The sequence below is a fragment of the Microbacterium sp. NPDC086615 genome (assembly GCF_040686055.1).
Taxonomy (GTDB): Bacteria; Actinomycetota; Actinomycetes; order Actinomycetales; family Microbacteriaceae; genus Microbacterium.
The window spans coordinates 1-56,248 of record NZ_JBFBJJ010000007.1; the positions used below are offsets into that span (position 1 = coordinate 1).

A 56,248-nucleotide genomic window follows, 5' to 3' on the forward strand; every position below is an offset into this window, starting at 1 on the left:
ACCTCGCGTGGGCTCAGGGACCTCGCGTGGCTGGAGGTCTCGGTGCGGCGGAGGTGGCTGAGCTTGTCGAAGCCTCCGGTCCCTTCGACAAGCTCTGGGACCTCGCGTGGGCTCTGGGACCTCGCGTGGGCTCAGGGACCTCGCGTGGGCTCAGGGACCTCGCGTGGGCTCAGGGACCTCGCGTGAATCAGAGGCCACCCCCCGCCCGCACCCACGCGTACGTGATCTCGGGGCGGCCCTGGCCCCCGTACCGGGGCACGCGGCGCACCCGCCCGACGTCGGCGAGGTGCTCCAGGTAGCGGCGCGCCGTCACGCGCGACATGCCCTCGGTCTCGCCGACCTCGGTCGACGACACGGCTCCGGATGCCGTGCGCACACGTTCCGCGACGGCCTGCAGCGTCTCGTCGCTCAGGCCCTTCGGCAGCCCCGGCGGGGTGACGGTGCGCAGCGATCCGAGCAGCGCGTCGACCTCCGACTGCGTCGCTTCACCGGCTGCGCGATCGAGGCCCTCGACGTAGGTGCGGTAGGCCTCGAGGCGCTCGCGGAACGCCGCGAACGCGAACGGCTTGATGAGGTACTGCACCACGCCGATCGACACGGCGGCCCGCACCGTCGCCGCATCGCGCACGGCCGTCACGGCGATGATGTCGACGCCCGAACCGGCCGCACGCACCCGCCGCGCGACGTCGAGGCCGTTGCCGTCGGGCATGGTCATGTCGAGCAGCACGAGGTCGATCCGCCGCTCCGGGTCGGCGAGGGCGGTGAGGGCCGCGCGCGCTCCCGACGCCTGTCCCGCGACCTCGAAGCCCGGCACCCGCGAGACGTACGCCGAGTGCAGCTCGAGCGCGAGCGCGTCGTCGTCGACGACGAGCACCCGGATCACGACGCCTCCTCCACCGACGGCAGGAACACCCGCACCGTCGTCGGGTCGCCGGTGATCTGCAGAGTTCCGCCCCGGGCGGCCACGATATCGCGCACGAGCGCGAGCCCGACGCCGCGGCCGCCGGGTGCCTGCTCGGGCTTCGTCGACGCGCCGAACGCAAAGGGGTCGGGCAGCGACGGGTCGAACCCTCCGCCGCTGTCCGACACCTCGATCGCGACGTCGCCGCCCTTCTCCGTCAGGGCCGCGCGCACCCACCGGGGCTCCGCGCCCGACGCCGCGGCATCCAGAGCGTTGTCGACGAGATTCCCGACGACCGTCACCGCTTCCGCGGGGGCGAGCGGCAGCCGCGGTCGCGGCTCCGACACATCGAGGTCGAGGCGCACGCCGCGCTCGTCCGCCTCGTCGAGCTTGCCCAGCAGGAGGGCGACCACGACGGCATCCTCGTCGTCCGAGACCAGCCGGTCGGCCAGTTCCTGGCGTTCGCCGGTGGATGCCACGATCAACCGCCGTGCGTCATCGAGCCGCCCGAGCTCCAGCAGCGCCAGCAGCGCGTGGAGGCGATTGCCGTGCTCGTGGGTCTGCGAGCGGAGGGTGTCGCTGAGCGTGCGGACGCCTTCGAGCTCGCCGAGCAGCGCCTGCAGTTCGGAGCGGTCGCGGAGCGTCATGACGTGTCCGCGTTCGGGCGCCCGCCGTCCATTGAGGTCTCGCGCGTCCTCCTGGTTGACGAGCAGGACGCGATCGCCGTTGACCACCGTCTCCTCGACCATGCGGCGCCCCGTCGAGATGGCCTCGGCGAGGGTGGCATCCATGTCGACGTCGTGCGGATCGAGCGAGACCTGGCCCATCGTCGCGGGCGGGAGCCCGAGCAGGTCGGCGGCCTCGTCGTTGTAGAGCACGATCCGTCCCTCGCGGTCGGTGACGACGAGCCCCTCGCGCAGCGAGTGCAGCACCGTCTCGTAGCTCTCGACGAGCCGCGACAGCTCGGCCGGGGTGTACGACCCCGTGACCCGTCGCGCGCTGCGGCGCACGTACAGCGCCCCGAGCACGCCGACGCCGACGATGGCGGCGGATGCCACGGCGATCAACGGCACGCGAGCGGCGAGGTCCTGCTGCACGGCGCCCAGGGTGACCCCGACCGAGACGAGCCCGACGATCGGGCCGTCCTCGTCGCCGCCCTCGCGGATCGGCGCGATCGTGCGCACCGACGGGCCGAGGGTGCCCTCGTACACCTCGGTGTAGGTCTGGCCCGCGAGGGCCTCCTCACGCGAACCCTGGTACTCCTGTCCGATCTGGTCACGATTTCGGTGGGTGAGACGGATGCCGTCCGGCGTCATGATCGTGACGAACGACAGGTCGGCGTCGCCCAGGATCGCCTCGACCATCGGCTGCAGCGTGTCGGAGTCGCGTTTCTCGACGAGCGCGGCGACGTCGGGCTCGTGGGCGAGCGTCTCGGCGACCGAGCGGGTGACCTGTTCGGCCTGGCGCTGCCCCGAGTCGCTGAGCTGGAACGACAGCAGCACCGCGAGCACACCGGCGACGAGCACGACGACGCCGAGGGAGACGAGCGCCAACCGCCCACCCACGCTCAGCCGCATGTCACACCCTTCGTCGCGCCTGCCGTGAACAATACGACCACAAATGGTTCCCCCGTCCCGCCTCGATCAAAGTCTTCACATCGACCGGCGCCCCCGCCGGACTCAACGAAGGCGTTAGAAAAGGGGAAACACCCGTGGCACTCTCACTCCGCACCACGCGCGACGGCCGGCCTCGCAAGAGGATCGACCGCAACCACTGGCTCTACATCTCGGTCATCCTCGCGGTCGTCGCCGGTGTGATCGTCGGCCTCGTCGCTCCCGCATTCGCGACGACCCTCGAGCCCATCGGCAAGGGCTTCGTCAGCCTGATCAAGATGATGATCGCCCCGGTGATCTTCTGCACGATCGTCGTGGGCATCGGGTCGATCGCCAAGGCCTCCACGGTCGGCAAGATCGGCGGCCTGGCGCTCGGCTACTTCCTCGTGATGTCGACCTTCGCGCTCGGCATCGGCCTGTTCGTGGGCAACATCATCCACCCCGGCGAGGGCCTCAACATCGCCGGTGCGCAGTACGACGCCGTTCCCGAGGCGACGACCACGCAGGACTTCATCCTGGGCATCATCCCGACCACGTTCTTCTCGGCCTTCACGGGCGGCAGCATCCTGCAGGTGCTGTTCATCGCACTGCTCGTCGGCTTCGCGCTGCAGGGGATGGGCGAGCGCGGGGCGCGCATGGTCGAGGGCATCAAGAACTTCCAGGTGCTGGTCTTCCGCATCCTCGGCATGATCCTGTGGCTCGCTCCGGTCGGTGCCTTCGGCGCCATCGCCGCGGTCGTCGGCAAGACCGGTTTCGGTGCCGTCATCAGCCTCGGCATTCTGATGGGTGCGTTCTACCTGACCTGCTTCCTCTTCATCGCGGTCGTCCTGGGTGGTCTGCTGTTCGCCGTCACCCGCGTCAACATCTTCTCGCTCATGAAGTACCTGGGCCGCGAGTACCTGCTGATCGTCGGCACCTCCTCGTCGGAGGCCGCTCTTCCCCGCCTCATCGCCAAGATGGAGCACCTCGGCGTCTCGAAGCCCGTCGTCGGCATCACCGTGCCGACCGGCTACTCGTTCAACCTCGACGGCACCGCGATCTACCTGACGATGGCGTCCCTCTTCATCGCGACCGCCATGGGTGCGCCGATGTCGATCCCCGAGCAGATCGGCCTGCTGATCTTCATGATCATCGCCTCCAAGGGCGCGGCCGGCGTCACCGGTGCCGGTCTCGCGACCCTCGCCGGCGGTCTCTCGGCCTACCGCCCCGACCTGGTCAACGGCGTCGGCGTCATCGTCGGCATCGACCGCTTCATGTCGGAGGCCCGCGCGGTCACCAACTTCACCGGCAACGCGGTGGCGACGCTCCTCATCGGCGCCTGGACCAAGCAGTACGACGGACAGCGCGTCCGTGAGGTACTCGCCGGCAACATCCCGTTCGACGAGACGCTCCTCACCGGTCACGACCACTCGGCGACGCCCGCGGATGCCAAGACGGAGCTCCCCGCGACGGTCGACACGCAGGCGCTCAACGCCTTCCGTGCTCAGGCTGAGGCGGAGGCCGCGGCGAAGGGTCGCTCGTGAGCCTGACCCACGACACCCCGGCGGGGGCGGCTTCGGCCGCCCCCGCCCCCGCGCGTGTCGACCTCGCGCGCACCTGGATGCTCCGTTCGCCTCTCGCCGGCCACCTCGAGACCGCGGCCGACGTGCTCGTGCTCGACCTCGAAGACGGCCTCCCCGCCGGCCGCAAGGGCGAGGGACGCGACCGTGCACGTCGAGCGGCGGCTCACGCTCCGGTCTGGCTGCGCATCAGCGCCGCCGGTACCCACGACGGAGAAGACGACCTCGCCCTCGGCCGCGAGCTCGACGACAGCCTCGCCGGTGTCGTGCTCGCGATGTGCGCGGGTCCGGCCGATGTCGCCCACGTCGCGGCATCCCTCCCCTCCGGCGTCTCGATCGTCGCGATGGTCGAGTCGGCCGCGGCCCTGCTCGCCGCCCCCGCGATCGCCGCGCACCCCGCCACGCGCCGCCTCGCCTTCGGCACGGGAGACTTCCGCCGCGACACCGGCATGTCGGCCGACCGACTCGCCCTTTCGTGGCCGCGCGCGCAGCTCGTCGTCGCTTCGGCAGCGGCGGGGATCGCCGGTCCCATCGACGGACCGTGCGGTCCCGTCGACCACGCTCGGGATGCCGCGCTCCACGCCGTCGCGATGGGCTTCACCGGCACTCTCGCGCTGCAGGATGCCGCCGTCCCCGGCGCTCACGCCGGCTTCACGCCCGCAGCCGACGAGGTCGACCGCGCGAGGGCGCTGCTGTCGGCGTCGCCCGACGGTCCGGTCGACGGCTCGTACGCCCCGACACTCGCTCGCGCTCGCGCGCTGGTGGAGCGGGCGGAGGCGCTCGCCGCGCTGTAGCCCGCCCCCAGGTCCCTGAGCTTGTCGAAGGACCCGCGGGTTCCGGTGGCTTCGACGGGCTCAGCCACCTTGGTTCCGAGGTCCCTGAGCTTGTTGAAGGGCCGGTCTCATCGCACGGGTTCCGGTGGCTTCGACAGGCTCAGCCACCGTGGTTCCGAGGTCCCTGAGCTTGTCGAAGGGCCCGGTCCCATCGCACGGGTTCCGGTGGCTTCGACAGGCTCAGCCACCTTGGTTCCGAGGTCCCTGAGCTTGTCGAAGGGCCCGCGGGTTCCGGTGGCTTCGACGGGCTCAGCCACCTGGCGCGATGTCCTGAGCGCGCCCGGAGGCTGCAACAGGCTCAGCCACCTGCGCCGGAGCGCCGGAACCACCGCCGCCGCACCACCGGCGCGACGGCCGCCGCTTCCTCGCGGGCCCGCCGCCGCTCCGCCCACGCCGCCACCTCGGCCTCGACGTCGACGGTCGGCGTCACCACGGGCGGCCCGCCCTGCAGCTGACGACGCGCCTCGATGACGCGCCGGTTGAAGTCGTGCAGCGCCTCACGGACGTCGGGCTCTCGGGCGATGGCATCCATTCGCTCGGCGCGCTCGGCGTACTCGACGCGCAGCGTCAGGGCGGGCGGACCGAGACCGGTGAGCTGCTCCGCCTCGATCTTGCGCCGGATCCACCAGTCGGGGTCGTGCGTCCCGCCCAGGTCGGGGAGGGGTTTGCCGGCTCCGGGCAGGTTGTCGAACTCTCCGCGGCGGATCGCCTGCTGGATCGAGGTTTCGACGTACGCGGCCCGCTCCGCCGCGGTCGACCCGCGCTGCGGCCCATTCGCCGCGGGTTCGGGCTCGAGTCCGCTCGCACGCAGCTCGCGGTCGAGTCGGTAGCGCTCGGCCGACTGGCGTGGGTCGTCGCTCATGGGCACCTCCGGTCCTTCCAGGCTACGACGGCACCGTCGGACGGGGGCCGGCGCGCGGCAGTGCGAGCTCGAGCCGGTGCAGCGTGCCGAACTCCGGAGAAATGGATGCCACGGCCCCCGCCCGCGGCCACCGTGGCGTCGAACGGGCGAAATGTCCGGAGTTTCGCACGCCCATCGTCAGCAACCGCCCCCGACTCACATCCCCAGACGCCGCAACCTCTGCCGCGCCATGTCCTGCGCGCGCGGACCCGACCCGAGAGCCCGCTCGGTCACCCGCAGAATGACGCGCGTCACGCTCAGCACGGGCAGCGGCCACCGCCGCACGCCGAGCATCGCGCGGTACCGGCGGGGGATCGTTGCCACCGCCGCCGCGAACAGCACCCGGTAGGCGATTCCCATCGATCCGCGGAACGGGGGCTTTCGCAGAAACCGCACCACATCGTCGACCCGCTCGCCGCCCCGCAGCTCGCCTCGCTCCCAGAACCCGTCGATCTCGGCCCGCAGCGCCGCGCGTGTGAGCGGCGGATCGACGACGCGCATGAGCCGCCCCGCGGTCGCCCAGTCGGCGACGTACGCGTCCGCGCCGCCCGGGATCGGCTTCCGCGACACCTCGTGCCCCGACAGGAACGCGTCGGTGAACGCGAGATGCACCCAGCGCACGAGGTCGGGCGCCTCGGCGGAGTACGCCCGCTCGCTTCCGTCGCCGGCGCGGTACTCGCCTTTCACGCGCTGGTGGAATCGGCCGACGCGTGCGGTCTCGGCATCCGCCTGTGTCCGTGAACCGTAAGTGAGCGTGATGACCCAGCGGACGGTGCCGGTGAGACGCCCGATCGGATCCTCGCGGTACCTCGACCAGTCGTGCACCCCGGCGAGGGCACCCGGGTGCAGGGCCTGGAGCAGAAGGGCCCGGATGCCGGCGACCAGGGTCCCCATTCCGGCATGAACCGTCCACGCGGGGCCGTTCTCGGCGAAGTATCCGGCGTCGTCTCCCTCTGCGATGTCCCGCACGTAGGGGGCCATGCCGGTCGGGTGTCCGGCGAGGGCGACGAGCAGCTTTCCCCGCAGCGACGCGATCCAGTCGGGAACGGGGGAGGGGGAGTCGCTCACCTCTCCAGCGTGCCACCGCCGCGCACGACGGGCGCCGAGGTGTCGCGGCATCGAGAGAGTCAGTGTCCCTCGTGCGAGATGACCGGCACCGTGCCGTCGTCGCGCAGCAGGACGGCGTTCTGCGTCGCACCGAGCGCGGGAGTCACGACGACCGCGATCACCGCGGCGGCGACCAGCAGGCCCACGACGCTCATGGGCTGCGCGGTCCGCTCGGGATGAGCGACGCGGCGCCGACGGCGCAGATGCACCGCGGCGCTCGCGCCGACGATGACGAGAAGCAGGGATGCCGCAGCCACCGCGAGCACACTGGTGTGCGCCGGGACGACGAACAGCATCGCCGCGACGCCGAAGAGCGCGACGAGGCTGCCGCCGAGGGCAGAGCCAGGAGTGACCAGGCGTCCAGCCCACAGGACGACGCCGCCCCACGCCAGGGCGGCGAGCCCGAGGGCCACCAGGCCGGTTCCGAGGCCGATGGCGACGGCCTCGGAACCGGGACGGGTGATCGCACCCGCGCCGAGGGCGGCGGTGATGAGTCCGGCCCCCCACGCGGATACAGAGGGCCACGACCGCACGAAGGTCGCAGCTGTCATGCTCAGACCGCCGCAGTGCGGGGGACGTTGCGCTCGGTGCCGAGGCCGACACCCAGGAGCACGACGGCGCTGGCGAGGTGCAGGAAGTGGTCGGGGACGTTCAGCGCGAGGATGTTCGCCGAGGTGCCGGTCAAGAAGAAGCCGGCGATACCGAGCAGCAGGTAGACGGCACCGACGGTGGTGTTGACGCCCTTGGCAGCGCGGGCGTTCGCGAGACCGGCGACGAGCAGAGCGCCACCGATCAGGAGGTGCGCGATGTTGTGCAGCGGGTTGACCTCGAAGATCCCCAGGAGCAGTCCGCCCTGGGTCGCGATGAAGCCCACGCCGCCGGTCACGGCGAAGCCGAGCAGACCGACGAGCAGGTACACGGCCCCGAAGATCGTGGCCACGAGGCGGTTAGGTGAAGAGCTCATGGTGAACCTCCCAGTGAGTTAGCAGCGACCTCGTGGCCGCCTTCCTCACATCTTCGGAGACAATGGCTGGTTCGGATTGGGCTTTGCACGACCCCGCATTGTCCGGTACAAGCAGGCTCTCAACGCGCCGGCATCCGGAAACGACAGAAGGCCCCCGAGTACTCTCCGAGGCCCTCCGTTACATAGGTCACCATACGAACCGGCGGGGCGCCTCCTCAGGGGATTGCATTTCACACACTGTTCACGTAGCGGGCCGCGCTGCCACACTCTGCTCATGAAATTCGAGACGACTCTGTCGCAGATGGGCAACAACACCGGCATCGAGGTCCCGCCCGAGGTCGTGGACGCGCTCGGCGGGGGCAAGCGCGCCGCCGTCATCGTCGACGTGAACGGCTACGTGTACTCGAGCACGGTCGGCGTCATGGCGGGCAAGACGCTCATTCCGTTCTCGTCCGACAAGCGTGCCGCCACAGGCCTCTCGGGCGGGGATGCCATCACCGTCGACCTGCAGCTCGACACGTCGCCGCGCACGGTCGAGGTGCCCGCCGACCTCGCGTCCGCGCTCGCCGAAGCGGGTGTGCGCGAGGCATTCGATGCGCTGTCCCCGAGCGCCCGCAAGGCTCATGTGACGAACGTCGAGGGAGCCAAGGCGGCCGACACGCGCGCCCGCCGGATCGACGCGATCGTGGCCAAGCTCGGCTAGTCCGACCGGCTCGTTCGAACGCCCCGACCGATAACCTGGGAGGGGAGGATGTCGTGGGTCGCACAAAGGATGCCATTGCCGAGGGGCTGTCGATCGCGACGGCGGCGGCACGGCTCACGGTGCGCAACCGCATCCTCGTCGAGACGATCGCCCGCGGCGGGCAGTTCGACAGCGAGGTCTTCGCTGACTTCGCGCGCAAGACCCTTCGGGCTCTCGCTGACGAGCAAGACCAAGCTGCCGAGCGGGTGACGCACCAGCGGAAGCGCGCGTGGGGTCGGTTCTCCGACTCCTCGGGAACGCACGATTACCGCGACCGCGATACACGAAACCTCCGCCGTCGCGCGAACCAGTCGCGTGGGGTCGCGAAAGAGCTGCGCGCTCTCGCCGACGATCCGGAGCGCGTGGAGGCCCTGGTGGCCGCCGCCCGGATGGCAGCGTGGGGAGACGTCGAGGCGAACCTCCGTCAGCGCCTCGATGTCGAGGGCATGACCGCCGACGCCGATCCCGATTACGCCACGATGCGTCGCGCGCGCATGGACGCCCTGCGCATGGTCGACCTCGCGCGCCTCGCCTCGCAGGCGAAGCGCAAGGCGAAAGAGAAGGCCGCGGCCGAGACCGAGAACCCCGACGCCGAGAACGACGAGAAACCCGCCAAGACCGGCAAGAAGAACAAGTCCAACGCACGCTGACGCAGAATCCGCCGCGAGCGGAATGTCACACGAGGCGGTCGGCCGGACATTCCCGGGTATGGACGAAGCCGGGTTGTGGCGCCGCGTCGCCGCCGACGGCGATGAAAGGGCATTGGGCGACCTCTACGAGCGGCACGTCGACCGCGTGTTCCGTCACGCCGCGCGATTGGCATCCGATCGACGGGATGCCGAGGATGCCACGGCCGTGGCCTTCTTCGAACTCTGGCGCCGGCGTGACGCGGTGCGTGTCGTCGACGGGTCGCCGCTGCCGTGGCTTCTCGCGACGACGACGAACGCGCTGCGCAACCTTCAGCGCTCGTCGGCTCGCTATCGGCGTTTGCTCGACACCCTGCCCCGCTCGGCGGACGCGAGCTCCGCCGAGGACGAGGTCTTCGCCGATGAGAGCGCTCGTGCGCTCCTCGCACCGCTCGGCGCGGTCGATCGACAGCTCGTGATGCTCGTGCACCTCGAGGGCTATCGGGCTGACGAAGCCGCGGTGGTGGTGGGGCTCAGCGCCGCGGCGGCGCGTGCTCGCCTCTCTCGTGCGCGAGCGAAGCTGCGCGATCTCGTCCCGGATGCCACACGCGAGGAGGATTCTGCATGAACGCACCGCGCATCGATCCCGTCTTCCGCGCGGGACTGCATCGCCAGCTCGTCGCGCAGACGAAGCTTCCGCAGCGGCGCAGTCGCGCGAAGCTGTTCGTCATCGCGGGGGCGGGGGCGATCGTGCTCGCCGCGGGTGGGACGGCGGCGACCGCCGAGCTCTGGACTCTCCCCGGCGGCACGGTCACCAGTGAGCTCGGTGCTCCCGTCACCGCGGAGGGCTCGGGCGACGGCACGCTGGTTCTGCCGCCTCGCCCCGACGCCGCGAATCAGGTCCGTATCGAGCTGCGCTGCCTCACGCCGGGCACCTTCACTTTTCCCGCGGGATCGGTGACGTGCACCGCGGATGACTTCGTCGCGCACCCTGATGGCGCGGTGTCGTGGATCGACGTGCCCGTCGACGCGGTCGGTTCCGAGCTCGTGGTGTCGTCCGGCGCCGACGAGAGGTGGCGTCTCACCGCGACCTACCTCGACGCGGAGCCCGTGCCGCTCGCGGTGAATGATCGGGGCCAGAACTATGGCTCGGCGGGCGCGGGGGAGGAGCCCGACCTCATCGCTGTCGTCGCGACGAACGGCCGTCAGGGCTACGTCGATGCTGACGAGTTGGCGGATGCCACGGGCTCGAGTCACGACTTCACGTCGCCCGAAGAGGCCTTGCGGTGGCAGGAAGAGCGCGCTGGTCGGGCGGTCGTGGTGCCGGTGTACCTGTCGGACGGGGTGACGAGGGTCGGGGACTTCGTGGTTGGGTGACCCGCGTCGGTGACGCAACGAGTGAGGCCCCGTCGACCGAAGTCGACGGGGCCTCACTCGTTGCTGTGTGTGCGCTTACGCCTTGTTCTCGGCGCGGTTGCGACGAACCTTCGCGGCGACCGCGACCGTCGCACCGGCGAGCACGAGCGCGCCGCCACCGATGTAGATGCCCATGAGCGACTCACCGTTGACACCGGTCGCCGGGAGAGCGTTGCTGCTGCCACCGTTGCTTCCGCCGCCGTTGCTGTCGGCGCGCGCGCCGGTCGCGGCGAGCGTGTAAGAGCCGCTGGGGTTGGCGGGAAGCGTCACGACGGCCGTGGCCGAGCCGGAGGCATCTGCCGTCTTGGTGACCGACGCCGAGGTGACGGGGAGGCTTGCCGTGGCAATGTTAGCCCCGGTGACACCGCGGCCGACAAGGGTGAACGTGACCTCTGCGCCGGGCTGGAAGCCCGGGACCGGAACCGGCCCATTGGACGTGACGGTGACCGTGACGGTGTCGGGGCTGGTGGGGACGTACGCCTGCGCGGCGACGGGCGCGGCGAGGAGCAGCGCGGCGGCGACAGATGCCGAGGCGACTGCCGTAGTGAGACGACGCTTCATGAGAGCCTGCTTTCGAAACCGATATGGCGGTACGGGGTGGGTCCGCGCGGTGCCGACAGTCGTCCAAGTGGCGCGTGCGGACGGGATTGATGCGGTGTCGTGCGGCTGAATGCTTTCTTGAGTATCCCCTACGGATCTGCTGGATTGCAAACCGTAGCGGTTTCTTCTGAGTAAACAATCTGCGACACGTAAGGATGTTGCTTCTCAATCCGCTATGAGAGCGGACCGAGTTGCACGTAACGTGACCGGGCTGAGTCGCCTGGAGCTCACCAGGACGCTTGTGGTGCGCAAGCCGAGCTGGGTGACTGTCGGATGGCGCCATCGGATCGTCGGTCCGAGGTGCCGCGGGTGGCATCGCTATCCGACCGTCGCTGACGCAAGTTCGCGCGGTTGAGGGTGTTCGCCGCCGCCGCCGCTGTCGCCGCAAACGTTGCCGATGTCGACGAGATCGGCCGTGAGGACCGGTCAGACAAACCCGCTTTGCCGTGTGTACGGTAGCGGGCCAGTCACGGCGGGTGCAGTGGTGCGAGACTCCCGGGGCTTGACGGGTCTTGACCCGTGATCTTGGACACGCTGATTCCAGAACGAACGCTGGGGGAGCGAGAATCCAAGTATGCAAGGAAGAACCTAGACCGACGAGTTCCGGCGGCGGGCGGTGGACCTGTGTGAATCGACGCCCTGTGCGACGCTCAAGGGCATTGCGGTCGATCTCGGGATCTCTCGTGGCGCGCTGAAGGAGTGGGTCGACAAGCTCGGTTCCGGGACGACCGCCATCGGTGGCGTGGCGGCGTCTGACGGGTCTTGTCCGGACTCGCAGGCGGCGCGGGTGGTGCGGCTCGAAGCGGAGAACACGGCGCTGAAAGCTGAGGCCCGCAGGCTCGAAACGGAGCGGGACATTCTCCGTCAGGCGGCGAAGTATTTCGCCGGGGAGACGAACTGGTGAACCACTTCCAGTTCGTCGAAGACCACAAGGACGCCTACGGCGTGAAGCGGTTGTGCGAGGATCCGGATGCTGCAGGACCCCGCCCAGGGTGGTGGTTGCGCCTAGCAAATCAATGCGGTTTCCGCGACGTAAACATTTCGCAAGCAGTCCGTCACACGCGCGACGAGGGCGCATTTCGTCTCCGAAATCAGCGCCCCATCGAGAAGGTCGCAGAGAATGAGCCCGTCGAGTGACTTCGCAGGTCTACTCCAGGGAGGCAACCGTGGGGATCTGGCACGACGCGCGCACCACGGGATCGAGAGCGGCGTCGGCGGTGGGCGTGACGAACGCCTCCGCCTCCGTTGCAGTCGATGCTCCGCGCACCACCACATCGACGCCGATGGTCTGCTGCGGCGTCACGTCGACGCCGAAGGTCAACACCGTCCGCCCGTCGAAGGTGGCGCGGGCGAAGCTTGCGCCGTTCGTCGTGTGCGCCGAGACCAGGACGAAACCCTCGGGGAGGTAGACGTTGCCGACCACTTTCGCCGTTCCGGGAGCCGTCCCATAGGCAGCGTTCCCGGTGATGTAGGTCGGCAGCGAGGTGGCCGCGTCGGCGGGCGCCGTGCTTGTGAGGTCAAGGTGAAGGGTGAGCTGTCGCGGGAGAGACGGATCGGACGACGGGCACGAGTCCCACGCCAGTGAGGTGTGGGGCGCGACGTAATAGCTCATCTTCGAGCCGGTACCGTCGTTGAGGTAGAGGCCGAAGCGTGCCGTTCGCTCGTCCGTAGAGGGGATGGGCCCGGCGATCGTCGTGCCCGCGAGCACCGCCTGTTCGTCGGCATCGGCGCTCCACATGAGGAGTCGGTGTTCGTTTCCGGCGCGGCTGAGGGCCGACACGAAGCCGGAGGCGGATCCCCGCCCATCGAGAAGCGCTTGGAAGACGGCACCGGTCGAGGCCGCGAAGAAAGCGTCTTGCTGAGCGGGGTCGGGGTAGCGCTCGTAGACCCCGTTCATAAGAAGGTCCACGGCGTTGTCGGAGGACAACTTCTCGCCGTCGGGAAGAGTGACGGGTCCGGTGGCGGACAGAATGTAAGAGAGCACGACCGGGTCGATCGCGATCACGCCGTCAACGGATACGCCTGTTTTCTTAGCAAAGAATTCTTTCGCGAGAGGTCCGTCGATCGAGAAGTCGGGAATTTCGGTGAGATTGTGGAAGTAGCGCGCAGGTCGCGTGCCGTAGATGTCGACGATCTCCGCGGGCAGATCGACCACGGGCTGCGTGGTGCCGCGCGAGAGGCCCGTTGCTGATTCCGTCCCGCCGAGTGAAACAGCTCCGTTGTCGGTAGTGAGCAGGATTGCGCTACCCGATATGCCGCCCAGGGAGCGCCACTCAGCGTTGTTTTGCACGAGCACGAGATAACGACGCTCGCCGTCTTGCCCCAGCATGTCGGGGAGCAGCTGTGCTGTGCGGGCGAGGGCGTCGATGAAGGTGGCGGATTGCGTGAATACGTCGCCCGCTTGGTCGACGGCACCGCTCAGGCCGCCGACGAGCGGCGTACGATCGATGTCCTGCACGGCCTTCGCGGCATCCGTCGCTGGACGCACGGCGGCCTGCGCAGGCTCGCGTAGCATGCCCAAGGCTGACGGGTCGATTCGCCCCCCAGCCGGCTTGAGACTCTCTGCGGACACTCCCTCCGCCGCCGTGGACAAGGGAAGAAAGCTTCGGTTCAGAAGTTGATCAGAAGACGCTGTAATGGTGCGAAACGCATCGACTTGCGGTCCGACCCACGGCGTGAGCGACGCCACCTCCCAAAAGGGCCCGGAGGTCAGTCCGTGGGCGGCGGACGCTTCTTCGCCAAGTGACTTGAGCCGAGCGACCGCGGACGCGGGGTCGGTAGTCACAGCGTGGACCGCATCCGCGGCCCCCGACTGCACGCGAGAAAGATGCTGGTAAGCGAGGAAGCCAGTTACTACCACCCATACGGTCGCGAGGGAACCCAAAATCAGTCCGGCTGCGAGAATCCACAGTAACCAGCGTCCCAGGACAAGCGTCTGGCGAGGCAACAATTGCGTGCCTGACACGTTCAGTCCCCCCGCCTCGACTCTCGAGTACTTCGCCGCGGAGTGAACGCAAGGTCATCAAACGGCCGCTGCGCTGAGCTCGCAGGGGGAAGCGAGTCGAGGCGGCGTCGTTTCGAGATCTTTCGGGTGGACGCCCCGCCACTCCTTGATTCTTCACGGTAACCGTAACCGTAACCGTACGCCGAGTAGTACGAGTCTGGACCGCGTGTAGGAACCATAGACATCACAAAGCCAGCGAGCTTCGCGTCGACCGCCCTCAGGGCCTGGGTTGCGAGAGCGAGCTGATGGCGAGTCGTCTTACCTGCTGAGACGACCATCATCGCACCACTAGTAACCCGCGCCAGGATCGCGGCGTCGGTCACGGGCAACAGTGGCGGTGCGTCACACAAGACGACGTCGAAGGTTTTCTCGAACATCGTGATGAGGGTTCCCATTCGGGCTGAACCAAGAAGTTCGCTCGGGTTCGGCGGGATTTTACCGGCAGGCAGGACGTAGAGACTGCGGCCGCCCCAGGGAAGCATGACGTCATTCACTTCAGCTCGGCCAATCAACACATCTGTCAAACCTGCACCACCTTCGATGCCGAGATACTCGGCGACTTTCGGTTTACGCAGATCTGTGTCGAGGAGAGCTACACGCTTGCCCGCGTCGGCAAGTGCGATCGCGAGGTTGATAGTTGTGGTGGACTTTCCCTCGCTAGGGATAGAACTAGTGACGACGAAGCTCGATCTTCCTCCCATGTCCAAGAACTGCAGATTAGTTCTCAAAGTCCGGAAAGACTCCGCTCGAGGACTTAGTGGATCCGCATGGACGATGAGTGGACGATCCTTGGCCTTCGCGTCGAAGGCAATCGCCCCGATGTTTGGTGACTTCGTGATGGACTCAGCTTCCCTCGGCGATCTGACGCGATTGTCGAGGGCGCTCCGCAGCACCGCCGAGACAAGCCCAAGGGCGATGCCGCCTGCCAAACCAATCAAGAGATTTAGCGGCCAGGAGGGGCTCGACGGAGCTTGCGCGGGAACCGCGTCGCGGACCCGACTCAGTCGGACCGGACTGCTGCCATCCTCGGCCTCTGGTTCAAGTTGCGGCACGGTTGTTGAGAGGCTCGAAGCGACCGCATTTGCTAGCGCAGCCGCGCGAGCTGGATCGGGGTCCGACGCGGTTACGGTGATGAGCGTGGAGCTCAAGGTGGCTGAAACCTTAATTCTGCTCGCGAGTTCGTCAGCTGAGTAACCGAGCTCCAAATCCCGAAGAACAGGCTCGAGCACCGCCGGTGTTGAGGCCAGCTCGACGTACGTGTTGATTCGAGCCTGCGTGAAACTGGAGCCCTGTTGAAGATCAGCGGCGGAACTACCCGCCTGCGTTGAAACGAACACCGTGCTCGTGGACTCGTAGATCGTCGTCCGAGTGGCGGTGTAGGCCCCTGCAAGCGCAAGACCGATAAAACCCGAGGAAACTATCAGGAGCCAGTTCTTGCGGAGGGTGCGGATGTAGTCGCTGAACTCCATGTTGCCTCTCGAAAAACGCGGCCAGTAGCGCCACTGGTCGATCCTCGACAGTCTGACACACGAACTATTCCATCTCTGCGTCCGGGCGGGAACGAACAGGTTTCGACGACGGTGGATGGAGTCAGCAATCGTGTCGACTCGCAGTTCAGTACGCCCAATGCCGAGCGGCGAGCGTCCTTCGATGAACGGCGCTGCTGGCGCGGCCTCGCAGAAGTTCCTTCCGCCGGCGCCGGACCTCGCGGGCTAGCTCCTGGAGCCGCCTCGTCGGGCACCACTTACATCTGCATCAGCGTATAAGTTCTACCCGTGACCATACCCGGGCCGATGCCTCCCCGAGCAAAGACCTCGCAACGCAACCATCCTTCGTCGCTGCCCTCGACTGGTGGGCCAGCGGATGAGCGCGACGGATCGCAAGACGGGCGCGAAAAGTTGGGTCGTCGGACGAGGCGAGGCGCAGTGAGCGACTGGCGGCTAGGAACAGGTGGGGCCAGGCGGTGGGATTCGCGCGTGCTGACCATCGTCATGATCGGGCTGGTGCTGTCGGCATGTGCCGCCCGCCTCTTGATGCCGATCGCGGGATTCGGGTTTCCGTCCACACAGCTGTTTGTCACCTGGGCCTGTTTACTCCTCCTGATTGTGCTCGGTTTGTTGCGCAGGGTGCCCAGCCCATTATTGCTCTGCCGAACCACCGACCTTCTGTGGGGAGTCGGTCTGGGTCTAGCGCTCCGCATATTGCAAGGATTTCTCAGCGGCGCAAATTCAAGTCCCTTTCCAGACCTGCGCGTCGTGGGGGGCGCAAATCAATTTACCGAGGCCGCCGTAGCCGTGCTTGGGAGCGTTCTCGTGGCTCCAGTGTTGGAGGAGGGTGTCTTTCGCGGTCTCGCCTTGGTGTCGTGCTACGTATATTTGCGTCGCCGAGTCGGCGGTGTTCCTGCCGCAATCGCGTCTGCGCTCATATCGTCCGCGCTATTTGTGCTTATGCACACAAGTGGCGGAAGCTCCGGCATTGAGTCGGCGCTGCAGCTACTCATCCTTGCGGTCACCCTCTGCGGTTTGGTTTTCGCCACTGGTCGAATTTGGGGCTCCATCTTCGCGCACGTAACTTACAACGCGACATTCAGCGTTCTGATGATCGTGGGGAGCATCGCTAACGGATGACCTGCGTGCACATCTACTGGCCCCTTACCTGTAATACGCCCGAAACGCGCACGACGGACGTCGGACGACGCATGGTCGTGCGGACGAAACATGCGGATGGTAACGTGCTCACGAATACCCCAAGTGTCCAGATCGCGACTGGGAGCCTTGCTACGACGCGCTGAGATCGAAGAAGCGCCTAACCCTTGTTTTCAATCTGGTCGATCGGAGTGCACGGGATATGCCCGACGTGGTACGCCAACTCGCTGCCGCATGATGCGTTGCGAAGCGGCGGGCCTGGGCCATCGTCTGAATGTCGGGGTTTCGGCTCTTGGGAACTAGGAAATAGTCAGGGGCGATCATGCAAACCGCTTCATCACTCAGCACAGACGGATCTGCGGCAACGACCGACGTTAGCGCGAGGGGGCCAGTCAGACTCAATACCTCATTGCCGGCGTTGGTCAACGCCTCGTCACTCAGCTGCCCGATTTTTTCTTGGAGTGCCATCACGATGGGGTGTGCAGGCGAAAAAGCGAGAAAGCTATTTGTCAGATTCGGCCCCTCGCTCAAGAGTACGGCTGAACGGTTTCTAACGATGGGGTCGATCGCTCTGTGTGCTTCGTAGTCCGCGTCAACGTAGACACCGCCGTACTTCGCAAGAATGTCGACCCGCAAGATGTCAGCTTTAGCGGCATAGGAGTCAGCGTAATGAATTTGACGCTGGTTCAACGCCTCACTGATATGCGCGTCCGTCCACAGTCGATATTGCCAGCCCGGATGGGTATCTTTCCAGGATTTCATCCACTCCTGAACCTGGGAGGGCGGTTCGCCGCCCAGCCAGATCTGGTGCAAGACCCGAGGAATACTCTGCGGCATAGTGTTTCTCCAGCTGATCGAGGGAGCCGAATTGGAAACAAAAATCTCAGTCATTACAGTCACCTATAATGACCTGCGAGGGCTTCAGCGCACCCGCGAAAGCGTCCAAGCGCAGTCATACCTCGGTGCCGAGCATATCATCATCGATGGTGCGTCCTCTGACGGGTCCCCGGCTTACTTGCAATCCATTGCATCGCAAGCTTCGGTCACGGTTCGGTCCGAGCCCGACAAGGGAATCTTTGACGCGATGAATAAGGGTCTTGCGATAGCTGACGGCGATCTCATTGTCTTTATGAATGCTGGGGACACGTTTAGAGCGCCCGATACGTTATCCATCGTTGCTGAGTCGTACGCAACGCACCGATGGGGTTGGGCTTATGGCTCTGTCCAATATGTGGACGCTGATGGTCGTGGAAAAGGAATTATCCACAGACAACGACATAGGCAGAGATTGCTCGAGCTTGGTTTAACTTTTGTGCCTCACCAGACCATGTACGTCAGCAGGGCGCTTGTGGATAGATTGGGCAGATTCGACGAAACCCTGAGCATGGCGGCCGATCAGGACTACGCCATCCGGGCCGGAAGAATGTCAAACCCAACTGTGATTCCCGAGGTTCTCTGCAACTTTGAAATCGGTGGAGCTCACGGTTCTCTTGGCCGGATTCAGCGCGAGATGATCTTTCATCGCATCCGGCTCCGAAACGGCCTTCTTGTAATGCGTTCAAGAAACATCGATCGCATCTTCGCTTTCGCCAATGGCGCGCGATGGTTCGCCCGCGATTCCGTCGTCCGCATGATCCGCGGTGTTAGACCGGACCGTTGAGGGACCCGTTGTGAGTTCTCCTCTTCGACGACTTGTCAGCGCAGCAGGCGCACGACTAGGGGTGCTGCCTATCACCGCAGTGGCGAGTCTTTTAATTTCGCGTACTGTTAGTATCGAATACTCTGTCGACGTATACGCTATCTTCATCCTTGCTTACACAATACCCGCACTTCTGCCCTCTTTCGATTTTGGTTTGGGGGCGCCTGTAACCACAGCAGCGGCAAATATCGAGACACAAGGTAGCGTGTTCAGGTGGGTTTTCCAACGTGCGAGCCGCATCCTGGCGGCTATCGCCGTCGGCGTCGTGGCCCTTGGGGCCGTCGCCACTTTCCTGCCAGGGTGGGATGTCCTGTTGGGGTTCGGTGACCCCAGCTATAACACGGCGTTTCTTGTTGCGACTGTTTTCATCGCTGCCTCCATCGCTTTGGGGCTGGGGCCAGCGCTCATGCTGGGGCAGGGGAAGAATTCGCTGCTAACAATCCTCCAGGGAATTAGTGGACCTCTAACCCTTGGCATTGTGTTTCTGCTTGCAATGTTGGGCCTTCCGCCATGGTGGACCGCTGCTTTCGCCCCAGCTGGCCTATTCGTGACCAACACCGCCATCTACATTGTGGCGCGATCAGATGCACGCGTACGTGCCGTTTCGGGCGTCGCCCCGACGCGCGTGAGCGTGGCTGGGGTCGCGATTCCGATGCTCATTATCTTGATCGCGACGCCTATAGCTATTCAGTCCGGCAGAGTTGCGCTCTCATGGATGACTGATTTGCCGACAGTCGCCGCGTACGCGGCAGCTTTCACCCTGTTCGGGCCAGCTTATTCAGTTGGCCAGATAGCGGGCAGATCACTGTGGCCGGACTTTGTTCGAACCCGCAATAACCCGTCCGCGCAGAGATCTTTGTTTCTACGCGCGTTCGCGATTTGTGCGGGGATTGGCATCGTTCTTGCGGTCGGATTCTACGTAACAGCTCCGTTCGCCACCAGTCTTGTATTTCCCGAGAGCATCAATATCTCTCGGCAAACATGGGTATGGATGGCCTTGTCGGTATTTGTCATAGCGGTTCATCAACCAGGCGCAATGTTGATGACCGACGAAGTGGGATTGCGAGTCCAGGCGGCTACATCCCTGGCACTGGCGGTCTTCGTCTTGATTTGCACTGTCGCTCTAGCAGGTTCGATGCATGAAGCGGCGCCAGCGTTCAGCCTCGCCGCGGGGTTTTTGCTCATTCAGATGGTGCCGGTAACAGCGGTGGCCGTTCGTCGTCTGCGTGCAACTTGAATAGCGCGACACCCATTGCGACGCCTAGCGTCACAATCACAGTTGGACTGAACAGAAGATTCCATAGAATTTCGACCATCAGCACAACGACCACAATGGAAGTTGGGTTCGCGACCGAGGCTGACCCAATCGAGCTTCGGATGAGCATCCATCCGGCGTAGGCAATGAGTACCATACCCACCAAGCCGTAGTGACTCCAGAAGTTCCAGAAAGTCGAATGGAACTCGATGCGTCCAGCAGTCATGTACTGCGCCACGGTCGTGTAATCCTTTAGGCCGTCCGGAACTCGCTGCCCTGAGATTATCGGCGCCCAATCGATCGCAGCCGGGCCTACACCTGAACCGAAGCCGAGGGGACGATAGATAAACCCGGCCAGGGCGGCACCCCATTCGGAACGACCGCCAAGAACTATGTTCCCATCGCCCCAACGCAACTGAAGCTCGGTACGCTCGCGAACGGGTTCTCCAAACAGGCCGCCCAACACAAGTTCGAATACTAGCCAAGCCGACCCCGCCGCAATCGCGGCGAACAACATGAACTTCGACGCGGTTGAAGTGCGGCGTATTCGATCAACTCTTGGAAGTGCGACGCAAAGTACTGCCGCCAATAGCAGACCCAATGCCCAGCTTCGATATCCAGACACGACACTGACGATCGCCAAGAGCAATAATGTTGTCAACGACATGCGGATAGAGACGGCGGCGATGCCAAGTGCCAATATTGAGACTGGAAGTGCGAACGCAAATTTCCAGGGATTGACGGTCAAGAGGGGCGTGGAAAGAACTGCAACAGGAAGATATCCAATACTCCAGAGAATCAAAAACGTTCTGACGCCCAAGATTTTGGAAGCCCAGAATGCGGAAACAGATATCAATACCAACCCAACGAGAGTCCCTGTGTCAAAAATCAGGAAGTCAACTGAGATTCTTCGAGCGGGAACTTCACTTATTGACTGGAGGGCGAGCAAAATCCCCGAGATCCCTGCAAGTGTACTTATCGCGATAAGCGCAAATGATGCTCTAATCGATACTCGGTTGAAGACCACCGGCCACAACACAAGCGCGATAATCGAGCCGATGGAGAGCCAGCTAGCGATCGGAGATCGAACGGTCAAGGTTAGGGCGATTAATACGGCCGCAAAACGCTCTAGGATCTGATCGCGAGAAAAGACGCTCGATCGGATCGCTTCGGATAACTGTGTTGGAGTTGTCAAATGCGGCTCTATACCTTCACTTGCCCGACAACTTTCGCCGGGTTCCCCGCGATAAGCGAGTTCGCCGGGAACTGTCCCCGTACAACGCTACCGGCAGCGATTACGGAGTTTTCACCGACCCGCGATCCCGCGAGAATGATTGCGCGGCTGCCAACGAAAACATTCCGCTCCAGCACGACGGCGTCGTTTGCTTTAGTTGCCGGACGTGGCTCATACCGTCGATTGATCGAGTGTGTCGGATGCATGTTTGAGTCCAGAATCATCGCTCCCGAACCAACGAGGCATCCATCCTGAATAGTGATTGAGCTCGCCGCAACGATTGTGCATCCGCTCATTCCGCAATCGTCACCAATGATGAGGCTTGCGCCCGCCCCAACAGCGCGCAGCACAATTGGCTGCTGGACTCCGATTATTTGCGCTCGGCAAGAACTTTCTAGCACCACACGGGCTCCGATGCGTGCTTCGCTGTCGGGATGAACGGTGACCACGGGGCGGCCTGAGATGTAGGGCTCTTCACCGAGCGCTACGCCCCGCAGCTTCAGTTCCGCGGCATAGGCGCCGCTTTTCAACTTTGAGACTGCCCGCCGTATCTTGTTAAGCATGGTCCCTCCAGCTTCGTGCGCGGCCCTCGCCGATTTCCGGACGTGTCGGGTATGCAATCGCGTTAGGGGGAATTGACTTAGTGACCACTACTCCGGCAGACACGTGTGAACCGTCACCCACATTGACCGGGCCAAGGATGATGGCGTTCGGGCCGATGAAAACGTTATCGCCAATGGTCGGGGAACTGCCTCGAACGGCGCCAATTGTCACGCCCTGATGAATGCGACAGTTTCGGCCGATCGTAGCGCCGCCATTTACCACTATGGACGACAGGTGAGCAATGGATAGCCCGGTGTCGAAGCATCCTAAAGGGATGTGTACTCCGGTTCGCTGCGAAACAAACTCGTACCTGAGCCTATGAAAGGCGTACTGTCCGGCTCTGTACCAATTTTCCCCGCGTCGGTCTCGAGCAGCCTCCGCGTTTCGGAGCGCTAAGAGAAAGTGCAAAACTGGATCGCGCCATCGCAGCAGAAAATATCCGCGTTTCGACCTTTGGCGCTTGAGATCCGCCAATTCTGCTTTGACTTCACTCGAGTTCATCATCGACCCTTGATTTTCTGAGTTCCATTGCCGCCGCTTGGAGGACGTGCGACCAGTCTAGTTGGTCAGCGGAGATTGCGATCGCTAGTCCTACGCTCTGTGCATAAGCGGCGAGATCTGATTGATGTTCGTCCACATGTTGGCCCGTTGCGCCCGATCGCGGCACGATAATTGGGATTTTGCTAGCGAGTAGGGTCGTGAGGATTGAGCCTGTCCCCGCGTGGGTGATCACCACATCTGCTGCCCGGCTGCGCTCATGCACCTCCTGCCATGTCATCGTCGCCTTACCCTGGATCGAGAGATCCCTCACGTCGGTCGGGCCGTATTGGAAATATACGTCAACACTCGGTGGGGTGATCTCGAGAATGCGCTCAATGAGGGGGCGGAAGCCCACATGCTGATTTGCGCCGAGGGAAACAAAAATCGAGTTGACATCTCGGGTGTCGGCGACGGTTTTCGCCCCCGTAAACTGGTCGAAGACTGAGCCACGAAAGGACCAGCGCTCGTTGGCCAGCTGTTCATGCTGAACTCGTCGCTCAATAAAGGGAAGAAGGTTGATTACGCGGCCGGTTAGTGAAAGGCGTGTAGCTCGCGTAGCGCTTTCGATGTATGTCATGGGTACCCGCTTCACCGCGGCAGGTATGTACAGAGACAAAGCTATGCCTGCCCCAGTGCTGTAAATGTGCTCAACTTGGCGATCGACCAGTCGCCTCGCGGACCAAGCATTCTTTAGAACGCCGATTATATCGCGCGGGGCGCGGTGCGGAAGGTATGTGACATTTTCTCCCGCCAAGAGTGACTCGCTCTGTGGGGTTTGGTCCGTGATCCAGATGATTTCGCTGGCTGGTATCGCTCCGGTGCTTGAGAGCAGTTTCAGCTGCATGAGGTGCCCACCGCTGCCCGCGGCCATCAATGTAGTTTTCATCTTTGCACCAGTCCGTACGTCTCGAGTAGTTCTGATTCCAATCTGGTGCGTGAGTATTTTTCGTCGTACATCCTTCGTGCTAGTTGTCCGTCCGCCGCCGCAGCCCCGGGATCGCACAGGTAGTGGATTATGCTGGCAGCTAGGGTGCTGGAATCCTCTGGTTGCACCACAACCCCTCCCTTCCCGATCTGCTCAGGCATCGCGCCGACGGCAGAGACAATCGTTGGTCTGCCTGCCTGTAACGCCTCGATCACGAATATGGGCATCGCCTCAGCTCGAGAGGGCAGAACCGCGACGCGGCTCTTGCCCAAAGCTTCGCAGACATGGAGTTCCGTTACTCGTCCTTTCGAGACGACATTTTTGCCGCTCACGTGGAAGTCACGTTCCAGCGGGCCATAGAGGTGTAGTTGCGCGTCTGGAACCTGCTTTGTCACCTCTGCCCACGCGTCGAGGAGCGTGTCGACACCTTTTCGTCGGCCAACGGAGCCCGCAAAGATCACGATGCGCTCAGTTTTCTCGACTGGGGTGGGCACCATGGCGGGTGGAGTGGGGGGTGGATTCGTTGCCAATTTGACGGTCTGCTGCGGTGCGAGCTGGACCACTCTTTTGTACGCCCCTTCGTTCAGGACGCAGACGGCGCTTGCCCGGCTCAAGACAGCCCGATATATGAGCCTCCACGGTAATGAATTGGAGGTCGAAACAAAAGCAGATCCGTGTACGGTAAGAACAACTCGGTTCTTGCGTCGGAAGAAGAATGCCAAGGCGCCTTCGCGGATGAATGACCCTAGGTGCGACACGTGAATATGAATGACCGTGTCGGTATTCGTTTGGATGATCTTCCGTAGCTGGCTCATTGCCTCGAGAAAGGTCCGTACTGGCTGCTTACCTCCGTCACCCTCCGTCCCTCTCCAGGAGGCGACTGCGTGCATGTCGAGCGCGGACCATTGCTGAGTGACATAGGCTCGGATGACTGACTCGATGCCGCCGAGCCCTTCGACGGATGGTCCGACGTGAACCACTTGCGTTCTGCTTCTCATCATTCGCCCACGTTTCTTGGGAACCGCGGTCCGAGACGTGCAATTGGGTTCCCCCCCCAGACTTCCCCAGCTGGAACGTTGCCCGTTACCAGCGACATTGGCGCGATAAGCGTCGACCGGCCGATCTCGGAACCGCCGAGAATCATGCAACGTGACGTTATCCATGCGCCAGATTGCACATGTATCTGACGTGTGACCAGCGCCATGTCGCGCCGATGTGCGTGACTGCCGGTCGTGAGGAACGTTTCTTGTGAGATGACGACGTCGTGTCCGACGTAGACGTGGTCCTGATTGTGGAACCACACTCCCTCGCCGATCCACGAGCGGTCGCCGATGTGCAGCTTCCACGGAAACTTGACGCGCGTGCGGGGGCGGAAGACGACGCCGCTTCCGATTTCTGCGCCGAACGCTCGAAGCACGCGGACTCGCAGTCCTGAGCTGATCTGCCATGGATTTGTGATGAAAATCAGCTCGCAAATCGCCCACAGATACACCTGCCAGGCTGGCCGATCCCAGGCCGCACGCTCACCGGGGGCCTTCGAAAGATCGATCACCGGAATGTCGCTCACGGTGGTCCCTTTCCTGTAACTGTGTCGTAACGGTCGCGGCGGTATCCTCTGTCCCGTGAACCCACCGCGAACGCTCTTCTTCGGGCTGAACTATCCCCCGGAGACTACGGGAATTTCCCCGTACACCGGTGCCATGGCCGAGGGCCTGACGCGGCAGGGCCACGAGGTTCGGGCCATCGTGGCGCACCCTCATTATCCGGATTGGAAGATCACGCCAGGTTACGGGCAGTGGTCGCGCAGCGAACGGATTCGGGGTGTCGACGTGCATCGACTGCGGCATTTCGTTCCTGGGCAGCCTTCGTCGTTGCCGCGTGCCCTCTCGGAAGCCACGTTCGGACTGCGGCAGATTTTCGTTCGGTGGGGTCAGCCCTCGGCGATCGTCGCGGTTTCGCCAGCTTTGATCTCGTCTGTTCTCGTCCGTGCTCGTTCATTACTGTCGCACCGTAATACCCCCTTCGTCGTCTGGGTGCAGGATCTCTACGGCATCGGCATGACGGAAATAGGCCACGGTGGCGGTCTGTCGGAACGCGTCATTCGCGGGCTCGAGCGCTGGCTGTTGCGCTCAGCCACCATGGTCGTCGTCATTCACGATCGGTTCTCGGATCGAGTGCATGCCGACTTTGGAGTAGCGCTGGAGCGCATCGCCGTCATCAGGAACTGGACACACGTGACAGCGACTTCTGGCGTCGATGTGGCTGCAGTTCGGGCGTCCTACGGATGGGGCCACGACGAAACGGTGGTCCTGCACACGGGAAATATGGGGACCAAGCAGGGGCTCCACCACGTCGTCGATGCGGGTCGGCTGGCCCACCAGCGCGGTGAACGCGTACGTTTCGTGCTGGTGGGAAAGGGCTCCCAGCGCGAGGAGCTGGCTGCGCGCATTGCAGGAGAGCCCACGACGACCGAGCTCCTGCCGCCGCTCGATGACGCTGCATTCGCCGCGATCTTGCAGTCCGCCGACATGTTGTTGGTTAACGAGCTGCCAGGTGTCGCGGAAATGTGCGTGCCGAGCAAACTGACGTCTTACTTCACGTCCGGTCGACCGGTTCTCGCGGCCACCGACGCGCTGGGTATTACCGCTCAAGAAGTGCACAACGCCGAAGCCGGGATGATCGTTGCCGCGGGCGACGCGGAAGCCCTTCTCGAGGGCGCGATCGCGCTCGCCGCAGACCCCGAGGAGGGGCTCCGGATGGGCGAGAACGGCAAACGTTACAAAGAGACCGTGCTGAATGAAACATTCGCTATCGAGCGATTCGATAGTCTGCTCGCGGATCTGACCGCCGAAGCCGCCGTGAAGACTCCGGTTTAACTCTCTTTCTCGCTTCCCGAACGGCAGAAAAACGTGACAAAACGCGCCCTCATTACAGGCATCACCGGTCAAGACGGCTCCTACCTCGCCGAACTTCTTCTCGCGAAGGGGTACGAGGTTCATGGCGTCATCCGCCGCGCCTCGACCTTCAACACCAGCCGCATCGACCACCTTTACGTCGACCCGCACGACCCTGAAGCCAAGCTCTTCCTGCATTACGGCGACCTTTCCGACGGTGCGCGACTCGTCACGCTGATGTCGGAGATCAACCCCGACGAGGTCTACAACCTCGCCGCGCAGTCGCATGTGCGTGTGTCTTTCGACGAGCCCGAGCACACCGCCGACACGACGGGAACCGGAACGATCCGCCTCCTCGAGGCCGTTCGCCTGTCGGGAATCGACACGAAGTACTACCAGGCCTCGACGTCGGAGCTCTACGGAGCGACGCCGCCGCCGCAGAACGAGGAGACGCCCTTCTACCCGCGCTCTCCGTACGCGGCCGCCAAGCTGTACAGCTACTGGATCACCAAGAACTACCGCGAGGCGTACGACATGTTCGCGGTGAATGGCATCCTGTTCAACCACGAATCGCCCCGTCGTGGTGAGACCTTCGTCACGCGCAAGATCACGCGCGCCGTCGCCCGTATCAAGGCGGGTCTGCAGAACGACCTCTACCTCGGCAACCTCGACTCGATCCGCGACTGGGGGTACGCCGCCGAGTATGTCGAGGGAATGTGGCGCATTCTTCAGGCTGAGACCCCGGAAGACTTCGTGCTCGCCACGGGCGTGGGGTACACGATCCGCGAGTTCCTCGAGACGTCGTTCGGGCACGTGGGCCTCGACTGGCAGGAGTTCGTCAAGTTCGACGAGCGCTACCTCCGGCCCACCGAGGTCGACGCCCTGATCGGCGACCCCACCAAAGCTGCCGACAAGCTCGGCTGGGTGCCTTCGGTCCGCGGCGACGAACTCGCGAGGATCATGGTCGACGCCGACATCACCGCGCTCGAACGGGGCCCGGAGTGGATCGACACGGTGAAGCTCCCCACCTGGAGCAACGCGGAGCTTCTCGGAGCGCGTGCGTGAGTACCGCTGTTGACGGCGTGAGCTACACCCCGCACGAACTGGACCGCGATGCGACGTTCTACGTCGCTGGACACCGGGGACTCGTGGGATCGGCGATCGTCCGACGGCTCGAGGCGGCCGGCTTCGACAACATCGTCGGAAAGACCTCGGCGGAACTCGATCTGAAAGACCGCGACGCCGTCTTCGCCTACGTCGAAGAGACCAAGCCGAAGTACCTGGTGTTGGCTGCGGCGAAGGTCGGTGGCATCCTGGCGAACTCGACCTACCCGGTCGACTTCCTCAGCGAGAACATGCGTATTCAGGTCAACGTGCTCGACGCGGCTCTCGCCAACGACGTGGAGCGCGTGCTGTTCCTCGGGTCGTCGTGCATCTACCCGAAGTTCGCGGAGCAACCCATCCGTGAGGACTCGCTTCTCACGGGACACCTCGAGCCGACGAACGACGCGTACGCGATCGCCAAGATCGCCGGCATCCTGCAGACCCAGGCGGTTCGCCGCCAGTACGGTCTGCCGTGGATCAGCGCGATGCCGACGAACCTCTACGGTCCGAACGACAACTTCTCGCCGAAGGGCTCGCACGTGCTCCCGGCATTGATTCGTCGCTACGACGAGGCGGCGCAGGCGGGGGCTGAGAGCGTCACGAACTGGGGCACGGGAACGCCGCGTCGCGAGTTCTTGCACGCGGACGACATGGCGGACGCGTGCCTGCACCTGCTCGAGCACTACGACGGACCCGACCAGGTCAACGTGGGCACGGGGTCGGACGTGACGATCCGCGAGATCGCCGAGACGATCGCGCGCGTGACCGGCTTCGAGGGCGAGACCGAGTGGGACACCTCGAAGCCCGACGGCACGCCCCAGAAGCTCCTCGATGTCTCGAAGCTTGCCGAGGCGGGCTGGACCGCGAAGATCTCGCTCGAAGAGGGCATGGAGCGCACCGTCGCCTGGTACCGCGACCACGTCGGCGCGGTGCGCCAATAGGTGTTCCGCCACGTCGTTCTGTTCCGGGTCCGTGACGATGTCGCGGACCCGGACGTTTCCGCGGCCATCGCCGAGCTGCGGACGGTGGGGGAGTGGCCCGGCATCCTCTCGTGGGATGTCGCGCTGTCGCTGGATACGCGTAAAGGGCGTGTGATCGTCGAGGACGGGACGTTCGTCGACCGTGCGGCGTTCGAGGAATGGCGCGTGACCGAAAGGCACCTCGTCGCTGGGAAGAGAATGGCGGCGATCAGCGACTGGTGGGTGGGGGACTGGGAGCGGGCGCGACCTTTTGAGGATCGGACGGGTTGATCGCCCTAGCCGCCTGAGAACTCCCGTTCAGCGTGCGCAGCGCCAACCATTGGGGTTGTAAGCGACGACTGTCCCGTACGCTCCGCTTCCGAACTGCTGGCGACAAGCCTTGTTGACGTCGATGCTGACCAGGGCGTGCGTGTAGCTGTTGGTGCACCGCCAGTAGTAGGGAGAAGTGAACGACTGGGTCACCGGATACCAGACGGATCCGACGTTGTTCTTGCAGTAGGCGTTGAAGCTCGGAGTCCCCAGGATCGTCGCCGCTGACGCAGGCGCCGACACCCCGAGAACCGACCCTCCGACAACCACGAGGGCAAGGAGCCACATGCGAAACGTCTTCTTCATGAATAGGCCTTTCTCTTCGTAATGAGGCCACTGAGTGCGCCGTGTCAGCCAGAGTGGACCAGTCGTCGGGGCGGGTCAATCGACCGGATCAGGAGATGCGAAGTTGTGACCTCCAGGCTCCGGTGGGCGCCGCGACGGTCTGTGCGCGCCGGTCGGCCTTGGCCGGAAGCGATCGGCGGACCGGTGCGGCCGACACGCGAGTCAGCGGCTCGTGCCGTTCTTCTCCCACGCCCTTGGGAGTTCCACGAACGGGAGCTTCGCGCCGGGATGCGGGAGAGGGCGAAAGACGCCCCAGGCTCCGCCTCGCGTCGGCCGCGATTCGTGTGAAAAGTGCGCCAAAAATGAGACAAGGCCGGTCGGAATTTCTTCCGGACCGGACCTCTTACTGTCTCAACACAGTGTGCGCCCGAAGGGACTCGAACCCCTAACCTTCTGATCCGTAGTCAGATGCTCTATCCATTGAGCTACGGGCGCAGGGCCTCCGCGCGAAACGGCGCGCAGGCCGTGGTCCAGCATAGCCGCGACCGACGGAGACGTCTAATCGGCCCGGAACGGCGTGCATCCCGGGCGTGGCGCGAGGGTGACGACGGGGTGTCCGGACGGGGCGGGACGTACGCTGGCCGAATGAGCGCTTACACCTCCGCGTTCGAGCTGTTCTCCATCGGGATCGGACCCTCGAGCTCCCACACCGTCGGCCCCATGAAGGCCGCACTCCAGTTCGCCACACGACTCGAGAGCGAAGGCATCCTGGGGCGCGTGACGTATGTGTCCTGCTACCTCTACGGCTCACTCGGCGCGACCGGCATCGGGCATGGGACGCCCGACGCCGTGGTCGCCGGGTTGCACGGCTGGGATCCCGAAACCGTCGACCCGGATGCCGTCCGGCGGCTGTGGGTGGACTGGCCCGACGGACGTCAGCTCCCGCTCGCCGGGTCGCACGCGGTCCGCTTCCAAAAGGCCGACATCTCGCTCGAGCCGCGGAGGCGTCTGCCCGGCCACCCCAACGCCATGACCCTCGTTGCGCGCGACGTCCGCGACCACGTGATTGCGGAAGACACCTACTACTCGATCGGAGGCGGGTTCATCCGGCGCGAGGGGGAGCCTGCGCGCGTGGCTGCTGCACCCTTCCCGCTCGCGTTCGATGACGCGGCGACCCTCATCGAACTGTGCGACGAGCAGGGCATCACGATCGCCGAGGCAGCACGCCGCAACGAAGAGGCCCTGCGGTCCGACGAAGAGATCGCCGCGGGCCTCGACCGGATCTGGGATGCCATGGCCGCCTGCGTCAACGCCGGACTCGAGCACGACGGTGTGCTTCCCGGCATCCTGAAGGTGAAGCGCCGTGCGGCGGTGATCCGGCAGCAGCTCGAAGAGATCGAAGCCGAGGGACACCGCGAGCTGCCGGGGGAGTGGCTCGGGGCGTTCGCGCTCGCCGTGAACGAAGAGAACGCGGCCGGAGGGCGCGTCGTGACAGCGCCGACGAACGGCGCCGCGGGCATCCTGCCGGCCGTGGCGATGTACTGGTGGCGGTTCCTCGCCGACTCCGGCCTCGGTGCCGGCAATGCTGTCACCCCATACGGCGAGTTGGTCGGGAGCGCGCTGCTCGGTTACGACGGTCACGCCGTGACGCGCGGCGAGGTCGCCGGGTGGGACGACGGCGACGTGGCCGAGGCGAACCGACGCCGTGGCATCCGTCGATTCCTGCTGACGGCGACGGCGCTCGGCTCGCTGTTCAAGGCCAACGCGTCGATCTCGGGCGCCGAGGGCGGATGCCAGGCCGAGGTCGGATCCGCCTGCGCGATGGCCGCCGGTGGTCTGACGGCCGTGATGGGCGGAACGAACCGCCAGATCGAGAACGCCGCCGAGATCGCCATGGAGCACCACCTCGGGCTCACCTGTGACCCGGTGGGCGGGCTCGTACAGATCCCGTGCATCGAGCGCAACGCGATCGCCGCGTCGACCGCCGTGACCGCGGCACGTCTGGCGCTGCGCGGAGACGGCTCGCACTACGTGTCGCTGGACGCCGTCGTCGAGACGATGCGTCAGACCGGCATCGACATGTCGACCAAGTACAAGGAGACGAGCGAAGGCGGCCTCGCGGTCAACGTCATCGAGTGCTGACGCGGCTGCGCCCTCCGGGTGGTCGTGAGGCCGCCAGGCGCGGTGGGGCCGATCGGGTCAGCGCTCGCCGCGGAGCTTCGCGGTCAGCGCGTGCAGCTGCGCGAGCTCGTCGTCGTCGAGGCGGGCCATCCGGTCGGCGATCGAACGCCCGTGGGCGGCGGCGATCTTTCGGAACATCACGGCGCCAGCTTCGGTCGCGGTGACGAGTGAGCCGCGTCCGTCTTCGGGGTCGGCGCACTTCGTGAGGAGGCCGCGAGCGACCATGCGCTCGACGAGGCGCGAGACGCTCGGCTGGCTGATCAGCATGTTGCCCGTGACGTCGCGCAGACGCGCGGTCATCTCGGGGGCGCGGGTGACCGTGAGGAGCACGTCGTACTCGGCCTGCGTCAGGTCGGTCCCCTCGAAGTCCGATCGCAGTTCTTCGAAGACCTCGTGCTGCGCCCGGAAAAGGCTCTCCCAGGCCTGGACGGCGAGGCGGCGATCGGTCATGTCTCCACGATAGAGGGATGCTTTGCTCCCGGGCGCAGATGTGTAAAATGCGGGAGATGTCCCGCCTATATGTGCGGGAAGTTTCTCGCATATGGAGGCGTCGTGATTCCGATCCGCCCGCAGCCCGGCTCCTCGCGGAGTCTCTCATCGTTCGTCGGCAGAATTCAGCCGACTGAGGATGCACTGCAGATGCTCGAACGGGGCGTGGATCTTCTCGTCAGTGATCCGCGGCGCATGGGCAAGACGCAGTTCCTCCGATACCTGGCGCGTGAAGCCGCGTCCGATTGGGTCTCGGTGATGATCGACTTCGAAGACGTGCACACAGCCACGGCGTTCCTTGAGCGGGCAGCCCAGGCGCTCAGCGGTGAACAGGCGCTTTCGGCACAGTTCCGGCAGACGGTGCTGGCGTTCTTCCGCACCTTCGAGGGTGCCGAGGTGGGGGTGGCCACGGTTGGGTCCCTGAAGCTCAGCGCGGCCTTCGAAGGTCAGGACCCGTTGGTGCTTCTCGACCGCATCGTCAGCCAACTCGACCGTGAGCGGGCGGACGGGCGAGGCGTCCTCCTACTGCTCGACGAGGTGCCGATAGCGATTCGGAACATCGAACGCCGCGAAGGCGCGGACGCTGCTCGTTCGGTGCTGCAGACGCTGCGGAGGCTCACGCAGACGACCCGTCATGTGCGGTGGGTGGTGTGCGGTTCGATCGGATTCCATCATGTCCTGCGTGCGATCGGCGCAACCCAGGGAGACATAAACTCCCTGACAAATCTCCCTCTCGGTCCCTTGGCCGAGTCCGAGAGCTGGGAATTGGCGAACAGGCTTCTCCTCGGTGCCGGCTGCGCGCCCGGCGATATCGATGACGAGTCGGTCCGCACGCACGCCGAAGAATGCGGAGCCATCCCGTTCTTGATGCACCACCTCGGACTCCTGATCGAGCAGCGCGGTTGGCGCGCGCCGACCCCCGCGCAGGTCCGTTCCGCTTTCGTGGATCTGCTCAACGATCACGACGGGAGCCACGCGGTCGATCACTTCGTGGAGCGGCTCGACGAAAACTACGGGGCTAACGCGGCACTTGCGCGCGCGATTCTCGACGCCATTGCACAGGGCGGAGCGGTGACCGCTTCGGAAATTGCTACGCAGTTCTCCAACGCGGCGACGGCGGAGGATATCGGCCAGATTCTCGATCTGCTGACACGAGACCATTACCTTCGGATGACTTCCCGCAGGTTCGAGTGGCGGTACACGGTGATCAAACGCATCTGGGCGCACCGTCGACACCTTGAAACGGTGCTCTGATGGCTATCGCCCGGTTCACCCCGTCGCTGATGCCTCGAGAAACTTTGGAAGCGATCTTCGTCGCGCGTCAGCCGCTTTTGCGGAGCATTGTGGATCGTGTTCTCAGCTCCGTCACGACGGACGAGCGGCACCACACACTCGTCGTCGGACCTCGTGGTTCGGGTAAGACCCATCTGTTGTCGCTCGTCAACTACGGAGCGGTCGACCTCATCGCGGCCGGGCATCGGCTGCAACTCGCTTGGCTGCCTGAGGATCCGTGGACGGTCGCATCGTATAGGCACCTGTTGGCTCAAATTCTGAGTCGACTGTCCCCGAACATCACTCCGGCTTCCTCGACCGATGCGGGCATCCTCGAGGAGCAGCTGCTCGAGGCTGCGGCTGGGCAGGGTCCCGTCGTCGTGCTCCTGGAGAACCTCGATCAGATCCTCGTCCAGATCGGCGAAACCGGTCAACGACAACTTCGACATCTTCTTCAGACGACGGGTGCCCTCGTGATTGTGGCCACGACGACGCGACTGGACCGCAACCTCACCGACACCGCCAGCCCCTTTTTCGGTTTCTTCACGCCCATCGCCCTGCGTTCCTTCACCGTGGATGAAGCTCAGGAAATGTTGATCGCCGTGGCTCGCGAGAACGGAGACAGCGAGCTGGTGCGGCGACTCGAGACCCCTCTCGGGCGCGCTCGATTGCAGGTGGTCTCGCACCTGGCCGGAGGTCAACCACGGCTTTGGGCTGCGCTCGCATCGGCGCTGACCATCGACAAGTTGGATGAGCTGGCTGAACTGCTGATCAGCCGGTTCGACGATCTGACTCCGTATTACCAGGAGCAGCTGGCGCGCCTGTCTCCTCATCAGAGGTTGGTGATCGCTGAACTCGTGACAGCAGATCGTCCGTTGCACGTGAAAGATCTCGCCGCGCGGTTGGGCATCGACCGCCGAAGCGTCGCAAAGACTCTCAGTGAGCTGTCTTCGATGCAGTGGGTGGAGACGTCGCAATCGGTGTTCCTCGAGGGGGCCGATCGTCGGCGCTCGTATTACGAGCTCGCAGAGCCTCTCGCGCGATTGTCCTTTCAACTGAAGGAATCGCGTGGCGAACCCATTCGGCTTGTCGTCGATTTCCTCAAAGGGTGGTTCGATCCTGCTGAAACGAAAGGGGCGGGCGAGTACGCACTGATCCTCGAGAAGGAGTTCGTCGGTGACGGTGTGGGCTCAGCGATCCGCCGACTGAGCGGGCTTCCCGCCACGCGTGCGTCCGCGCTGGCGCAGCTAGGAGCGGTCGACGACGCGTTACTGGAGGCTTCTGCAGGGCGGGGTGAGGCGGTCATGGGGCTTCCTACGCCCCTCAGGGTTGTTTTGGAAGAAGCTGTCGAAAGCGCGTCTGATCGGCTCGATGCGATCCACGGCGAGCGGATTCGTGTTCACCTCCTCGCGTTGGATGAGGTGGGGGACGTGCCTGCGCGAGCTGATGAGACGTGGGCTCGACGTGCCATGACGTTGCGATCAGTCGATGGAGGAAGCGGCATTCCCCAGAGTGTTGTGATTCAGTGGCTCGCGGCGGGCTGGCACTTCGATCGCGCACAGTCGGCATTGGCGTCTCTCGTGCTGGCCGTCGGCGAGGATGACCCATCTGTGATGCCCGCCCGCGATTCCCTGGCATCCGCGTTCCTGAACGCCGGGCGCGGCGACGACGCGGTGAAGCTGTACGCGCGTTCGCTCGAAGTCAGCGAACGGCTGCTCGGCCGTGATCACGTGAACTTCATCGTGAGTGAGGCCAATCTTGCGCACGCGCACCACATCGCCGGTCGAGTAGATGTTGCCGTGCGGCTCTACGCCGATGCTCTCGAGCACGCGCCGCGCGTTCTCGATGACGCCCATCCGTCCGTGTCGACGCTCAAGATCAACTTCGCTGCGGCGCTCCTGGACGACGGTGAAGCGGACCGCGGTGTCGCTCTCCTCGAGGAGGTCGTCGCGGCCCGCGAAGCCAACGCCGGGCGGACGCACCCCGGAACCCTGACAGCGTTGAACAATCTTGCGGGAGCCTACGAGCAACAGGGGAAGGTCGATCTCGCGATCGACATCGCTCGCGAAGTTCTTCGCGCCCGCGAGGACGCGCTCGGACCGGATGACCCACAGACCTTGGCGAGTAGGAACAACCTTGCAAGCTACCTCGAGACAGCAGGTGACCTGGCCGCCGCAATTGACATGTATGAGGTGAATCTGTCGGAGGCGGAGCGCCTCCTCGGGCCCGATCATCCGCACACCATCACGAGCCGCAGCAACCTCGGCTTCGCGATGTTCGCAGCTGGACGTCTGAGGCGAGCCGTCGAACTCTGGGAACAATCCCTCGAGCAGCGGCGTCATCTGCTCGGAGATGCCCACCCGCTGACGCTACTCAGCGTCGAGAATCTCGCGATCGCCTACCGCAAAGTGGGAGAGTTCGCGAAGGCGGACTCACTCGATGCGGAGGCCGCCCGATCCTGGACAGAGTGAGGGCCGGCCGGAGAGGCTTCCGACCGGCCCTTATCCCTGCACCAAGAGTGTCCTGCAATCACATGTCGGTAGCTGCCACAGCAAAACAACTACCGTGCGAGCACTCTATAACGGTGAGATAACGGAAGGGAAGAGGGTGGCGTTATCTTTTTGTGATCACTCGTCGTCAGCGCCCGCGGACGTGGTTCCACTGCGTGATGACCGCGTTGCCGTGCTCGAAGCCCAGCTCGCTCACGGCTGAGGTGCCGAGCACGAAGTACCGCCCGCCGGCGGCGGTCAGACCGAGCCACACCCCCGCGAGGGCGCGGAGGAAGTGCGCGTGCGAGAACACGAGGATCTGTTCGCCGTTCTCGAGGCGAGGGCGCAGGTCGTCGAGAAGGGATGCCGCACGCGCAGTGACCTGCTCGATGCTCTCGCCCGGAGTGGCACCGGCGGGAGCGCCCGCCTGCCAGATGGTCCAGGGGTGGCCCAGCTGCTCGATGATCTCGGGTGTCGTCAGCCCCTCGTAGGCGCCGTAGTCCCACTCGACCAGCCGCGGCTCCAGCTGTGCGTCGGGGTAGCCGGCTCGGGCGGCGGTCTCCACCGCGCGCTGGAGGGGGCTCGTGAGCACGAGGTCGAAGCGGCGCGTCGCGAGGAGTGTCCCCGCGAGCTCGGCCTTGTAGGCGCCCGTTTCGGTGAGGGGGATGTCGGTGAGTCCGGTGTGGCGGCCGGTGCGGCTCCACTCGGTCTCGCCGTGGCGCACGAGCACGAGGCGTCCGTCGGGTTCGGTGAGATCTGCGTCGTTCACTCCCTCATCCTCCCGCTTCGGATCGACTTCGCGGTGGCGGAAAACGGGCGAAGAGCAGAAGAAGGGCCGGCCGAGAAACTCGACCGGCCCATTCTCTGCACCAGAGTGTCCTGCAATCACATGCCGGTAGTCGCCACAGCAAAACAACTACCGTGCGAGCACTCTATAACGGTGAGATAACGGAGGGGAAGAGGTCGGCGTTATCTTTTCGTGATTCATAGGTGGCTCATCAATTCGCGTCACGGCGCGGTCCCGTTCATCCACCCTCGAAGGATCGACCGACGCCCGTCAGCCCCACCATGCCACGCTGAGCGAAGGCGTGCACGAGGGGCGTGACCGCCGGGGGAGGAAGCCATGAAGGTCGCCGTGTGCGGTGCGACGGGTGTCGTCGGGTCCCACGTTCGTCGACTCGCCCAGGCCCGGGGCCACGAGGTCGTCTCGCTCACCCGGTCGACCGGGCACGACCTCACGAAAGGGCTGTCCGAGGACGCGCTCGCCGGAGTGGACACGATCATCGACGTCAGCGGCATCCAGACGCTGTCTCGGAAACGGGCGACCGATTACTTCCTCGCGGTGTCGCGAACGCTCCAGGAGGCCGGCGCGGCAGCGGGGGTCTCGCACATGGTGGCGCTGTCCATCGTCGGTATCGACGGGATCACGTCTTCGTACTACGGGGCGAAGGAGGAGCAGGAACGCGCTGTCCGTGCGGGTGTGCTGCCGTGGACTCTGCTGCGCGCCGCACAGTTCCACGAGTTCGCGGCGCAGACCATCGAGCGCGGATCGGTGGGGCCGCTCGTCGTCGTGCCCCGCGCACGCGTCCGGCCGGTCGCGGCCGCCGAGGTGGCCGACGCCCTGGTCGCCCTCGCCGAGGCCGGCCCCGCGGGCGAAGCGACCGACCTCGTCGGGCCGCGAGACGAGATCCTCGTCGACATGGTCCGGGCGCTTCTTGCGCGACGGGGAAGCCGGCGCCCGGTGGTCGAGGTTCCGCTCCCGGGGGCGATGGGGAAAGCCATGAGCTCGGGTCGACTCAGGGGTGCGCCGGACGCGTCGCAACAGGGGCGCCAGACCTTCGCGGAGTGGCTGGATCAGTCCTGACGCCGGAGAGGCGTCGCGTCCAGAGCCGCTGCGAGATCGGCGAGCAGGTCGTCGGCGTCTTCGAGACCCACCGAGAGGCGAAGGTGACCGTACCGGCGGAACTCCGGAGGGTAGGTCGCGGTGCGGGGACCGTCGGCGGCGGTGTGCACGATGAGGCTGTCGTCGTGGCCGAGCGAGAAACCCGACGTGATCAGGCGCAGGTTCGCCACGAAGCGATTCTGCACGTCGGGGTCCCCGTCGAGGGCGAACGCCATCATGCCGCCGTACGCCTCTCCGCCGAACTGCCGCCGAGCGAGCGCGTGCCCGGGGTGGGACGCCAGCCCCGGATAGGCGACGAACGCCACGCGCGGATCGGCCTCGAGGAACTCGGCGACCCGCTGTGCCGACGCGAAGTGCTGGCGCAGCCGCAGCGGAAGTGTGACTGAACCGCGCTGGATCATCCAGGCGTTGAAAGGTGAGATGACACCGCCGACGTCGACCATGGCGTCGGCCTTGATCGGCTCGATCAGCTCGGTGCGACCGATCACCGCGCCGCCCATCGCGTCGCCGTGGCCGTTGATGTACTTCGTCAGCGAGTGCACGACGAGATCGGCACCGTCGGACAGCGGCCGGTAGAACGGCGGGGGCGTGAACGTCGAGTCGACCATGAGGATCGCCCCGCCGGCGTGCGCGATGTCGGCCAGCATGGCGATGTCGGCGACTTTCGTCGTCGGATTGGCGATGGCTTCGACGCACACGAGGCGCGTCTCTGGCCGGATCGCCGCGCGCACGGCATCCGGATCCGTCACATCCACGAAGGTCGCCTCGATGCCGTACCGGCGGGGGAGCAGCTCGGTCCAGAGGCGCCAGGTCGCTTCGTAGACGACGTCGCTGACGACGACGTGGTCGCCCGCGCTGACGTGCGTGAAGAACACCGCGTGCAGGGCGGCGACTCCGGATGCCAGGGCCACCGCGTCCTCGCCGCCCTCGAGGGCGGCGAGCTTGCGCTCGAGGGCCTGCTGGTTGACGCCGGTGTTGCGCGTGTAGAGGCCGGGGGCAGTCGCCGACCAGCTGATCTCGCTGGGATCGTCGGGCAAGGCGAAAGAGTTCGACATGACGAGCGGTGTGCGCAGTGCCCGCGTGCTGTCCAGTTCGATGCCGGCGTGGACGGCGAGGCTCGCCTCGGAGAGGGTCGCGGCGTCGGTGCGGTCGGGTCGTGACGTCATCGCTGTGGCCTTCCTGTCGCCGGGTGACGGGGCGATCGATCTGAGCTACCCTAGCGTGCAATATAGACACGCGCGAGTGTCTAATTTGCACGAGGAGCACTCATGGCCGGTCCCCGCATCGACGCCGTCGACGAGCGCATCCTGAACGAGTTGCGGACCGACGCCCGGATCCCGCTCGTGACGCTGGCGGCTCGCGTTCACCTGTCACGCAACGCCGTGAAGCAGCGCATGGAGCGCATGGAACGCGACGGTCTCATCGCCGGATACACCCTCGCCCGCGGTCGCGCCGACGACGGGCGCGTCACCGCCATCGTGCTGGTATACCGGGCGGATCGCATGCGCGGCGCGGGCGTCATCACCGAGCTCGCGCGCATCCCCGAGGTGGTCCAATGCGACATCCTCTCGGGGCAGTTCGACCTGCTCGTGACCCTGCGCGCGGAGTCGATGGACCGCATCGGCCAGATCTGGGAGAGCATCGCGGCGCTTCCCGGGGTCTCCGACACCGTCACGTCGGTCTCGCTGACGCGGGTCATCGACCGCGCCTGACGCCTGGAGCTGAGGAGACATCGAGCGGATGCCACGCCCTCGCGCTCGTGGCCGGAGGGCGTGGCATCCGAGGGTCATGCGTTGATGCACACGACCTTGGGCTGGGTCATCTCCTCGTAGGCGAAGCGCACTCCTTCGCGGCCCATGCTCCCGTATTTGGCCCCGCCGAACGGCATGCTGTCGACGCGGTAGTCGGAGGAGTCGTTGATCATGACGCCCCCGGCCTCCAGGCGCTCCGCCACGCGCAGGGCGCGGCCGAGGTCGCGGGTGAACAGCCCGGCGTGCAGGGCGTAGTCGATGTCGTTCGCCTGGGTCACGGCTTCGTCCTCGGTGTCGAACGGCGCGAGGACGACGACGGGGGCGAACGCTTCGTCGGCCCACAGCTCGCACGAGAGAGCGACTCCCTCCACGACCGTCGGGGCGTAGACCGAGCCGTCGCGGCGATGACCGGCGAGCACGCGGGCACCGGCTCGCACGGCGTCGTCGACGACCCGCTCGGCGCGCTTCGCGGCATCCACGGTGATCATCGGCCCGACGTCGGTCGCCTCGTCGGTCGGATCGCCCGCCCGCAGGGCCGCCGCCGCGGCGACGAAACGCTCGCGGAACGCGGCATAGATCCCGCGCTGCACGAGGATGCGCTGTGCGCCGACGCAGTTCTGTCCTGCGGCCCAGAATGCCCCCGAGGCGCACGCCTCGACCGCGTGCGCGAGGTCGGCGTCGTCGAACACGAGCACGGGGGCGTTCCCGCCGAGCTCCATCGCGAGCCGCTTCAGGCCCGCTCCGCGCGCGATCGCCTCGCCCGTGGCGAAGCCGCCGGTGAACGACACGAGCCGCACCTCGCGCGCCGAGACCAGGGCCGCGGCCACATCGCGATCGCCGTGCACGACCGTCACGATCTCGTCGGGCAGACCCGCGTCGATCAGGATGCCGACGAGGAACTCCGCCGTGAGCGGGGTGTGCGGCGACGGCTTGAGGATCACGGAATTGCCGCCGGCCAGAGCCGGTCCGAGCTTGTGCGCGACGAGGTTCAGCGCGTCGTTGTACGGCGTGATCGCCACGACGATGCCGAGCGGTTCGCGGGTGAACCAGCCCTTCCGGTTCTCGGACCCCTCGAAGGCGTCGAACGGGATGACCTCACCCGTCGCCGCGCGCGCCGTCTCGGCCGAGAGTGACAGCGTCGTCACGGCCCGTCGCACCTCTTTGCGGGCCTGCCGGATCGTCTTGCCGGCCTCGCGCACGATGAGCGCCGCCGCCTCGTCGGCACGGTCCTCGAGCAGCTGCGCCGCCCGGTGCAGGACCGCGTGCCGGGCGAAGCGGGAGAGGTCTCGCGACAGCTCGGCGCCGACGCGAGCGCGATCGAGCACGACGGGCACGTCGTTCACGCCGATGGTCGGGACGCTCCCGATCACCGAGTCGTCGAGCGGATTGCGCACCTCGAGAGCGTCGGCGGGAGTCATGAGCGTCATCGCCGTGCCGCCGCGGTCTGCGCCACGCGGGCGTCGATCTCGATGATGTCCGAGAGCAGGGCGTATGCCGTTTCGACGCGTCCCGCCCCGGGGCCGCTCACGGTCACGGTCCCCAGCAGATCGGTCTCGAACGACACCGCGTTGGTGGGGCCGCTGATGCCGGCCAGCGGGTGGGTGAGGGGGAGGGCGACGGGTTCCACGCTCGCGCGCACCGAGCCGTCGGGCAGGCGTTCGGCCGCGCCGATGAGCTTGTAGCGCAGCCCGCGGGCGGCGGCATCCACGATGTCGGCGGGAGTGATTCCCGTGATGCCGGTGCAGGTCACGTCGGCGGGGGTGATGTCGGCGCCGAGGACCTCGTTGGCGAGGATCACGACCTTCAGACGTACGTCGGAGCCTTCGATGTCGGCGGTCGGGTCGGCTTCCGCGTAGCCGAGGGTCTGCGCCTCCGCGACGGACGCGGCGAGGTCCATGCCCGCCTCCATCTGGCCGAGAACATAGTTGCTCGTGCCGTTCAGGATGCCGCGCACCGCGTCGACGCGCAGCCCCTGCAGGGTGGAGGCGGCGAAACGCAACACGGGCGTACCGCTGACGACGGAGCCTTCGTAGGCGAAGTGGACGTCGTTCGCGGCGGCGATCGCGTTCAACTGCGGACCGGCGAGAGCAACCGGTCCCTTGTTGGTCGTGGTGACGCTCTTCCCCGCCTCCAGGGCGAGGCGCACGTGCGAGACGCCGGGCTCGCCGTCGATCGGGTTGGTGAACGTCGCCTCGACGACGATGTCGGCGGTCGTGTTCCGGATGACCTCGACGTTGCGGGGCTCGGCATCCCCACCCGGCCAGCCGGCGAACGTCGCGCCCGGTGCCAGAGCGAAGACGGCGTCCAGATCGATGCCGTCCTCCTGCATGAGAGATCCGAGACGCAGATCGGTGATCGCGACGACACGGAGTGCGAAGCCGAGCTCGGTCGCGAGCTCGTCGCCGCGGTCGCGGATGAGTTCGGCCAGGGCGCGGTTCACGCCGCCGAAGCCGATGAGGGCGAGATCGTGACGGTTCATGGGTCTCCTCGGAAGGGTGCAGGACGGGGTCTGCGGATATCGTCCGTCGCCGTCGTGTCGCTCTGCGCCTGGCATTTCGGCGGCGGCTGATGCCGATATGTCGGTGCGGGTGACGGATTGTCCGACCGGTTTCCCGACTCTCCGCACTCTTGAGCGCAAGGGCGGGGACCGCTACTGTCCGAGGAAACATGTGCGAAATGAACACAGGGCAGTGTTCATGCCACACGAAACGCGATCCGTTCCCCTTCTTCCGAATGCGAGACGCCATGCCACGCTCCACCGACTCCACGTCCCTTCCGAACGCCCTGCCGCAGACCGTCGCGACACAGGTGCCGCTGCGCCGCCTGCAGCGCTCCATGGACGCGCGCCACCTCGTGATGATCGCCCTGGGCGGCGTCATCGGGTCGGGGCTCTTCCTCAGCTCGGGGTACACGATCAATCAGGCCGGGCCCCTGGGGGCGATCGTCGCCTACCTCGTCGGCGCCTTCGTCGTGTACCTCGTGATGTCGTGCCTCGGAGAGCTCGCCGTGGCCTATCCCGTGTCGGGTGCCTTCCACATCTACGCGGCCCGCGCGATCAGCCCCGCGACCGGCTTCACCACGGCATGGCTCTACTGGCTCTGCTGGGTCGTCGCACTGGGCTCCGAGTTCACCGCGGCCGGGATCCTGATGCAGAGGTGGTTCCCCGGCGTCGAGGTGTGGGTGTGGTGCCTGATCTTCGCCGGCATCCTGTTCACCCTCAATGCGATCTCGGCGCGCGTGTTCGGGGAGACGGAGTTCTGGTTCTCGCTCATCAAGGTGGTCGCGATCGTCGCGCTCATCGTGCTCGGCGGTGCCGCGATCTTCGGCTTCACCCCGCTGTCGTCCGAGCACCCCGGGGCCGTCCTGTTCAGCAACTTCTCGACGCCGGACGGGCTCTTCCCCACCGGTATCGCCGGCGTGCTCATGACCTCTCTCGCCGTCTTCTACGCGTTCAGCGGCTCGGAGCTCATCGGTGTCGCCGCAGGTGAGACGAAGGACCCCGCCCGGAACATCCCGAAGGCCCTGCGCTCGACGGTGCTGCGCCTTCTCGTGCTCTTCGTCGGCTCCATCACCGTCATCGCCGCGATCCTGCCCTACGAGCAGGCGGGCCTGACCTCGAGCCCCTTCGTCGACGTCTTCGAGTACGTCGGGGTGCCCTTCGCCGGCGACATCATGAACTTCGTCATCATCACCGCGCTGCTCTCGGCGGGCAACAGCGGCCTCTTCTCGTGCGCGCGGATGCTGTTCTCGCTCGCCGAAGAAGGGCACGCACCGCGCGCGTTCACGAAGCTCACCTCCCGCGGCATCCCGATCGTCGCCCTCAGCGTCAGCATGGCCGTGGGACTCGTCTCCCTGGTGTCGAGCGTGATCGCCGCCGAGACCGTCTACCTCGTGCTGGTCTCGATCGCCGGTTTCGCCGTCGTCGCGGTGTGGATGTCGATCGTCGCGGCACAGTTCTTCCACCGGCGGGCCTTCGTCCGCGGGGGTGGGGACGTGAAGACGCTCGCCTACCGCACGCCGTTCTACCCCTTCGTGCCGATCCTCGCGTTCGTGCTGCTCGGCGTCTCGATCGTCGCGATCGCCTTCGATCCGAACCAGGTCGCGGCGCTGTACTTCGGCATCCCGTTCGTCGTCGCGTGCTACCTGTTCTTCTGGTGGCGGTACGGTCGTCGAGGAGCCGCGCCCGCCGCCGTCGTCGACGAGGAGGCGCCGGCGGCTCCCGCACACGAAGGACGCTGATGAACCCGCCCGCCTCGCTGACGCAGGGACTCGCCCTGCTGCACACCGCGGTCGAGCGGGAGCGATCGGGTCGGCCCGGCTGGGCGCTGTCGCGCCTGGCCGAGGCCGCGGGCGTCGAACGCAGTCGCGCCTCCCGCGTCACACAGGACCTGCGCCGCCTCGACTTCGTCGAACGCGACGAGTCCTCGGCGCTCCGCGCGGGGCGGGCGTACTTCGTCGCGGCGGGGGCACGACACGAACCGTGGCTGCGCGCCGCCCGCGCGCACCTCCGGGGCATGGCGGCACAGCTCGGCATGACGGCGCGGGTCGTCGCCGCTGATGGGCCGCGGGCGCTGCTGCTCCGTGTCGAGGGGGCGGATGCCGCCGGCGAAGGCACCCTCCGTCCCGCGGCGGTCACCCCGATCTGGTGCACGGGCGCCGGAAGGGCGCTGCTCTGGGATCACTCGCTCGCCGACCTCGACGCCTTGCTCGGCGAGGCGCAGTTCGTCGGCGTCGGTGGTCCCGGTGCGGCTCGCACGGTCGCCGCCGTCGATGCCCTGCAGCGACGAGACCGGGCGCGCGGACTGGTGGTCGCGCACGAAGAATACGTGGCGGGAGTCGACGAGTATGCCCTCCCCGTACGGGGCAGACACGGTATCGTCGCGGCGGTTTCGCTCAGCGGTTCGGCCGCCGGAAACGGTCGTGACGATCGGATCGAGGCCCTGCTCGCCGACAGTGCGGAGCGCTTGAGCACTCTCGCCCAGGCCTGAGCGTCAGTGGATGCCGTGCCCCAAGCGCGTCGACAATATGGCGGCCGCGGTGAGACAGGCATCGGCGAGCGCCGCCGTGCGCGGTTGCAGTGCCGCCCGCTCTCCGACGACCTGGACCGCAGCGACGACCTCGCCGCGGAAGTCCCACACCGGAGCGGCCACCGAGTAGAGGCCGGCCTCGGCTTCCTCGTCGACGATCGTGTATCCGCGATCGCGGGCGGCGTGCAGCCGGGTCAGGAAATCGTCGACGGAGCGCGGCGCCCGAGGGCCGTCGCTCTTGAAGGCGGTGGCGGCGAAGACCGCCCGAACCTCGTCGTCGGGGGCGTCCCACAGCACCGCCTGGCCCGCGTCGCTGCAGAACGCGGGGTAGGCGCGGCCCACCCAGGTGCCGATCATGCGCGACACCGCCGGCACGCTCTCGACGATCGTGACGGTCGTATCTCCGCGCAGAACGCCGAGGAAGACGGCTTCCCCCGTGGTCGCGGCGAGCTCGTCGAGCACGCTGAGCCCTTCGAGACGCAGACGCCGGTCGACGAGGTCTTCGGCGGCGGTGTACCACGCCCACGACAGCCGGTAGCGGCGCCCGCTGTCGCGAGCGACGACGTCCTGGTCCGCGAGCGCGGCGAGGGTGCGCGAGACGTGCGATCGTTCTCGTCCCAGCGCCCGGGCCACGTCCGTCGCGGAAGCGCCCTGGCCCTCGCGCGTGAGGAGCGCGAGGCTCGCGATGACGTCGAAGGCCCGGATGACGGTCGACGTCGCCTCGTCGTCGGCGACGGCGGCTCCTCGATCGGCGGGGGTCATCGTCACAGCGTAGCCAGGGGTCGCGAACGACGACTCCCCGCGTCACGCGTCCGCGCGTCGGGACGCCCGGGAGAGGCGACGAACGTCCGATCAATTACTCTGGCTCGCGGCGTCCGCGAGTATCGGCGGCATCCGCTCCGAGCACGAATGCGAGCACATCCATGAACCGCCCCTCGGATCCCTCCACGGCGCAGCCCGCCCCGCAACGGCAACTGCGCCGCGCCATGAGCGCCCGCCACCTCGTGATGATCGCCCTCGGCGGCGTGATCGGGTCGGGGCTCTTCCTCAGCTCCGGCTACACGATCCACCAGGCGGGACCCCTCGGGGCCGTGCTCGCCTACCTGCTCGGAGCCTTCGTGGTGTGGCTCGTCATGGTGTGCCTGGGCGAGCTCGCCGTCGTCTACCCGGTCTCGGGATCCATCCACATCTACGCGGCCCGCACGATGGGACCGGCGACCGGTTTCGTCACGGCCTGGCTGTACTGGCTCTGCTGGGTGGTCGCCCTCGGGTCGGAGTTCACGGCATCCGGAATTCTCATGCAGCGGTGGTTCCCGAACGTCGACGTGTGGGTGTGGTGTCTGGTGTTCGCCGGCATCCTGTTCACCCTCAACGCGATCTCGGCGCGCGTGTTCGGGGAGACCGAGTTCTGGTTCGCGGCGATCAAGGTCATCGCGATCCTCGCGCTCATCGTGTTGGGGACCATGGCGATCTTCGGGTTCACCCCGCTGTCGACCAGCCCGCACGAGGCGGTGCTGCTCAGCAACTTCGAGACGCCCGACGGTCTGCTGCCGGCGGGACTGGGCGGCGTGCTCATCACCTCGCTCGCCGTCTTCTACGCCTTCAGCGGCGCGGAGCTCGTGGGTGTCGCCGCGGGCGAGACGAAGGATCCCGGCCGCAACATCCCGCGTGCGCTGCGGTCGACCGTGCTGCGCCTGCTCGTGCTGTTCGTCTGCTCGATCACCGTGATCGCCGCGCTCCTTCCCTACGAACAGGCGGGGCTCAGCTCGAGCCCGTTCGTCGACGTCTTCGAGTACGTCGGTGTGCCGTACGCGGCCGACATCATGAACTTCGTCGTCATCACCGCGCTGCTCTCGGTGGGGAACAGCGGCCTGTACTCGTGTGCGCGGATGCTGTTCTCGCTCGCGGAAGAGGGCTACGCGCCACGTGCCTTCACGCGGCTCACCCGCCGTGGCATCCCGATGATCGCCCTCCTGGTGAGCCTGGCGATCGGTCTCGTCTCGCTCATCTCGAGTGTCATCGCCGCCGAGACCGTGTATCTCGTGCTGGTCTCGATCGCCGGCTTCGCCGCGGTGGCCGTCTGGATGTCGATCGTCGCGGCGCAGTACTTCCACCGGCGCGCGTTCGTCCGCGGCGGGGGAGATGTCGCGACACTCGTCTACCGCACACCGTTCTATCCGGTGGTGCCGATCCTGGCGTTCGTCCTGCTGACGGCCTCGATCGTCGCGATCGCCTTCGACCCCGAACAGGCTCCGGCGCTGTACTTCGGCATCCCGTTCGTCGGCCTCTGCTACCTCTTCTTCTGGTGGCGGTACGGCCGCAAGGGCGTCACCCCGCGCGCGCTCGACGAGGAGGCGCCGGTCGCCTGAGCCGGGGCGCGCGCCTATACGTGCCGTCGAAACCGGCCCGCGCCACCGTACGTCGTGGTGGCTGTCGCCGGTGGGCGGGGCACAGTACGTTCTCCGGAAAGGCGACGCGGCCCCGGCCGGGGGCGTGTCCGACGCTGGGGAGGCATCCGTGGAGACCGTCGACACGATCGTCGTGGGGGCAGGTGTGTCGGGTCTCGCCGCGGCGCGCTTGCTCACGCGTGCCGGACGCCGCGTCATCGTGCTCGAAGCGCGCGACCGGATCGGCGGCCGGACCCACACCGACCGCTCCGGCGGACACGTCACCGACCGCGGAGCGTCGTGGATCCACGGTATCGACGACAGCCCGGTCGCCGAGGCGGCGCGCGCCTTCGGGATGCCGATGGTCGAGTTCACGGTGGGTGGCTACCAGCCGGCCGGTCGTCCGCTGACGTACTTCGATGAGAACGGCGGGCGTCTCTCCGCCGAAGCGGTCGAGCAGTACGCCGTCGACATCCGCGCGCTGAACGCGGCCCTCGTCGATGTGATCGCCGATTCCGCTCCGGATGCCACGTACGCCGACGTCGTCGATCGAGCGCTGGCCCAGCAGGACTGGGACGACGAGCGCAAGACGCGCGTGCGCGAGTACAACGACCGTCGCGCCCAGGAGCAGTACGGCGTCGCGATGACGGGGCTCGGGGCGCACGGCCTCGACGACGACACCGTCAACGGCGACGAGGTGGTCTTCCCCCGCGGATACGACGAGCTCGCCCGCAACTTCGCCGACGGGGTCGACGTGCGGCTGTCACACGTCGTGTCGGCGGTGCGCTGGTCGCCCGAGGGCGTCACGGTCGACACCGACCGCGGCTCCTTCTCGGCCGAGAACGCGATCGTCACCGTCCCCGTGGGTGTTCTGCAGTCCGGCGATCTCTCGATCGAGCCCGAGCTGCCCGAGGAGCATCGCCGCGCCCTCGGACTGCTGCGGATGAACGCCTTCGAGAAGGTCGTGCTGCGCTTCCCCGAGAGATTCTGGGATGCCGGGGTCTACGGCATCCGTCAGCTCGGTGCCGAGGGGGAGTGGTGGCACTCGTGGTACGACCTCGGCCGGATCCACGACGAGCCCGCCCTGCTGACCTTCGCCGCCGGTCCGGCGGCCGTCGCGACCCGCGAGTGGTCGGACGAGGAGATCGTCGCCTCGACGGTGGCGCAGTTGCGGCGCCTGTTCGGGAACGACATCCCCGAACCCGAGAGCGCGGTCGTGACGCGCTGGCAGGACGATCCGTTCGCGCGCGGTTCGTACGCGTACATGCTTCCTGGCTCGGTCGGTCCCGACCATGACCAGCTGGCCGTCCCGGTGGGCGGGGTGCTGCACCTCGCGGGCGAGGCGACGTGGGGCGATGACCCGGCGACCGTGCCGGGCGCGATGCTGTCGGGGCATCGTGCGGCCGGGAACGTGCTCGGGCGCGAGATCCCGCTGAGCGACCTCTGGTCGTAGGTTCCGGTGGCTTCGACAGGCTCAGCCACCTGGGTTGCGGCCGGGGTAGTCGCTACCGCGGCTCCGGCGGAGGTCCCTGGCTCGCGGCGGAGGTCCCTGAGCTTGTCGAAGGGACCGGGGCACCGAGGGATCGGTGGCTTCGACAGGCTCAGCCACCTGGGTTGCGGCCGGGGTAGTCGCTACCGCGGCTCCGGCGGAGGTCCCTGGCTCGCGGCGGAGGTCCCTGAGCTTGTCGAAGGGCCCGGGGCACCGCGGGAACCGGTGGCTTCGACAAGCTCAGCCACCTGGATCGAGGGGGCGGCCGCTACCGCGGCTCCGACCCGGTCGCCACGGGCAGCTCCTCGTGGTTCGACCACTGGCTCCACGACCCCGGGAACACGCGCGGCTCGAAGCCCGCGAGCGTCAGCGCCACGGCCTGATGAGCCGCCGTCACCCCGGAGCCGCAGTAGACGCCGACCGTCAAGCCGTCCTCGGCCCCCAGCATCCGGAACCGCGAACGCAGCGTATCCGGCTCGAGGAAGCGCCCGTCGCCGCCGACGTTCTCTGTCGTCGGGGCGCTGATCGCGCCGGGAATGTGACCCGCACGAGGGTCGATCGGCTCGACCTCGCCGCGGTAGCGCTCGCCGGCGCGGGCGTCGAGCAGCAGCTCGGACTCGGCGAACGCCCCCACCTCGTCGAGCTCGAGCCTCGGCAGAGCCCCGTACGTCAGCTCGACCGTCCCGGGCGTCGGGGTCTCGGCATCCCCCTCCTCCACCTCGAATCCCGCGTCGGTCCAGGCTGACAGCGCGCCGTCGAGTAGCCGAACGTCAGCCACCCCCGCGTACCGCAACAGCCACCACGCCCGCGCGCTCGACATGTTCTTGAGGTCGTCGTAGACCACGACCGTATCGCCCGCGTCGATGCCCCAGCGTCGCGCGGCAGCCTGCAGCGTCTCGACCGGAGGGAGCGGATGCCGGCCCTCGGTCGGCGCGCCGTGAGCGGCGAGGTCGTGGTCGAGGTCGACGTACTGCGCGCCGGGGATGTGTCCGGCGCGGTACTCCGGGCGCCCGTCGGGGCGGTCGAGTCGCCAGCGGACGTCGAGGACGCGTACGCGCCCGCCGTCAGGAAAGGTCCCGGCGGCGAGGGCGTCGCGCAGGTCGTGCGCGGTCGTGAGGATCGAAGCCATGGCTCCAGTCTGGCCCTCAGCTCACCGGGGCGGGACCCCGAGTCCGTCCGTCGGCCACGCGCGCCCGCGCGCGGTCGTGGCGCAACGCGACGGGCACGATCTCGGTGGCTTTCGGGAGGCCCATCGCGGGCGTCGCGACATAGATCGTCTCGGCCCTTTCGAGGACGTGCGTCTCGTGCCAGATGCCCACCGCGCCCGGGTTCTTCCGCGCGCGTCGGTTGAATCGGGTCCACGCGGGGCGGTGCTCCTGCTCCGTGGCCGAGGCATACGCGTACAGCTTGTCGAGCGACGACCAGTACTGCACGAGGTAGGGCCCTCGCGAACCCAGCAGCGTGGTGAAGCCGAGCAGCCCCGATTCGGGGTCCATGCTCAGCTCGCGCAGCATCCGGGGCATGTCGCCCATAAGCGGCATCCACTGGTCGGGTCTCCACCACTTGTTGACGGTCATGCCGATGTGGAACACGACCAGTTCGCCGTCGTAACGGTGGGTCATTCGACCCGGGTTGATGGATGCCATGGGCTCGCCCTCGCTCGATAGTATTGCTATCCAGTTTTAGATAGCAGGGCTATCCAGTCAAGGGGGGTCACGGTGCGGATTTCGGAATTGTCGGCGGAGAGCGGAGTCCCCGTGGCGACGATCAAGTACTACCTGCGCGAGAAGCTGTTGCCGGAGGGGGAACGCTCCTCGCCAACGCAGGCCTCATACGGCACCGCGCACGTGCAGCGGCTCGGGGTCATCCGCGCGCTCGTCGACGCCGGTGTCGGCATCGCGGGGGTGCGCAAGGTCGTCGGCGTGCTCGAGGAGCCGCCCGAGAACCCCTACGACCTTCTCGGTGCGGCGAACGCCGCCGTCACGCCCGTCATCGCGGGCGAGCCGGATCTGACCGAGGCCACGGCCCTGCTCGAGAGGATGGGGGGAACGACCGAAAAGTGTTTCCCCGACCAGCTCGCCGCGGTCGCTCATGCCCTCGCGACGCTCGAGCGCGCGGGGTTCGCGGTGCCCGAGACCGTGATGGCCGCGTACCTCGAACACCTGTCCGCGATCGCCGAGGCCGAACTCGCCGCGACGCCCGAGACATCGATCGAAGACGCGGTGCGGTACGTGGTGCTCGGTACCGCTCTCGTCGAGCCGCTGATCCTCGCTCTCCGTCGCGTCGCCGAGCAGGTCGCCGCGTCGCGACGCTTCGGCACGGGCTGACGTACAAGCAGACCCCGGGCGGCACCCCGGGGTACGGTCGAAGGATGGCCGTCACCCTGCACCGGGCGCCCGTCGCTGAGATCGACCCCCGCACTCTGTATCGCCTCCTCTGGCTGCGCGTGACGGTGTTCGTCGTCGAGCAAGAAGCGGCCTACCCCGAGATCGACGGCCGTGACATCGAGCCGGGTGCCGAGCTGATGTGGGCCAGCGAGGGCGACGAGGTGCTCGCGACCCTCCGCCTCCTGCGCGAGCCGACGAACACGCGCATCGGCCGCGTCGCCACCGCTGCCGCAGCCCGTGGCCGTGGCCTCGCTGCCGACCTCATGCGCGAGGCCGTCGATATTCTGGATGCCGAGGCCCCCGGCGTCCCGATCCTTCTCGACGCGCAGGCTCACCTGGCGTCGTGGTACGGACGATTCGGCTTCGTCGTGTCGGGGGCGCCCTTCGCCGAGGACGGCATCCCGCACGTGCCCATGCGGCGCACGCGCCTCGACACCGAGCGCCTCGTGCTGCGCGAATGGACCCGGTCCGACGATGACCGGGCGTTCCTCTTCGACATGTACCGGCGAGCGGAAGTCCGTCAGTACCTCGGCGACGGCCGGGCGATGACCGATCCGGCCGAGGTCGACGCGACCCTCGACCGCTGGACGAGCCTGGCCGACGGCATCCTCGGAGTCCGAGCCGTCGAGACGCGCGACGGCCGCCGGCTCGGATCAGTGCTATTGAAGCGCATCCCCTGGTCGGCGGGTGCGGGCGACGGGCGGCCCGAAGACATCGAGATCGGCTGGCACTTCCACCCCGACGCGTGGGGGTCCGGGTACGCCACCGAGGCCGCGGCCGCGGTCCTCGCGCTCGCCCACGAGAACGGCATCCGCACGATCGTGGCGGTCACGAATCCGGTGAACACGGCATCCGGCGCCGTCGCGCAGCGCATCGGGCTGCGCCCGGCGGGTGAGACGGCCGACTACTACGACACCACCTGCGCGCTCTACGTCGGCGAGGCCGACGCGTGAGAGCCCGCGCGGCGGCGGTGACGGCCCTGGCCCTCGCGTGCACGCTCGTGCTCGCCGGGTGCGACCTCGGGTTCTCGCTCGGTTTCGGCGGCAAGCCCGACGGGCACTTCGAAGGCAGTGAGCTCACCGTCCCGGTGCTCTACGTCAGCGGCGGCAAGGGAGGTGTGGCGACCCAACGGATCACCGCCGAAGCGGCCGACGGCGGCGACCTCAGCATTGACATCACCGAGAACGACGTCAGCGGTGTCGCCCCGGTCACGCAGTCCGCGACCTGGACCGCCGTCACGGCGGCCACGCTCCTCACCGGGGCGCGTCCCGACACGGCGTACACCTTCGGCTTCGACGCCCGCATCAACACTCCCGCCGCCGGAGCCGTGACCGCGGTCGGCGTGCTCGCGCTCTACTACGGCAGCGAGATCCAGCCCGGCGTCGCCCTCGCGGGAGGGGTGACGCCGTTCGGAACCGTGAGCCCCGTTGCGGGCCTGCCTGAGCAGGTGGCGGCGGCGATCGAGGCGGGCGGCATCGACACGATCCTCGTGCCGGCTGGACAACGGATCGCCGCGGATGCCGACGGTCGATCGGTCGACCTCGATCAGGTCGCGGCGACCGGAGGGATGACCATCACCGAGGTCGCCGACCTGGCCAGTGCGTACGCGATCATGACGGGCGAAGACCTGCCCGAGTCGGCGTTCCCCACGCCCGCCGCCTCACCGACCCCGCTGCCGACCGCGACCGAGGGGCCGGCCGAGCCCGGCGACGATGCGTTCGACATCGCCATCGACAGTGCCCTGGCCCGTACGGAAACGTCGCTCGAGACGGCGACCGACGCGTCCCTCGTCGAGCGCTCCCGCGCCGCCGCGGATCGCGCCCGGACACTGCGCGATGCCGGCGACGACGGCGGAGCATTCGCTGCCGCCGCGGCCGCGGCTGACGTCGCCGCGGTCGCCGGGACACCGGAGGTCGACGCGGCGTCGGTCGGTGCCACGCGCGCGGCGGCGGAAGACCTGCTGGCCCAGGCGTCGCAGAGTCCTCCCGAAACGCTCGACGCCGCCGATCTCTCGCTCGAGGTCGTCGGAGCGGCCGCCGATGCCTACGCGCTCGCCGCCTACGCGGAGGCCGCCCTCGACGCGGGAGGAGAAGCGGCGCCGACCGCCGCGGCGCTCGCGGCTTCGGCGCTCGCCCGTGCGCAAGAGAGCGCCGCGCTGCGCGATGCGCTCGGCACCGGGGCGGGGTCGATCTCGCGCGACGCCGACCTCGACGGCCTCGGCTCGCTGTTGCGGCGGGCGGCGATCGCCGCCACCGACGCGTACGAGTCGCGCGCGGGCGACGCACCCGTCAGCGCGGGCGACCTGCCGGCCGTGCGGCTCGCTGCCTTCGACGCCGCCCGCGACGACCTCGAGTCGATCGCCGACGACGACGCGTGGCTCGGTCTCGCGCTCGCCGCGACCGCTTTCAGCCGCACCGTTCCGCCGCTCGCCACGCAGCAGGCGGTGCGCGTTCCCGAGGGCGTCGACCCGACGGCGGCGGTCCAGCAGCGCATCGCCGTCGGCGACGAGTACGCGGTGCGCGCGGTCGACGCGCTCGCCGACGCGGGGGCCGAGGTGCCCCTCGTCCGCGGAGCCCTCAGCGACGCGACGGCGACGGCCACGGCAGCTCCCGCTCCCGGCGCGTCGTCGGTGTACGCGACCCCGTTCCTGCGGGCACGCGTACTCGCGTTCGCGGCCGGCGTCGAGCGCGAGTAGAGCGCGGACACTCGTGCGCAACGCCTGGCCGGGCCCCGTGCTCTGACCGCCGGCGTCGGACACGTTCAGTGCGGAGCGTGGTATTCCGTTGTCCCGCGCTTCCAATACCCCTTGACCACGGTGGCGGCGGGGTCGCTCGACCACCGATCGAGCAGCAGAGCTCGTCCGGCGCGGACGATCGACTGTTCCGCGGCGACGAAGCCGAAAACGCATCCCTCCGGCTGCTCCTCGACGTCGAGCGCGTCGAGCCAGTCCGCGAGTTCCTCGCCGGCCGGTCGGTCGCCCCGATGCACCTGAATCACTTGCACGCCCGGGGGAGCGGCGACGGGGAGGTCGTGGGCGGCATCCGGAACCTCGATCGCGATGCGACCGACGGCGTCGTCGTCCATCGCCGCGGCGAATCGGCGGATCGCGGGAACCGCTGTCTCGTCGCCCGCGAGGAGCCACGCGTCCGGGCGCCCGACGAGCACCATCGAGCCGCGCGGCCCTCCGACGCCGACGGGTGCGCCGAGGGGAGCCGTCTCGGCCCAGCGACTGCCGACCCCGTCACCGTGCAGAGCGACGTCGATGTCGAGCCAGCCGCTCTCGGCATCCCAGCTCACCGGGGTGTACTCGCGGCTCGGTGCGGACCGAACGTCGTCCGCCGGTTCTGACGGGAAGAACACGCGGATGTGATCGTCGGCGCCGGGCGAGTCGAAACCCCGGAGGTCGGCTCCCTCGAGCCGCAGCCGGACGTACGACGGTGTCAGGAAGGTTCGGGCGGCGAGCTTCGCCGAGCGGAAGACCAGCTCGTGACGGCGGGGTTCGAGGCGGGCTCCGAGGCCCGGGTTCGACATCTTCACAAAGCTAAGGCTAACCTAACTTCGCGACCGGCCCCGGAGTGTGGCCGGTCCTCATCGCACATACAGCACTGGAGAGATCCCGCATGAGTACCCGTCTGATTCGTCCCCTCGCCGCCGCGTCCGTCGCGGCGGTTCTGGCCCTCACCGGCTGCGCCTCGGGAGCGGCCGCTCCTGCCGAGCAGGCCGCCGCGACCACCGTCACGGTCGAAGACAACCACGGCTCGATCGAGGTTCCCGTGGCCCCCGAGCGGGTCGTCGCGCTCGACAACACGACGTTCGAGACGCTCAGCGAGTGGGGCGTGAAGCTCGTCGCGGCCCCCAAGCCGCTCATGTACGACCTCTGGCCCTCGCTCTCGGGCGGCGATGAGGTGCTCGACGCGGGCCTGCACCGCGAGCCGAACATCGAGAACATCCTCGCCTCCGAGCCCGACCTGATCGTCGGCGGATACCGCTTCCGCGAGATCTACGACCAGCTGAAAGAGATCCAGCCCGCGACGATCGAGACGAGCCCGCGCGACGGCGAGGAGCACACGTCCGAGCTCAAGCGCCAGACCGCCATCCTCGGCCAGGTCTTCGACAAGAACGACGAGGCGGCGAAGCTGAACGCCGACCTGGATGCCGCGATCGCCGACGCGAAGGCCGCATACGACCCGTCGCAGACGGTGATGGGGCTGATCACCTCCGGAGGGAAGATCTCTTACGCCGCTCCCGGAGAGGGCCGCGGTGTCGGCCACCTCTTCCCGACGCTGGGCCTGACTCCCGCTCTCGACCGCGCCGCCGAGGACGCGTCGCACGGAGACGACATCAGCGTCGAGGCGATCGCCGCCGCGAACCCGGAGTGGCTGTTCGTCCTCGACCGTGACGCGATGTTCGGCGAGGACGGCTACGTCTCGGCGCAGGAGCTCGTCGAGAACGCCGAGGCGCTGAAGAACGTCCCCGCGGTGCAGAAGGGGCAGATCGTCTACCTCGACGGCAGCTTCTACCTCGACGAGGGAATCCAGGCCTACACGAAGCTCTACCGTTCGGCCGCCGAGGCGTTCGCCTCCTGATCCCGGCCTCCGCCGCGCGCGCGTGAGGGGTCAAAAAGTGTCGCCTGGGTTCGCCCCGGGCGACAGAAAGTGACCCCTCACGCTCGAGCGAGGAGGCCAGAGAGGGATGCCATGAGACAGACCGTCCTCCCACCTCGGGTCGCGCTGCCCGCTGCGGGCTTCGGGGTCGCAGCTCTCGTCGTGCTCTCGCTCTTCGTCGGGGCCTACGACCTGGCCGCCGACTCCTTCGGCGCCGAGATGTTCTTCATCTCGCGCGTGCCGCGTACGCTCGCGCTCGTCCTCGCCGGCTGCGCGATGGCCGTCTCGGGCCTGATCATGCAGCTGCTCACGCAGAACCGCTTCGTCGAGCCGTCCACCACGGGCACTTCCGAATGGGCCGCCCTGGGACTACTCGTCACGGTCCTCCTCGCCCCGGCCGCACCTCTGCTCGTGCGCATGGTCGTGGCATCCGTCGCGGCATTCGTCGGGACCATGATCTTCATCGGCATCCTGCGCCGGATCTCGTTGCGGTCCTCTCTCGTCGTGCCGCTCATCGGGATCATGCTCGGCGCGGTGGTCTCGGCGTTCACGACCTACCTCGCCGTGTCGACGAACTCCCTCCAGATGCTCGGGACGTGGTTCATGGGCAGCTTCACCTCGATCGTCCGCGGGCGGTACGAGGTGCTCTGGATCGCGGCGATCGTGGTCTTTCTCGTCTTCCTCTACGCCGACCGCATCACGGTCGCCGGCCTCGGTCGCGACATCGCGACCTCCGTCGGCCTCGATCACACGCGCGTGATGCTCATCGGCACCGGTCTCGTCGCCGTCGCCACGGGCGTCACGACCGTGGTCGTCGGCTTCCTGCCGTTCCTCGGATTGGTCGTTCCGAACCTCGTCTCGATGTGGCGCGGCGACAACGCCCGCGCCAACCTGCCCTGGGTATGCCTCGGCGGCGTGGCCATCGTCATCGTGTGCGACATCGTCGGACGGGTGATCCGGATGCCGTTCGAGGTCCCCGTGTCGATGATCCTCGGGGTCGTCGGGTCGGCGGTGTTCATCACCCTGCTCTTGAGGATGCGTGCCCGTGGCTGAGGTGCTGACCCGCCCCGCCCCGGCGATCCGGCTCGGCCGTCCGCGGGTCGCCGTGCGCTTCGGCATCCTGGCGCTCGTCGTCGTGGTCGCGGCCGTGGGCGTGCTGACCTGGAACGTGCCGGGCGAACCCGGCTCACGTGCCTTCTGGCTCGCCGTCAACCTGCGCGTCGTGAGCGTCGCGACCATCGCCCTCGTCGCCTGTTGCCAGGCGGTGGCGACGGTGCTGTTCCACACGGCCACGGCGAACCGCATCCTGACCCCGTCGATCATGGGCTTCGACGCGCTCTACGTCGTGATGCAGACCGCGCTCGTGTTCTTCTTCGGCAGCGCCGCGCTTTCGGCGACCGACGGCCTGCTCAAGGTCGTGGTCCAGAGCGTGCTCATGGTCGGGTTCGCCACGCTGCTCTACGGCTGGCTGTTCGCCGGCCGCCGCGGCAACCTCCACATCATGCTGTTGGTCGGGGTGGTGCTGGGGGT

The 56,248-nt window shown here is 66.7% G+C and carries 56 protein-coding genes and 1 tRNA gene (1 of these 57 cut by a window edge); 30 read left to right on the top strand and 27 right to left on the bottom strand.

Features of this window, described 5'->3' with window-relative positions; translation table 11 throughout:
* Window positions 1-187 precede the first annotated feature (187 nt).
* Together AB0O24_RS08580 and AB0O24_RS08585 are read right to left on the bottom strand one after the other, a co-directional pair.
* Window positions 188-883 carry a response regulator gene (locus AB0O24_RS08580; protein WP_363374090.1) on the bottom strand — a complete coding sequence of 232 codons (696 nt, stop codon included), beginning with the start codon at window positions 881-883 and terminating at the stop codon, window positions 188-190.
* Window positions 880-2,478, bottom strand: a complete 1,599-nt coding sequence (locus AB0O24_RS08585) for an ATP-binding protein (protein WP_363374093.1) — start codon at window positions 2,476-2,478, stop codon at window positions 880-882. The genes AB0O24_RS08580 and AB0O24_RS08585 overlap by 4 nt, the downstream gene beginning before the upstream one ends.
* 134 nt (window positions 2,479-2,612) lie before the next feature.
* Between AB0O24_RS08585 and AB0O24_RS08590 the strand changes: the two genes are divergently transcribed.
* Window positions 2,613-4,037 (top strand): cation:dicarboxylase symporter family transporter, encoded by a 1,425-nt coding sequence (locus tag AB0O24_RS08590; protein WP_363335546.1) that lies wholly within the window; start codon window positions 2,613-2,615, stop codon window positions 4,035-4,037.
* Entirely contained in the window at window positions 4,034-4,867 is an 834-nt protein-coding gene (locus AB0O24_RS08595) for an aldolase/citrate lyase family protein (protein WP_363374096.1), read from the top strand. Before AB0O24_RS08590 ends, AB0O24_RS08595 begins: the two co-directional genes overlap by 4 nt.
* 337 nt (window positions 4,868-5,204) lie before the next feature.
* On the opposite strand, the gene AB0O24_RS08600 is transcribed toward AB0O24_RS08595, so the two are convergent.
* From AB0O24_RS08600 to AB0O24_RS08615, 4 genes are all read right to left on the bottom strand, one after another.
* On the bottom strand, window positions 5,205-5,768 hold the full coding sequence (locus AB0O24_RS08600) for a DUF1992 domain-containing protein (protein WP_363374098.1): 564 nt from the start codon (window positions 5,766-5,768) through the stop codon (window positions 5,205-5,207).
* Between the two features lie 195 nt (window positions 5,769-5,963).
* The gene (locus tag AB0O24_RS08605; protein ID WP_363374101.1) at window positions 5,964-6,875 is read right to left on the bottom strand and encodes an oxygenase MpaB family protein; all 912 of its coding nucleotides are present in this window, start codon (window positions 6,873-6,875) and stop codon (window positions 5,964-5,966) included.
* Between the two features lie 59 nt (window positions 6,876-6,934).
* Complete coding sequence (locus tag AB0O24_RS08610) at window positions 6,935-7,465, bottom strand: hypothetical protein (RefSeq protein WP_307384970.1); 531 nt, start codon at window positions 7,463-7,465, stop codon at window positions 6,935-6,937.
* Window positions 7,466-7,467: 2 nt separating this feature from the next.
* Complete coding sequence (locus AB0O24_RS08615; RefSeq protein WP_363374104.1) at window positions 7,468-7,878, bottom strand: DUF4383 domain-containing protein; 411 nt, start codon at window positions 7,876-7,878, stop codon at window positions 7,468-7,470.
* 274 nt (window positions 7,879-8,152) lie between these two features.
* Here AB0O24_RS08615 and AB0O24_RS08620 point away from each other — a divergent pair, with 274 nt between their 5' ends.
* Genes AB0O24_RS08620 through AB0O24_RS08635 form a run of 4 tightly spaced genes read left to right on the top strand, consistent with a single transcriptional unit; the run spans window position 8,153 to window position 10,623 of the window.
* Complete coding sequence (locus tag AB0O24_RS08620) at window positions 8,153-8,581, top strand: YdeI/OmpD-associated family protein (RefSeq protein WP_363374107.1); 429 nt, start codon at window positions 8,153-8,155, stop codon at window positions 8,579-8,581.
* A 53-nt stretch (window positions 8,582-8,634) separates the two neighbouring features.
* On the top strand, window positions 8,635-9,270 hold the full coding sequence (locus tag AB0O24_RS08625; protein ID WP_363374110.1) for an asparagine synthase: 636 nt from the start codon (window positions 8,635-8,637) through the stop codon (window positions 9,268-9,270).
* Between the two features lie 22 nt (window positions 9,271-9,292).
* The gene (locus AB0O24_RS08630; protein WP_363374113.1) at window positions 9,293-9,874 is read left to right on the top strand and encodes an RNA polymerase sigma factor; all 582 of its coding nucleotides are present in this window, start codon (window positions 9,293-9,295) and stop codon (window positions 9,872-9,874) included.
* A complete protein-coding gene (locus AB0O24_RS08635) occupies window positions 9,871-10,623 on the top strand; it encodes a hypothetical protein (RefSeq protein WP_363374115.1) in 753 nt (250 codons plus the stop codon). Before AB0O24_RS08630 ends, AB0O24_RS08635 begins: the two co-directional genes overlap by 4 nt.
* Window positions 10,624-10,698: 75 nt before the next feature.
* Here AB0O24_RS08635 and AB0O24_RS08640 read toward each other — a convergent pair whose 3' ends face one another.
* A complete protein-coding gene (locus tag AB0O24_RS08640) occupies window positions 10,699-11,223 on the bottom strand; it encodes a hypothetical protein (protein ID WP_363374118.1) in 525 nt (174 codons plus the stop codon).
* 655 nt (window positions 11,224-11,878) lie between these two features.
* On the opposite strand from AB0O24_RS08640, the gene AB0O24_RS08645 reads away from it, so the two are divergent.
* A complete protein-coding gene (locus AB0O24_RS08645) occupies window positions 11,879-12,166 on the top strand; it encodes a hypothetical protein (protein WP_363374120.1) in 288 nt (95 codons plus the stop codon).
* Window positions 12,167-12,409: 243 nt separating this feature from the next.
* On the opposite strand, the gene AB0O24_RS08650 is transcribed toward AB0O24_RS08645, so the two are convergent.
* Window positions 12,410-14,047, bottom strand: coding sequence for a DUF4012 domain-containing protein (locus tag AB0O24_RS08650; RefSeq protein WP_363374122.1), 1,638 nt, complete (start codon window positions 14,045-14,047; stop codon window positions 12,410-12,412).
* Between the two features lie 182 nt (window positions 14,048-14,229).
* Window positions 14,230-15,735 (bottom strand): polysaccharide biosynthesis tyrosine autokinase, encoded by a 1,506-nt coding sequence (locus tag AB0O24_RS08655; protein WP_363374125.1) that lies wholly within the window; start codon window positions 15,733-15,735, stop codon window positions 14,230-14,232.
* Window positions 15,736-16,242: 507 nt separating this feature from the next.
* Between AB0O24_RS08655 and AB0O24_RS08660 the strand changes: the two genes are divergently transcribed.
* Window positions 16,243-16,893: a CPBP family intramembrane glutamic endopeptidase gene (locus tag AB0O24_RS08660; RefSeq protein WP_363374127.1), complete on the top strand. Its 651-nt coding sequence runs from the start codon at window positions 16,243-16,245 to the stop codon at window positions 16,891-16,893.
* A 150-nt stretch (window positions 16,894-17,043) separates the two neighbouring features.
* Here the strand turns inward: AB0O24_RS08660 and AB0O24_RS08665 are convergent, their stop codons facing one another.
* Window positions 17,044-17,724, bottom strand: coding sequence for a glycosyltransferase (locus AB0O24_RS08665; RefSeq protein ID WP_363374130.1), 681 nt, complete (start codon window positions 17,722-17,724; stop codon window positions 17,044-17,046).
* Window positions 17,725-17,749: 25 nt separating this feature from the next.
* Here AB0O24_RS08665 and AB0O24_RS08670 point away from each other — a divergent pair, with 25 nt between their 5' ends.
* Together AB0O24_RS08670 and AB0O24_RS08675 are read left to right on the top strand one after the other, a co-directional pair.
* Complete coding sequence (locus AB0O24_RS08670; protein WP_363374133.1) at window positions 17,750-18,571, top strand: glycosyltransferase family 2 protein; 822 nt, start codon at window positions 17,750-17,752, stop codon at window positions 18,569-18,571.
* A 10-nt stretch (window positions 18,572-18,581) separates the two neighbouring features.
* Window positions 18,582-19,847 carry a hypothetical protein gene (locus tag AB0O24_RS08675; protein WP_363374135.1) on the top strand — a complete coding sequence of 422 codons (1,266 nt, stop codon included), beginning with the start codon at window positions 18,582-18,584 and terminating at the stop codon, window positions 19,845-19,847.
* Here the strand turns inward: AB0O24_RS08675 and AB0O24_RS08680 are convergent.
* Entirely contained in the window at window positions 19,792-20,565 is a 774-nt protein-coding gene (locus AB0O24_RS08680) for a hypothetical protein (RefSeq protein WP_363374138.1), read from the bottom strand. The genes AB0O24_RS08675 and AB0O24_RS08680 overlap by 56 nt on opposite strands.
* Here AB0O24_RS08680 and AB0O24_RS08685 point away from each other — a divergent pair.
* Complete coding sequence (locus AB0O24_RS08685; protein ID WP_363374141.1) at window positions 20,552-21,004, top strand: hypothetical protein; 453 nt, start codon at window positions 20,552-20,554, stop codon at window positions 21,002-21,004. The two genes, AB0O24_RS08680 and AB0O24_RS08685, sit on opposite strands and share 14 nt — an antisense overlap.
* 64 nt (window positions 21,005-21,068) lie before the next feature.
* Here AB0O24_RS08685 and AB0O24_RS08690 read toward each other — a convergent pair whose 3' ends face one another.
* From AB0O24_RS08690 to AB0O24_RS08710, 5 genes are all read right to left on the bottom strand, one after another.
* The gene (locus tag AB0O24_RS08690) at window positions 21,069-21,662 is read right to left on the bottom strand and encodes an acyltransferase (RefSeq protein ID WP_363374144.1); all 594 of its coding nucleotides are present in this window, start codon (window positions 21,660-21,662) and stop codon (window positions 21,069-21,071) included.
* The gene (locus tag AB0O24_RS08695; protein ID WP_363374147.1) at window positions 21,655-22,206 is read right to left on the bottom strand and encodes a serine acetyltransferase; all 552 of its coding nucleotides are present in this window, start codon (window positions 22,204-22,206) and stop codon (window positions 21,655-21,657) included. Before AB0O24_RS08695 ends, AB0O24_RS08690 begins: the two co-directional genes overlap by 8 nt.
* The gene (locus AB0O24_RS08700; RefSeq protein ID WP_363374149.1) at window positions 22,190-22,819 is read right to left on the bottom strand and encodes a glycosyltransferase; all 630 of its coding nucleotides are present in this window, start codon (window positions 22,817-22,819) and stop codon (window positions 22,190-22,192) included. The genes AB0O24_RS08695 and AB0O24_RS08700 overlap by 17 nt, the downstream gene beginning before the upstream one ends.
* Window positions 22,820-23,124: 305 nt before the next feature.
* On the bottom strand, window positions 23,125-24,147 hold the full coding sequence (locus tag AB0O24_RS08705; RefSeq protein WP_363374152.1) for a glycosyltransferase family 4 protein: 1,023 nt from the start codon (window positions 24,145-24,147) through the stop codon (window positions 23,125-23,127).
* Window positions 24,148-24,164: 17 nt separating this feature from the next.
* Complete coding sequence (locus AB0O24_RS08710; RefSeq protein ID WP_363374155.1) at window positions 24,165-24,734, bottom strand: acetyltransferase; 570 nt, start codon at window positions 24,732-24,734, stop codon at window positions 24,165-24,167.
* 55 nt (window positions 24,735-24,789) lie between these two features.
* Between AB0O24_RS08710 and AB0O24_RS08715 the strand changes: the two genes are divergently transcribed.
* Genes AB0O24_RS08715 through AB0O24_RS08730 form a run of 4 tightly spaced genes read left to right on the top strand, consistent with a single transcriptional unit; the run spans window position 24,790 to window position 28,415 of the window.
* A complete protein-coding gene (locus AB0O24_RS08715; protein WP_363374157.1) occupies window positions 24,790-26,043 on the top strand; it encodes a glycosyltransferase in 1,254 nt (417 codons plus the stop codon).
* A 33-nt stretch (window positions 26,044-26,076) separates the two neighbouring features.
* Complete coding sequence (gmd, locus tag AB0O24_RS08720; protein ID WP_363374160.1) at window positions 26,077-27,126, top strand: GDP-mannose 4,6-dehydratase; 1,050 nt, start codon at window positions 26,077-26,079, stop codon at window positions 27,124-27,126.
* Window positions 27,123-28,106: a GDP-L-fucose synthase gene (locus AB0O24_RS08725; RefSeq protein WP_363374162.1), complete on the top strand. Its 984-nt coding sequence runs from the start codon at window positions 27,123-27,125 to the stop codon at window positions 28,104-28,106. The genes gmd and AB0O24_RS08725 overlap by 4 nt, the downstream gene beginning before the upstream one ends.
* A complete protein-coding gene (locus AB0O24_RS08730) occupies window positions 28,107-28,415 on the top strand; it encodes a Dabb family protein (RefSeq protein ID WP_363374165.1) in 309 nt (102 codons plus the stop codon).
* Between the two features lie 27 nt (window positions 28,416-28,442).
* Here the strand turns inward: AB0O24_RS08730 and AB0O24_RS08735 are convergent, their stop codons facing one another.
* Both AB0O24_RS08735 and AB0O24_RS08740 read right to left on the bottom strand, forming a co-directional pair.
* The gene (locus AB0O24_RS08735; protein WP_363374168.1) at window positions 28,443-28,760 is read right to left on the bottom strand and encodes a hypothetical protein; all 318 of its coding nucleotides are present in this window, start codon (window positions 28,758-28,760) and stop codon (window positions 28,443-28,445) included.
* 401 nt (window positions 28,761-29,161) lie between these two features.
* Window positions 29,162-29,234, bottom strand: a tRNA-Arg gene (locus tag AB0O24_RS08740).
* A gap of 150 nt (window positions 29,235-29,384) precedes the next feature.
* Here AB0O24_RS08740 and AB0O24_RS08745 point away from each other — a divergent pair.
* Entirely contained in the window at window positions 29,385-30,881 is a 1,497-nt protein-coding gene (locus AB0O24_RS08745) for an L-serine ammonia-lyase, iron-sulfur-dependent, subunit alpha (protein WP_363374171.1), read from the top strand.
* 57 nt (window positions 30,882-30,938) lie between these two features.
* Here the strand turns inward: AB0O24_RS08745 and AB0O24_RS08750 are convergent, their stop codons facing one another.
* On the bottom strand, window positions 30,939-31,370 hold the full coding sequence (locus tag AB0O24_RS08750) for a MarR family transcriptional regulator (RefSeq protein ID WP_058627566.1): 432 nt from the start codon (window positions 31,368-31,370) through the stop codon (window positions 30,939-30,941).
* A gap of 102 nt (window positions 31,371-31,472) precedes the next feature.
* On the opposite strand from AB0O24_RS08750, the gene AB0O24_RS08755 reads away from it, so the two are divergent.
* Together AB0O24_RS08755 and AB0O24_RS08760 are read left to right on the top strand one after the other, a co-directional pair.
* Window positions 31,473-32,663, top strand: a complete 1,191-nt coding sequence (locus AB0O24_RS08755; RefSeq protein ID WP_363374175.1) for a hypothetical protein — start codon at window positions 31,473-31,475, stop codon at window positions 32,661-32,663.
* The gene (locus AB0O24_RS08760; protein ID WP_363374178.1) at window positions 32,663-35,152 is read left to right on the top strand and encodes a tetratricopeptide repeat protein; all 2,490 of its coding nucleotides are present in this window, start codon (window positions 32,663-32,665) and stop codon (window positions 35,150-35,152) included. Before AB0O24_RS08755 ends, AB0O24_RS08760 begins: the two co-directional genes overlap by 1 nt.
* Before the next feature lie 166 nt (window positions 35,153-35,318).
* Here the strand turns inward: AB0O24_RS08760 and AB0O24_RS08765 are convergent, their stop codons facing one another.
* Window positions 35,319-35,939, bottom strand: coding sequence for a histidine phosphatase family protein (locus tag AB0O24_RS08765; protein ID WP_058627567.1), 621 nt, complete (start codon window positions 35,937-35,939; stop codon window positions 35,319-35,321).
* A 354-nt stretch (window positions 35,940-36,293) separates the two neighbouring features.
* Here AB0O24_RS08765 and AB0O24_RS08770 point away from each other — a divergent pair, with 354 nt between their 5' ends.
* Window positions 36,294-37,034, top strand: coding sequence for an NAD(P)H-binding protein (locus AB0O24_RS08770; RefSeq protein ID WP_363374181.1), 741 nt, complete (start codon window positions 36,294-36,296; stop codon window positions 37,032-37,034).
* Here AB0O24_RS08770 and AB0O24_RS08775 read toward each other — a convergent pair.
* Window positions 37,025-38,239, bottom strand: coding sequence for an aminotransferase class I/II-fold pyridoxal phosphate-dependent enzyme (locus AB0O24_RS08775; protein ID WP_363374183.1), 1,215 nt, complete (start codon window positions 38,237-38,239; stop codon window positions 37,025-37,027). The genes AB0O24_RS08770 and AB0O24_RS08775 overlap by 10 nt on opposite strands.
* A 102-nt stretch (window positions 38,240-38,341) precedes the next feature.
* Here AB0O24_RS08775 and AB0O24_RS08780 point away from each other — a divergent pair, with 102 nt between their 5' ends.
* On the top strand, window positions 38,342-38,785 hold the full coding sequence (locus AB0O24_RS08780) for an Lrp/AsnC family transcriptional regulator (RefSeq protein WP_275801806.1): 444 nt from the start codon (window positions 38,342-38,344) through the stop codon (window positions 38,783-38,785).
* A gap of 74 nt (window positions 38,786-38,859) precedes the next feature.
* Here the strand turns inward: AB0O24_RS08780 and AB0O24_RS08785 are convergent, their stop codons facing one another.
* Window positions 38,860-40,251, bottom strand: coding sequence for an aldehyde dehydrogenase family protein (locus tag AB0O24_RS08785; RefSeq protein WP_363374187.1), 1,392 nt, complete (start codon window positions 40,249-40,251; stop codon window positions 38,860-38,862).
* Complete coding sequence (locus tag AB0O24_RS08790; protein ID WP_363374190.1) at window positions 40,248-41,303, bottom strand: homoserine dehydrogenase; 1,056 nt, start codon at window positions 41,301-41,303, stop codon at window positions 40,248-40,250. The genes AB0O24_RS08785 and AB0O24_RS08790 overlap by 4 nt, the downstream gene beginning before the upstream one ends.
* A gap of 356 nt (window positions 41,304-41,659) precedes the next feature.
* Between AB0O24_RS08790 and AB0O24_RS08795 the strand changes: the two genes are divergently transcribed.
* On the top strand, window positions 41,660-43,063 hold the full coding sequence (locus AB0O24_RS08795; protein ID WP_275801817.1) for an amino acid permease: 1,404 nt from the start codon (window positions 41,660-41,662) through the stop codon (window positions 43,061-43,063).
* Window positions 43,063-43,812, top strand: coding sequence for an IclR family transcriptional regulator C-terminal domain-containing protein (locus AB0O24_RS08800; protein WP_363374193.1), 750 nt, complete (start codon window positions 43,063-43,065; stop codon window positions 43,810-43,812). Before AB0O24_RS08795 ends, AB0O24_RS08800 begins: the two co-directional genes overlap by 1 nt.
* A 3-nt stretch (window positions 43,813-43,815) precedes the next feature.
* Here AB0O24_RS08800 and AB0O24_RS08805 read toward each other — a convergent pair whose 3' ends face one another.
* Entirely contained in the window at window positions 43,816-44,613 is a 798-nt protein-coding gene (locus AB0O24_RS08805; RefSeq protein WP_363374196.1) for an IclR family transcriptional regulator, read from the bottom strand.
* 161 nt (window positions 44,614-44,774) lie between these two features.
* Here AB0O24_RS08805 and AB0O24_RS08810 point away from each other — a divergent pair, with 161 nt between their 5' ends.
* Both AB0O24_RS08810 and AB0O24_RS08815 read left to right on the top strand, forming a co-directional pair.
* Window positions 44,775-46,220, top strand: coding sequence for an amino acid permease (locus AB0O24_RS08810; protein WP_363374199.1), 1,446 nt, complete (start codon window positions 44,775-44,777; stop codon window positions 46,218-46,220).
* 148 nt (window positions 46,221-46,368) lie between these two features.
* A complete protein-coding gene (locus AB0O24_RS08815) occupies window positions 46,369-47,691 on the top strand; it encodes an NAD(P)/FAD-dependent oxidoreductase (protein ID WP_363374202.1) in 1,323 nt (440 codons plus the stop codon).
* A gap of 304 nt (window positions 47,692-47,995) precedes the next feature.
* Here the strand turns inward: AB0O24_RS08815 and AB0O24_RS08820 are convergent, their stop codons facing one another.
* Window positions 47,996-48,856: a sulfurtransferase gene (locus AB0O24_RS08820; protein WP_363374204.1), complete on the bottom strand. Its 861-nt coding sequence runs from the start codon at window positions 48,854-48,856 to the stop codon at window positions 47,996-47,998.
* A 16-nt stretch (window positions 48,857-48,872) separates the two neighbouring features.
* Window positions 48,873-49,373, bottom strand: a complete 501-nt coding sequence (locus tag AB0O24_RS08825; RefSeq protein WP_363374206.1) for a DUF4188 domain-containing protein — start codon at window positions 49,371-49,373, stop codon at window positions 48,873-48,875.
* 72 nt (window positions 49,374-49,445) lie between these two features.
* Between AB0O24_RS08825 and AB0O24_RS08830 the strand changes: the two genes are divergently transcribed.
* The 3 genes from AB0O24_RS08830 to AB0O24_RS08840 are packed head-to-tail and all read left to right on the top strand — an operon-like array spanning window position 49,446 to window position 52,809.
* On the top strand, window positions 49,446-50,054 hold the full coding sequence (locus AB0O24_RS08830; RefSeq protein WP_363374208.1) for a MerR family transcriptional regulator: 609 nt from the start codon (window positions 49,446-49,448) through the stop codon (window positions 50,052-50,054).
* A gap of 44 nt (window positions 50,055-50,098) precedes the next feature.
* The gene (locus AB0O24_RS08835; RefSeq protein WP_275801795.1) at window positions 50,099-51,067 is read left to right on the top strand and encodes a GNAT family N-acetyltransferase; all 969 of its coding nucleotides are present in this window, start codon (window positions 50,099-50,101) and stop codon (window positions 51,065-51,067) included.
* The gene (locus AB0O24_RS08840; RefSeq protein WP_363374211.1) at window positions 51,064-52,809 is read left to right on the top strand and encodes a S16 family serine protease; all 1,746 of its coding nucleotides are present in this window, start codon (window positions 51,064-51,066) and stop codon (window positions 52,807-52,809) included. Before AB0O24_RS08835 ends, AB0O24_RS08840 begins: the two co-directional genes overlap by 4 nt.
* Window positions 52,810-52,874: 65 nt before the next feature.
* Here AB0O24_RS08840 and AB0O24_RS08845 read toward each other — a convergent pair whose 3' ends face one another.
* Window positions 52,875-53,645 (bottom strand): siderophore-interacting protein, encoded by a 771-nt coding sequence (locus AB0O24_RS08845; RefSeq protein WP_307387106.1) that lies wholly within the window; start codon window positions 53,643-53,645, stop codon window positions 52,875-52,877.
* 89 nt (window positions 53,646-53,734) lie between these two features.
* Between AB0O24_RS08845 and AB0O24_RS08850 the strand changes: the two genes are divergently transcribed.
* From AB0O24_RS08850 to AB0O24_RS08860, 3 genes are all read left to right on the top strand, one after another.
* A complete protein-coding gene (locus AB0O24_RS08850; protein ID WP_307385028.1) occupies window positions 53,735-54,700 on the top strand; it encodes an ABC transporter substrate-binding protein in 966 nt (321 codons plus the stop codon).
* 111 nt (window positions 54,701-54,811) lie between these two features.
* Window positions 54,812-55,771, top strand: a complete 960-nt coding sequence (locus tag AB0O24_RS08855) for an iron chelate uptake ABC transporter family permease subunit (protein WP_363374214.1) — start codon at window positions 54,812-54,814, stop codon at window positions 55,769-55,771.
* A protein-coding gene (locus AB0O24_RS08860) for an iron chelate uptake ABC transporter family permease subunit (RefSeq protein WP_363374217.1) crosses the window boundary here: on the top strand, window positions 55,764-56,248 show its start. 526 nt of this gene lie beyond the right edge of the window; the window shows 485 of its 1,011 coding nt (coding positions 1-485); it begins with the start codon at window positions 55,764-55,766; the stop codon falls past the right edge of the window. The genes AB0O24_RS08855 and AB0O24_RS08860 overlap by 8 nt, the downstream gene beginning before the upstream one ends.

Bases quoted from the DNA above. Each gene is read 5' to 3' on its own strand.
- AB0O24_RS08620 (WP_363374107.1), top strand. From the start codon at position 8,153: ATGAAATTCGAGACGACTCTGTCGCAGATGGGCAACAACACCGGCATC.
- AB0O24_RS08640 (WP_363374118.1), bottom strand. From the start codon at position 11,223: ATGAAGCGTCGTCTCACTACGGCAGTCGCCTCGGCATCTGTCGCCGCC.
- AB0O24_RS08825 (WP_363374206.1), bottom strand. From the start codon at position 49,373: ATGGCATCCATCAACCCGGGTCGAATGACCCACCGTTACGACGGCGAA.
- AB0O24_RS08685 (WP_363374141.1), top strand. From the start codon at position 20,552: ATGCCAAGTGCCAATATTGAGACTGGAAGTGCGAACGCAAATTTCCAG.
- AB0O24_RS08790 (WP_363374190.1), bottom strand. From the start codon at position 41,303: ATGAACCGTCACGATCTCGCCCTCATCGGCTTCGGCGGCGTGAACCGC.
- AB0O24_RS08600 (WP_363374098.1), bottom strand. From the start codon at position 5,768: ATGAGCGACGACCCACGCCAGTCGGCCGAGCGCTACCGACTCGACCGC.
- AB0O24_RS08630 (WP_363374113.1), top strand. From the start codon at position 9,293: ATGTCACACGAGGCGGTCGGCCGGACATTCCCGGGTATGGACGAAGCC.
- AB0O24_RS08750 (WP_058627566.1), bottom strand. From the start codon at position 31,370: ATGACCGATCGCCGCCTCGCCGTCCAGGCCTGGGAGAGCCTTTTCCGG.
- AB0O24_RS08700 (WP_363374149.1), bottom strand. From the start codon at position 22,819: ATGACATACATCGAAAGCGCTACGCGAGCTACACGCCTTTCACTAACC.
- AB0O24_RS08820 (WP_363374204.1), bottom strand. From the start codon at position 48,856: ATGGCTTCGATCCTCACGACCGCGCACGACCTGCGCGACGCCCTCGCC.
- AB0O24_RS08585 (WP_363374093.1), bottom strand. From the start codon at position 2,478: ATGCGGCTGAGCGTGGGTGGGCGGTTGGCGCTCGTCTCCCTCGGCGTC.
- AB0O24_RS08745 (WP_363374171.1), top strand. From the start codon at position 29,385: ATGAGCGCTTACACCTCCGCGTTCGAGCTGTTCTCCATCGGGATCGGA.
- AB0O24_RS08800 (WP_363374193.1), top strand. From the start codon at position 43,063: ATGAACCCGCCCGCCTCGCTGACGCAGGGACTCGCCCTGCTGCACACC.
- AB0O24_RS08615 (WP_363374104.1), bottom strand. From the start codon at position 7,878: ATGAGCTCTTCACCTAACCGCCTCGTGGCCACGATCTTCGGGGCCGTG.
- AB0O24_RS08770 (WP_363374181.1), top strand. From the start codon at position 36,294: ATGAAGGTCGCCGTGTGCGGTGCGACGGGTGTCGTCGGGTCCCACGTT.
- AB0O24_RS08635 (WP_363374115.1), top strand. From the start codon at position 9,871: ATGAACGCACCGCGCATCGATCCCGTCTTCCGCGCGGGACTGCATCGC.
- AB0O24_RS08695 (WP_363374147.1), bottom strand. From the start codon at position 22,206: ATGATGAACTCGAGTGAAGTCAAAGCAGAATTGGCGGATCTCAAGCGC.
- AB0O24_RS08835 (WP_275801795.1), top strand. From the start codon at position 50,099: ATGGCCGTCACCCTGCACCGGGCGCCCGTCGCTGAGATCGACCCCCGC.
- AB0O24_RS08655 (WP_363374125.1), bottom strand. From the start codon at position 15,735: ATGGAGTTCAGCGACTACATCCGCACCCTCCGCAAGAACTGGCTCCTG.
- AB0O24_RS08810 (WP_363374199.1), top strand. From the start codon at position 44,775: ATGAACCGCCCCTCGGATCCCTCCACGGCGCAGCCCGCCCCGCAACGG.
- AB0O24_RS08690 (WP_363374144.1), bottom strand. From the start codon at position 21,662: ATGCTTAACAAGATACGGCGGGCAGTCTCAAAGTTGAAAAGCGGCGCC.
- AB0O24_RS08760 (WP_363374178.1), top strand. From the start codon at position 32,663: ATGGCTATCGCCCGGTTCACCCCGTCGCTGATGCCTCGAGAAACTTTG.
- AB0O24_RS08610 (WP_307384970.1), bottom strand. From the start codon at position 7,465: ATGACAGCTGCGACCTTCGTGCGGTCGTGGCCCTCTGTATCCGCGTGG.
- AB0O24_RS08855 (WP_363374214.1), top strand. From the start codon at position 54,812: ATGAGACAGACCGTCCTCCCACCTCGGGTCGCGCTGCCCGCTGCGGGC.
- AB0O24_RS08845 (WP_307387106.1), bottom strand. From the start codon at position 53,645: ATGTCGAACCCGGGCCTCGGAGCCCGCCTCGAACCCCGCCGTCACGAG.
- AB0O24_RS08775 (WP_363374183.1), bottom strand. From the start codon at position 38,239: ATGACGTCACGACCCGACCGCACCGACGCCGCGACCCTCTCCGAGGCG.
- AB0O24_RS08850 (WP_307385028.1), top strand. From the start codon at position 53,735: ATGAGTACCCGTCTGATTCGTCCCCTCGCCGCCGCGTCCGTCGCGGCG.
- AB0O24_RS08805 (WP_363374196.1), bottom strand. From the start codon at position 44,613: ATGACCCCCGCCGATCGAGGAGCCGCCGTCGCCGACGACGAGGCGACG.
- AB0O24_RS08780 (WP_275801806.1), top strand. From the start codon at position 38,342: ATGGCCGGTCCCCGCATCGACGCCGTCGACGAGCGCATCCTGAACGAG.
- AB0O24_RS08795 (WP_275801817.1), top strand. From the start codon at position 41,660: ATGGACGCGCGCCACCTCGTGATGATCGCCCTGGGCGGCGTCATCGGG.
- AB0O24_RS08735 (WP_363374168.1), bottom strand. From the start codon at position 28,760: ATGAAGAAGACGTTTCGCATGTGGCTCCTTGCCCTCGTGGTTGTCGGA.
- AB0O24_RS08785 (WP_363374187.1), bottom strand. From the start codon at position 40,251: ATGACGCTCATGACTCCCGCCGACGCTCTCGAGGTGCGCAATCCGCTC.